The organism is Mesorhizobium sp. USDA 3734, assembly GCF_056279665.1.
In genome coordinates, this window is sequence record NZ_JBWCCW010000001.1 from 6,635,334 (window position 1) to 6,693,004 (window position 57,671).

A 57,671-nucleotide genomic window follows, 5' to 3' on the forward strand; every position below is an offset into this window, starting at 1 on the left:
GACCGAAACGGCCGTGATCCATGACGAAGGAGGCACGAGCGTCGCCACGCAGGATCTCGACCTCATAGGCGAGGCCAAAGCCGCCGCGATGCTTGCCGGCGCCGCCCGAGCCTTCGCGCAGGGCATAGTGGCGGTAGAGCACGGGAAAGGCCTGCTCCATGATCTCGACCGGCGGCGATTTGGAGATGCCGATGGTCGAGCAGCCATTGGTCAGCCCGTCATGACCCGAATTGCCGCCATAGCCGCCGCCGGAGATCTGGTACATGACGTAATCGCGGCCGCGCGCCGGATCGTTGCCGCCGAGCGCGAAATTGCCGCTGGAGCCGGCGGGCGCCGCCGTCACCTTGTCGGGCAGCGCCTGCACCATGGCCGCGAACACTGCCTCGGCGATGCGCTGGGAAACCTCGGCGGCGCAACCCGATACGGGGCGCGGATATTTGGCGTCGAGGAAGGTGCCTTCCGGCCGCTTGACGATCAATGGCTCGAAAGCGCCGGCGCTGATCGGCACATCGGGGAAAATGTGGCGCATGGCAAGATAGACCGAGGACAAGGTGGTCGCCAGCACGCTGTTCATCGGTCCGGCGCAGGGTTTTGACGAGCCGGTGAAATCGAAGGTCAGCGTGTCGCCCTGCTTCTCGACGGCGAGCGCGATGGTCAGCGGCTCGTTGACCACACCGTCGGAATCGACAAAGGCCTTCGAGCGGTAGGTGCCGTCGGGGATGGCCGCTATGTTGGCGCGCATCTGTTCGGCGGCGCGGCGGCGCAGTTCGGCGATCGCCTCGACAACAGTTTCGTTCCCGTAACGATCCAGGATTCCGTTGAGCCGGTCCTGGCCGATCAGCAGCGCCGCAGCCTGGGCCCTGATGTCGCCGATGCGCTGGTCGGCAACGCGGATGTTGGAGCAGATGATGGCGTAGATCTCCGGATCGAGCACGCCCTTCTTGAACAGTTTGACAGGCGGCAGCCGCAGGCCTTCCTGCTCGACCGCGGTCGCCGAGGCCGAAAACCCGCCCGGCACCGAGCCGCCAATGTCGGGCCAGTGGCCGGTGTTGGACAGCCAGCAGAAAATCTTTCCGTCCCGGTAGACCGGCATGGCAAAGCGCACATCCATCAGATGGGTGCCGCCGAGATAGGGGTCGTTGACGATGTAGATGTCGCCCGGCTCGGGCGGCAGGCAGCGGCCATCGGCGATCATCTCGATCACCGTCCTGGTCGAATACTGCATGACACCGACGAACACCGGCAGGCCCTGGCTGCCTTGCGCGATCAGCGCACCGTCGAGCGCCGAATAGATGCCGTCGGAGCGGTCATTGGCCTCGGCGATGACGGGCGAGAAGGCGGCGCGCGAAAAGGTCAGGTCCATCTCGTCGCAGACCTGCTGCAGGGCCGCCTGGAGGACCGAGAGCGTGATGGCGTCGAGTTTTGCCCTGTCAAGATTTGGCATCTCAGGCCTCGCCGATGTCGATGATGATGTTGCCGTCGGCGTCGCAGCGTGCGCGGTCGCCGGGTTCGAGCACGGTGGTGGCGTCCATCTGTTCGAGGATCGCCGGCCCTTCGATTTCAGCGTCGAGCGGCAGCTTTTCGCGTGCGTATACCGGTGTGTCGTGCCAGCGTCCGCCATACCAGACCGGCCGGATTTCGCGCCGCGCCTCGTCGAGCGTTGTTGCGCGTCCCGCCGGGTCGATCAGCCGTGACAGGTCGATCGCCGGGCGCACGCCGGTCACCGAGGTGTTGAGATTGACGAGGTTGGCGCGGATTTCCGGCAACTCGACCTTGAAGCGGGCGAAATAGGCCTTTTCGAAAAGCTGCTGAAGCGTTGCCCGCGTCACCGATGAGGACGGCAGCGCCACGTTGATGATGTGGGTCTGGCCGACGAACTGCATGTCGGCGGAGTGGGTGACGCGGATCGTCTCCGGCTTCACCGCTTCCTTGCCGATCAGCTCTTCACCTTCGTTTCGGTGCCGTTCCAATACAGCGTGAAGCTGCGTTTCGTCGAGCACCGCCACTGGCTGGTTGATGGTGTTGACGAAGTCGTGGCGCAGATCGGCGACGACGCAGCCGAGCGCGTTGGTGATGCCTGGACGCGCCGGCACCAGCACCCGGGGCAGGCCGAGTTCGCGCGCCAGCGCGGTCGCATGCAGCGGCCCGGCGCCGCCAAAGGCAAACAGCGCGAAATCGCGCGGGTCATGGCCACGTGAAACCGAGACCATGCGGATAGCGCCGGCCATCTTCATGTTGCCGAGCCGCAGGACCGCACCGGCCGCCTCGACGCCGGACAGGCCGGTCGCCTTGCCGATCTTGTCGGCGAAGATGCCGGTGACGCGCTCTGTTGTGACCGGGTTTTCGACCGCCAGCAGCTTCTTCGGCGCCAGCCGGCCGAGCACCAGATTGGCGTCGGTGATGGTCGGCTCCACGCCGCCGCGCCCGTAGCAGATCGGGCCAGGATTGGCGCCGGCACTTTCCGGGCCGATCTGGATCAGGCCAGCCGCATCGACACGGGCGATCGAGCCGCCGCCGGCGCCGACCGTGTGCACCGCCACCATCGGCACATGGATCGGCATGGCATATTCGATCTCGATCTCGTTCGAAACAGCCGGCTCGGCATTGCGGATCAGCGCCACGTCGGTCGAGGTGCCGCCCATGTCGTAGGTGACGAGGTTTTCAAAGCCTGCGCGCTTTCCCGTATAGGCGGCGGCGATGACGCCCGAGGCCGGACCGGACATGACCGTCTTGGCCGATTCACGGGTGACGAAGCGGGCCGAGATCATGCCGCCATTGCCGTTCATGATCAGGAAGTCGCGGGCATAGCCTTTTGCAGCCAGTTCCTTGCGCAGCCGTTCGACATAGCGCTCGAGGATCGGCTGCACGGAGGCATTGACCGAAGCGGTGACGCCGCGCTCGAATTCGCGCGCTTCCGACAGCAGTGCGTGGCCTGCCGTGATGTAGCCGTTCGGCCAGAGTTCGGCGGCGATTTCGGCGGCGCGCCGCTCATGCGCCGGGTTGGCGTAGGAATGCAGGAAATGGATGACGAGGGATTCGCAGCCCGCCGCGATCAGCGTCTTCACCGCCTCGCGCATTTCGGCCTCGTCGAGCGGCGTGCGTATCGCGCCTGAAGCCTCGACGCGCTCCGACACTTCGAGCCTGAGATTGCGCGGGATGATCGGCACGAAGCTGCCGGTCATGCCATAAGCCTGCGGCCGCGTGCGCCGGCCAAGCTCGATCACGTCGCGAAAGCCGCGCGTGGTGATCATGCCGGTTTTCGCCAGCCGGCGCTCCAGCACCGCATTGGTGGTGGTGGTGGTGCCATGCACGATGAGGTCGATGCCGTCGATCGGAAATCCGGTGGCGCCGAGTGCCGAAACGACGCCGAACGCCTGGTTGTCGACCGTGGTCGGAGTCTTGGCTAGATACACCCTGCCGCCATCGCGTCCGTCGATCAGGAGCAGGTCGGTGAAGGTGCCGCCGACATCGATACCGGCAACGACATTTCCCTGGGAATCGCGCGCTTGCGCCGAAAAATTCTCTTCCATCGTCGAAACCCGAAATGCACGGACTACGGATATGCGTCAGTTTGGAAAGCTGTTTTAAGGGAGCATCTTGACGCAAATATCGTTTGTATACTAATAAATTCCCGACACAAGAGCTTGCCGCTTTGCAGTGTGCGACAGCACGCCGGAACCTGAATGGTTCGGGCGCGCAGGTGAAGGTTTGGCGCCCGCGTCCGTGAGTTGGGCCAGAAGGTTGGATTTGATGAACACCACATCCGCTCTCAACACCGTCGGCGCCCGCCCGCTGCAATTCCCGATTCCGGCCAACGTGTATGCCGAGACCGTCGTCTCGGTGAAGCACTATACCGACCGGCTGTTCTCGTTCCGCATCACCCGTCCGCAGTCGCTGCGCTTCCGCTCCGGCGAGTTCGTCATGATCGGCCTGCCCAATGCCGAGAAGCCGGTGTACCGCGCCTATTCGGTGGCGAGCCCGGCCTGGGACGAAGAGCTGGAATTCTTCTCGATCAAGGTGCCGGACGGCCCGTTGACCTCGGAACTGCAGAAGATCCAGGTCGGCGACACGGTCATCATGCGCCAGAAGTCGACCGGCACGCTGGTGGTCGACGCGCTGACCCCGGCCAAGCGGCTGTTCATGATCTCGACCGGCACCGGCATCGCGCCCTTCGCCAGCCTGCTGCGCGACCCCGACACCTACGAGAAATTCGATCAGCTGATCCTGACCCATACCTGCCGCGACAATGCCGAGCTGACCTACGGCCAGGAGCTGGTGGCGGCGCTGGAAAGCGACCCGCTGATCGGCGAACTGACCGCTGGGCGCGTCACCCTCTACAATTCGACGACCCGCGAGGAGTCGGCCTGCATGGGCCGTATCACCGCGCTGATCGGCTCCGGCAAATTCTACAGCGATCTCGGCATCGACAAGCTCAACCCGGAAACCGACCGCATCATGATCTGCGGCTCGATGCATATGCTCAAGGACGTCAAGGAACTGGCCGAAAGCCTCGGTTTCGTGGAAGGCTCGCTGAGCCATCCGGCGACTTTTGTGGTCGAGCGCGCCTTCGTCGGCTAGAGCCGAGCGCCTCGTCCCAAATCAGGGTTTGACCTTCCGGTCAAAAATTAGCTGCTTTCGCGGCCTTTTTCAGCTATGAGCGCCCTAAGGACTCGTGAAGCGTCAATTCACGGGCTATCTTCGTGCGTGTCGCCCAAACGTGTCGAGCGGTTTTGGGAAAACGATGCGCACCAAGACATAAGCGCACGTCGCTGAATGAAAGGGCAGGAGATGAGCAGCACAATCCGCGAAGCCGATGTTGGCTCGTCCAAAGTGACGCCGCTGCCGGCGCGTGCCGCCGCCAACACCGCCGTCCCGCATGACCATCGCATCGCGCGCAACCCCGGCATGAAGCTCGATCTCGGCTTCATGGAATCGGTGCGCAGCGTCAATCGCTCGGCGCTGGAACGCCGTGTTGCCAGCCTGACCAAGCGGCGCTCGATCAAGGCCGACAACCAGGCGGCCTGGTTGCTGCGCGCCGTCGCCTGCATGGATCTGACGACGCTGAATTCCAACGACACCGAGGAACGCGTGCGCCGGCTCTGCGCCAAGGCGATCAACCCGTTTCGCCGCGACATTGTCGAGGGTCTCGGCATATCAGCCGAAACCATCCGCCCGGCCGCCGTTTGCGTCTATCATCCCTTCGTCGCCACCGCCGTCGATGCGGTGCGCGGCACCGGCATCCATGTCGCCGCCGTCTCCACCGCCTTCCCGCATGGGCTGGCACCCCTGTCGACCCGCCTGCAGGAGATCGAGGCCTCGGTCCGCGACGGCGCCGATGAGATCGACGTGGTCATTCCGCGCGGCCTGGTGTTCGGCGCCAAATGGCGGGAGCTTTACAATGAGATTGTCTCGATGCGGGCCGCCTGCGGTGACGCGCATCTGAAGGTCATCCTCGGCACCGGCGACCTCGCCACGCTGCGCAATGTCATGCTGGCCTCGATGGTGGCGATGATGGCGGGCGCCGACTTCATCAAGACCTCGACCGGCAAGGAAAGCGTCAATGCGACGCTGCCCGTCGGCCTCGCCATGGTGCGCGCCATCAGGGCCTATTTCGAGGAAACCGGCTATCTCATCGGCTTCAAGCCTGCCGGCGGCATTTCCACGGCCAAGGCTTCGCTCGACTGGCTGGTGTTGATGAAGGAAGAGCTTGGCCGCCCATGGCTGGAGCCGGAGCTGTTCCGCTTCGGCGCGTCAAGCCTTTTGACCGACATCGAGCGCCAGCTCGAGCACCATCTGACTGGTCACTATTCGGCCAATCATCGCCACGCAATGGCTTGAGCACCCACCCCGATCGGCTTTGCCGATCGACCTCCCAGGCGGGAGGGTGAAGGAGGCACCTGATGAACATTCTCGACCGTTATCACGCCATGGAGTACGGCCCGGCGCCGGAGGCGCGCAACGAGGCCGATGCGTGGCTTACAGCGCGTGATTTCGGCAAGGCGCTGTTCATCGGCGGCGACTGGAAAGCCGCTTCCGGCGGCAAGACCTTCGAGACCAGCGAGCCGTCTTCCGGCAAGTTGCTGGCCAAGGTCTCGGACGCCAATGCCGCCGATATCGACGCGGCGGTTGCGGCGGCCACCAAGGCGCTGCCAAAATGGAGCGCCAGTTCAGGCTATGTCAGGGCGAAAGTGCTCTACGCCATTGGCCGCGCCATGCAGCGCCACCAGCGTCTGTTCGCGGTGCTTGAGACAATCGACAACGGCAAGCCGATCCGCGAAAGCCGCGACATCGACGTGCCGCTGGCGATCCGCCATTTCATCTATCATGCCGGCTGGGCGCAGGCGCTGGACAGGGATTTCCCCGGCCAAAAGGGTGTCGGTGTCGTCGGCCAGATCATCCCGTGGAATTTTCCGCTGCTGATGCTGGCCTGGAAGATCGCACCGGCGCTCGCCGCAGGCTGCACGGTGGTGCTCAAGCCGGCCGAATTCACGCCGCTGACATCGATCCTGTTCGCCGAAATCTGCGAGCGCGCCGGCGTGCCGAAAGGCGTCGTCAACATCGTCCAGGGCGGCCCGGAGGCAGGTGCGGCCATCGTCAACCATCCCGGCATTCAGAAGATCGCCTTCACCGGCTCTTCCGAGGTCGGCAAGATCATCCGCAAGGCGACCGCCGGCTCTGGCAAGAAACTGTCGCTGGAGCTCGGCGGCAAATCGGCCTTCATCGTCTTCGAGGATGCCGATCTCGACAGCGCGGTCGAAGGCCTGGTCGACGGCATCTGGTTCAATCAGGGCCAAGTCTGCTGCGCCGGCTCGCGGTTGCTGGTCCAGGAAGGCATTGCGGACGCCTTGATCGCCAAGGTCAAGACGCGGATGAGCCGGCTGCGCGTCGGAAGCCCGCTCGACAAGAACACCGATATCGGCCCGCTGGTCGACTTGACACAGCTCGAGCGCGTCAAGGGTCTGGTTGCCGAGGGCGCCAGGCAAGGCGCTGTCTGCTGGCAGCCGGATGCCGCGCTGCCGTCCTCCGGCTACTACTATCTACCGACTCTCGCCACTGGTGTTTCGCCGGCTAATATCCTGGCGCAGGAAGAGGTGTTTGGCCCGGTTCTGGCCACCATGACCTTCCGCAACACCGAGGAAGCGATCGAGCTTGCCAACAACACGCGCTACGGGCTCGCCGCCTCGGTGTGGAGCGAAAACGTCAATCTCGCTTTGCACGTCGCGCCGCAGCTGAAGGCCGGCGTCGTCTGGGTCAACGGCACCAACATGTTCGATGCCGCTTGTGGTTTTGGCGGCTACCGCGAAAGCGGATTCGGCCGCGAAGGCGGGCGTGAAGGCATGTTCGAATATCTCACGGCGAAACTGCCGCTTGGCCCTGTCATCAAACCGGCGACGATCTCTGCACAGCCCGTCGAGCAGGCCGATGGCGCGGCAATCGACCGCACGGCAAAGCTGTTCATCGGCGGCAAGCAAATTCGGCCGGACGGCAATTACTCGCTGGCGGTCGCCACCGCCAAAGGCAAGCTTGCCGGCGAGGTCGGGCTCGGCAGCCGCAAGGATATCCGCGATGCCGTCTCCGCTGCCCGAGCCTGCAAGGGCTGGCCCGAGGCGACCGCCTATAACAGGTCCCAGGTGCTCTATTATCTGGCCGAGAACCTTTCCGGCCGCGCAAGCGAGTTTGCCGCCCGCCTCAGCGAACTGACCAGCGCCAATGCCAAGGCGGCGCGCGAGGAGGTCGACCAGTCGATCGAGCGGCTGTTCCTCTATGCCGGCCTTGCCGACAAGTTCGAGGGCCGCGTGCACCAGCCGCCGGCTCGCGCCGTGACGCTCGCCTTGCACGAGCCGGTCGGCGTCGTCGGCATCGTCGCACCAGATAGCTCCCCGCTGCTCGGCCTGATCTCGCTGGTGGCACCCGCACTCGCGATGGGCAACACGGTGGTCGCGGTGCCGTCCGAGCGCTATCCGCTGCTGGCGACCGATCTCTACCAGGTGATCGAATATTCGGATCTTCCGGCCGGCGCCATCAACATCGTCACCGGCCGCAGTGCCGAACTTGCCGGCGTGCTGGCCAAGCATAACGATGTTGACGGGCTCTGGGTGTTCGCCGATGCAGAGACCTGCGCCAAGGCGGAAGCCGAGTCCATCGGCAACCTCAAGCGGGTCTGGAGCGGCAACGGCCGCAGCCTCGACTGGGCGTCCGACGAGGCTGCCGGCGACGCCTTCCTGCGCCGCGCCGTCGAGGTGAAGAACGTCTGGGTGCCCTACGGCGATTGAGCCGCGTGGCCATCGCGATGGTGATCGTGTTCGGGCTTGACGCCCGGATGCATGTTCTTTAACGAGAAAAAACATCTTTATCTGTGGGCTGACAGGCGCGCAGGCCGCATAATGGCGTCCGACTGGCACATGACGCCCTGGCCAACTGCCGATAAACCCCAACGATCCCAAACGGGCTAGGAGAACAGCATGGCGGATCTGGCAGGCAAGGTCGTTGTCGTCACGGCAGCGGCGCAAGGCATCGGCAAGGCGAGCGCGCTGGCCTTCGCCAAGGCAGGTGCTGTCGTCCATGCCACCGACATCAACGAGGCGCTGCTGGCGGAACTCGCCAAGACACCAGGGGTCAAGACCCGCAAGCTGGACGTGCTCAACGACGAGGCGGTCAATGCCGCCTTTGCCGAGATCGGTGTCGTCGATGTGCTGTTCAACTGCGCCGGTTTCGTCCATTCCGGCTCGATCCTCGAGATGAAGGACGCCGATCTCGATTTCGCGCTGAACCTCAATGTCCGTGCCATGATCCGCACCAGCCGCGCCGTGCTGCCCGGCATGCTGGAACGCGGCGACGGATCGATCATCAACATGGCCTCGCTGGCCAGTTCCACCAAGGGCGTGCCCAACCGCTTCGTCTACGGCCTGACCAAGGCGGCCGTCATCGGCCTGACCAAGGCGATCGCCGCCGACTATGTCGGCAAGGGCATACGCTGCAACGCCATCTGCCCCGGCACGGTCGAAAGCCCGTCGCTGCAGGACCGCATGCATGCGCAAGGCGACTACGATGCCGCCCGCGCCGCCTTCATCGCCCGCCAGCCAATGGGCCGGCTCGGCACGCCGGAGGAAATCGCCGATCTCGCCGTCTATCTGGCCGGCGCCACCTATACGTCCGGACAGGCCTACAATATCGACGGCGGCTGGTCGATCTGACCAGGACGATCGGCCTCTTCCCGGCGTTTACCAGGGGATCGAGGAGTCTGAAAATCCTGTTCACCGGCTATCTTGTATGGCGAGCGCGCTTGTCCGGGAATAGGTCGATGGGTACGGTCCGCCGGTTCCTCGAAGGAGCCATCGCCTTGGCGGAGAGTTTGCAAAAGGCCGCGAGGCCGCAATCAGGAGAAGGATTTAAATGAAGCTGCTGCGCTATGGCGAGGTCGGGAGCGAACGCCCCGGCATGCTCGATGCGGATGGAACGATCCGTGATCTCACTGGCCACGTCGCCGATATCGGCGGCAAGGCACTCGATCCGGCATCGCTGGCGGCACTGGCCAAGCTCGATCCGAAGTCGCTGCCGGCGGTTTCCGGCAGCCCGCGCCTTGGTGCCTGCGTTGCCGGCACCGGCAAGTTCATCTGCATCGGCCTCAACTATTCCGACCATGCCGCTGAAACCGGCGCCACGGTGCCGCCGGAGCCGATCATCTTCATGAAGGCAAGCTCGGCCATTGTCGGGCCGGATGACGACGTGCTGATCCCGCGCGGCTCTGACAAGACCGACTGGGAAGTCGAACTGGCCGTGGTCATCGGCAAGACCGCCAAATATGTCAGCGAGGCCGATGCACTCGACTATGTCGCCGGCTATTGCGTTGCCCACGACGTCTCCGAGCGTGCCTTCCAGGCCGAGCGGCAGGGCCAGTGGACCAAGGGCAAGTCCTGCGACACGTTCGGTCCGACCGGCCCGTGGCTGGTGACCAAGGACGAGGTGTCAGACCCGCAGAACCTCAAGATGTGGCTGACGGTCAACGGCAAGACGATGCAGAACGGCTCGACCAAGACCATGGTCTACGGCGTCAAGTATCTGGTTTCCTATCTCAGCCAGTTCATGTCGCTTCACCCCGGCGACATCATCTCCACCGGCACGCCGCCCGGCGTTGGCCTCGGCATGAAGCCGCCGGTGTTCCTGAAGGCCGGCGACGTGGTGGAGCTCGGCATTGAAGGCTTGGGTCAGCAGAAGCAGACGTTCAAGGCTGACGTGTAATCTGCAAGGTTGCGCTGCTCCCTCATCCGGCCGCTTCGCGGCCACCTTCTCCCCGCTGGGGAGAAGAGGTGAGCGGCGGCGCTGACAATCTCCTCTCCCCTCGGGGAGAGGTCAGCCGAGCGAAGCGGAGGCTGGGTGAGGGGGCTGCGCCGTCAGCCCCTACTTCAGCACCTTCCCATCAGCCCCAAACCGATAGGTCTTGGCCGGATCCGGCGTCGCATACAGCGTGGCACCCGGTTCGGCATCGTAGACGCCGAAAATGCGCACGGTGATCAGTCCGGCTTTCTCGCAATCGAGATAGAGATTGGTGTCGGCACCGAGATGCTCGGCATGAACGACCGTTCCCTTCCACGCGCCTGACTTCGGATCGACGGTCAGATGTTCCGGCCGCACGCCGATGGTCTTGGCCGCCTCGCCGAGCCTGGCGCCGTCGACGAAGTTCATCTTCGGTGAGCCGATGAAGCCGGCGACGAACTCATTAGCCGGCGAATTGTAGAGCTCCATTGGCCCGCCGATCTGCTCGATCCTGCCGGCATTGAGCACGACGATCTTGTCGGCCAGCGTCATCGCCTCGACCTGGTCGTGCGTGACGTAGATCATCGTCGCCTTCAGCCGGCGGTGCAGTTGCGCGATTTCCAGCCGCGTGTTGACGCGAAGTGCTGCATCAAGGTTCGACAACGGTTCGTCGAACAGGAACAATTTTGGCTCGCGCACCACGGCGCGGCCGATGGCGACGCGCTGGCGCTGGCCGCCGGAGAGCTCGGCCGGCCGCCTTTCGAGATAGGGTTCCAGCGACAGCATCGACGAGGCGATGCCGATCCGCCGCTCGATCTCGGCCGCCGGCGTACCGGCCTGTTTGAGGCCGAGGCCCATATTGTTCTTCACCGTCAGATGCGGGTAGAGCGCATAGGTCTGGAACACCATGGCGATGCCGCGCTTGGCCGGCGGCGTGGCGGAGACATCCTCGCCGTCGATGACGACGCGGCCAGAGGTCGAATCCTCCAGTCCGGCGATGACCCGGAGCAAGGTCGACTTGCCGCAGCCGGACGGGCCGACGAAGACGACGAATTCGCCATCATTCACTTCGAGGTTGATGCCCTTCAGCACCTCGACCGGCCCGAAGGCCTTCTTCACGTTCTCGATGTTCAGCGAGCCCACGGCTTCGTCCCTGTTCTAGAGTTTCACGGCAGCGCCACTGCGCACGCTCTCGTCGGCGGCAAGGCAGACGGCGAGCGATTTGACCGCGTCGTCCATGTGTTTGGTGAGATCCAGATCCTCGCGGATCGCCTTCAGCACGAAGGCCTGTTCGAGGTCGCAAAGGTCCTGGTGGCCGGGCTCGCCCTCCATCGACAGCATTTCATCACCCTTGACGAACTTGCCGTCCGCACCGGTCGCGGCGCTGTGCAGGCGGATGGTCGAGGTCTTGGTGTGGGTGTCGATGTCGTCGGACTTCACACCCTCCTTCATGACGATCGACACGCAACCATTCGGCGAAATGACGTCCTTCACGAAGAACGCCGTTTCCGAAATCATCGGCCCCCAGCCGGCTTCATACCAGCCGACCGAACCGTCATCGAACAGCACCTGCAGGTGGCCGTAATTGTACATCGAGGGCGCCACCTCTTCAGTCAGCCGCACGCCCATGCCGCGCACCTCGATCGGCTTCGCATCGGTGATCTGCAGCATCACGTCGAGATAGTGCACGCCGCAGTCGACGATCGGCGAAGTCGTCTGCATCAACTGCTTGTGCGTCTCCCAGGTATGGCCTGAGGATTGCTGGTTGAGGTTCATGCGGAAGACGTAGGGGCCGCCGAGCTTGCGCGCTTCGGCGATCAGCCTGATCCAGGATGGGTGATGGCGCAGGATGTAACCGATCACCAGTTTTCTGCCATTCGCCTTGGCCGCCGCAACGACGCGCTTGGCGTCGGCCACGGTCGTTGCCAGCGGCTTTTCGACGAAGACGTGACAGCCGGCCTCGAAGGCCTTCACAGCGTAATCGGCATGGCTGTCGGAATAGGTGGCGATGCAGGCGACATCGGGCTTTTCGTCGCGCAGCACCTCGTCGAAGGAGCGCCTGATACCGTAGCCCGACAGCCCTTCAGGCAGCGGCACGTCGGAGCGGTTGATGAGTGCTGCGATCTGGAAACCCGGATTGGTGTGATAGGCCAGCGCATGGCTGCGGCCCATATTGCCGAGGCCGGCGACAACAACGCGCAGGGGTGTTTCAGAACTCACTTGACGGCTCCCGAGGTGATGCCGCGGATTAGCTGCCGCGAGAAGATGACGTAGAGGATCAGCACAGGCATGATCGCCAGCGACAATGCGGCCAGGATGGCGTTCCAGTTGGTGACGAACTGGCCGAGGAAGAGCTGCGCGCCGAGTGTCACCGTCTTGGTCTCTTCCGACGGCGCCAGGATCAGCGGGAACCAAAGATCGTTCCAGATCGGGATCATGGTGAAGACGGCGACGGTTGCCATCGATGGCCGCACCAGCGGCAGCACAAGCCGGAAGAAGATGGTGTATTCGGACAGGCCGTCGATGCGGCCGGCATTCTTCAGATCGTCCGACACCTGCTTCATGAATTCCGACAGGATGAAGACGGCAAGCGGCAGGCCCTGCGCGGTGTAGACCAGGATCAGCGCCGTCAGCGTGTTGACCAGTCCGCTCGCCACCATCAACTGCAGGATGGCGACGGTGCCCAGCCGGATCGGGATCATGATGCCGAGCGCCAGATAGAGGCCCATCAGCGAATTGCCGCGAAAGCGGTATTCCGACAGCGCGAAGGCCGCCATGGCGCCGAACAGGAGCACGAAGAACAGCGAGGCGACGGTGACGACGAGGCTGTTCTGGAAATAATGGATGAAGTCGCCCTGGCCGATCACCGTGGTGTAGCCGATCAGGTCGAAGGTCTTTGGCGTCGGCGGCGTCAATGGTGCGCCGAAGATGCCCGCGCGCGACTTGAACGAGTTCATGATGACGAGGATCACCGGAAACAGCGCGATCGCCGTGTATGTTAGCAGGATCGCGTGGGCGCCGATGGTGCGGGGCATGGAACGGGTGGCGGTGCTCATCTCTTGCCTCCTCAGAACTGGTAGCGACGCAGGCGCGTCTGCACGAGGAAGAGGTAGACGCAGACGCCACCAAGGATGATCAGGAACATCATCGTGGCGATCGCCGCCCCCATGTTGGGATCGCCGACCTGCAGCTGGAAGCCGAAGAAAGCGCGGTAGAGGAAGGTGCCGAGGATGTCGGTCGAATAGTTCGGCCCGGCGAGCGCGCCTTGCGCGGTGTAGATCAGGTCGAAGGCGTTGAAATTGCCGACGAAGGTGAGGATCGAGATGATGCCGATCGACGGCAGGATCAGCGGCAGCTTGATCTTCCAGAACTGCGACAGGCCGGTGATGCCATCGCATTCGGCGGCCTCGATCACCTCTTCGGGGATCGACAGCAGGGCGGCGTAGATCAGCATCATCGGGATGCCGACGAACTGCCACACCGAGATCAGGCTGAGCGCGGTCAGCGCATATTGCTCCTTGCCCAGCCATGGCGTGAACAGGCTTTTCAGGCCGACAAGATCCATCAGATGCGGCGCCACGCCCCACAACGGCGACAGGATCAGCTTCCAGGCGAAGCCTACGATGACGAAGGACAGGATGGTCGGCACGAAGATCGCCGTGCGGTAGAAGGCCGCAAATCTCAGTCTTGGGCTGGACAGCAGGGCCGCCAGCATGACGCCGATCGGGTTCTGCACGATCATGTGGATGATGAAGAACCAGGTGTTGTTCCTGAGCGCGTTCCAGAAGCCCACCGACCAGTTGGGGTCGCCGAACAGCGTGCTGAAGTTTTGCAGCCCGACGAAGACCTGGTGCTGCTCGATGTTGCGAAACAGCGACAGCTGCAGCGTGCCGGCGAGCGGCAGGATCATGATCGCCGTGTAGACGAGCACGGCCGGCGCCAGGAAGATGCCGATGTGCCAGCGGAACGGTCTTTTCGGTCTGATATCTGCGGCCATGAGTTCGGTCCCCGCCGATCAGGTCTCGGCAAATGCCGCCAAAGGCGCGGCGCCTCCCTCCCCCTCGAGGGGAGGGTGCCTCGCGAAGCGAGGCGGGTGGGGTCGGTCAAGCAGCGCGCCGTCGACATTTGACCGCGCTTTCCAGCAACGATCAAGTCGCGGCCTGCCTCCACCGACCCCCTCTGTCGCCTTTGGCGACATCTCCCCCTCAAGGGGGGAGATAAGCAGCGCTCAGCCTGAGCTCTTACTTGGCCGGCTTGTACCAGCTGTCGAGACCGGTCTGCAGCTTCTTGGCCGCGGCGTCCGGCGTATCGGTGCCGTTGATGACGTTGGCCGATTCAACCCAGGTCTCGTTTTCGAGGTTCGGCGTGCCGCGCGACAGGATCTGGTAGGTCGAGCGGATCGTCGACTTGCACTTGCCGCGCCAGGAGACGAATTCCTGCGCCAGCGGGTCTTCCATCTTCACCGGCGCGGAGTTCAGGCTGAAGAAGCCCGGCAGCGCGTTGGCGTAGATGGTGGCGAAGTCCGGCGAGGCGACCCAGGACAGGAAGGTCTTGGCCGCATCTGCGTTCTTCGAAGCCGCATTCAGGCCCATGCCGATATCGGTATGGTCGGAGATGTAGCACGTGTCGCCGGCCTTCTCGACCGGCGGCGGGAAGGCGCCCATCTTGAACTGGGCCTGGGTGTTGAACAGGCCGATTTCCCACGAGCCGGCCGGGTAGATGGCGGCGCGGCCGAGCGTGAACAGGTTCTGGCTGTCCGGATAGGTCTGGGCTTCAAAGCCATCGCCGAGATAAGGCTTCCACTTGGCCAGTTCCTCATACGGCGCGACCCAGTCCTTGTCGGTCAGCTTCTGATCGCCCTTGATCAGCGCCGCACGGCCGTCCTCGCCCTTCCAGTAGTTGGGGCCGATGTTCTGGTAGCCCATGGTCGCGGCTTCCCAGAGATCCTTGGTGCCCATCGCCATCGGGATGTAGGTGCCGTCGGCCTTGATCTTGTCGAGCGCGGCGAAGAACTCGTCGCGGGTCTCCGGTACCTTGATGCCGAGCTTGTCGAAGGCGTCCTTGTTGTAGATGAAGCCGTGGATGACCGAGGCCATCGGCACGCAGAAGCTTGCCTTGCCGTCGTCGGTCTGCCAGGCGGACTTGGCCACCGGGGAGAAGTTCTCCATGCCGGGCAGCGCCGACAGGTCGGCAAGGTTGCCCTTCTTGAACAGTTCAAGCGACTTGTCGAACGGGCGGCAGGTGATCAGGTCGCCCGCCGAGCCGGCGGCGAGCTTGGCGCCCAGCGCCGCGTCATATTCGGTCGGAGCCGACGGGGCGAACACCACCTTGATGCCCGGGTTCTTGGCTTCGAAAGCCGGGATCAGCTTGTCCTTCCAGATGGCAAGGTCGTCGCCGCGCCAGCTTTCGATGTTGAGCGTTACGTCGTCGGCATAAGCCACCCCGGCGGAGCCGAGAATGCTGGTGCCCAGAAGCAGTGCCGTCAGTAGTTTCGTTGTCATGCTCAGTCTCCCTGTTGACCTTTTTCAGGTTCGGTTTTGATGAGAACGGAGGCAGTGCGCCCCTTGCTCCCCTCGCAAGCCCTGTTTCCCCCGATGGAAATCGGGATGAAACATGGCTCTATTTCTTTGTTCGGGCATGATCTTTCCCAAAAACCGGTTTCCACTTTTCGGGATCATGCCCCAGCGCGGAAAGGGCCGGCCGCAACTTCTGGCCGGCCTCTTCCAGTATCCTCTGCGCCGCATCGGCGCTGTCGGCGCCGGCGGCAAGCAGAATGGCGGTCTTGACCGCGCCGCCGCTCTTCTCGAGCAGGCGGGCCGCTTCGTCCGTGCCGCGCCCGCTGACGGCGGCGACGATGCGTGCCGCGCGGTTGCGCAGCTTGATGTTGTCGGCCGTCAAATTGACCATGTAGCCGTCATGGACATGGCCGAGATGGACCGCGGTCAGCGTCGACAGCATGTTGAGCGCGATCTTCTGGGCGGTGCCGGCGCCCATGCGCGTCGAGCCGGCGATCAGTTCCGGCGGCGTTTCGAGCACGACCGCCACATCGGCCAGGTTGAGCAGCGGCGTGCCCCTGTTGTTGGCAATGCCGATGGTAGCGGCACCCCGACGGGTGGCTTCCTCGATCGCTTTGACGGCATAGGGCGTCGTGCCGCTGGCCGAAATGGCGATCAGGCAGTCGCCCTTGCCGATGCCGGCATTGGCGACCGCTGCCGCGGCTTCCTCGGTGTCGTCTTCCGGCCCGCCGGCCAGTGTGCGGAAGGCATCGTCGCCGCCGGCGATCAGGATGGCGATGCGGTCGCGGTGAATGCCGAAGGTGCCCGGCAATTCCAGTGCGTCGGCCAGCGCCATCAGGCCGGAACTGCCGGCCGCCGCGTAGGCAAGCTTGCCGCCGCTCTTCAGCCTGCCCGCGATGATTTCGGCTGCCCTGGCAATGGACGGAATGGCGTGGCGCACCACCTTGGCGGCTTCGATCTGCGCATCGGCCAAATAGGAAAGGATGGCGTCCGGGGCCTGGATATCCAGCCCTTCGGCATTCTGGTGAAGCGCTTCGGTGCGCGTTTCGGCCATCCCGGTTCCTCCAATACCAGAACAATACCAAAAAAATACCACTTGTCCACATGCATTAACGAATTCGCTGGCCGGAAATCGCTGAACCGACGAAATGCATAGGTTTTTCAATAAAATACGGCTTAATCTTTTTGAAACGGAAATTAACCCTTGGCTATTGGTATTTTATTGGTATTATCCGCCCGGAGGAGAAATCACGTGAATTTCGTGCTCGGAATCGATGGCGGCGGCACCAGCTGCAGGGCCGCCCTGGCAACTGCGGACGGCACTGTTGTTGGCCGCGCCAAGAGCGGCGCCGCAAACATCCGCACAGACCTGACCGGCGCCCGCTCGAACATCGTCGAGGCTGCACGGCAGGCGTTCATCGCCGGTGGGCAAGATCCGGAACTGATCCCGCAGACGCCGGCCATTCTCGGCCTTGCCGGCGCCAATGTCGGCACCTACCGGCAGCAGCTCGAAGCGATCCTGCCGTTCAGCATCAGCCGCGTCGAGACCGACGCTGAAATCGCGCTGGAAGGCGCTGTCGGCTCGGGTGACGGCGCCATGGCGATCCTCGGCACCGGCACCGCCTACATGGCGCGCAAGAACGGCAAATCGCGCGCCATCGGCGGCTGGGGCTTCCAGGTCGGCGACCAGGGCAGCGGCGCCCGCATCGGCCGCGACCTGCTCGAACAGACACTGCTTGCCTATGACGGCGTCCGCGCCGGCTCGCCGCTGACGCAGAGCATGCTCGCGGTCTTCCGCAACAACCCGGAGGACGTGGTCGAATTCACCACCAATGCCAAGCCAGGCGATTTCGGCGGCTTCGCGCCCAAGGTGTTCGAGCATGCCGAGAAGGGCGACAGCGTCGCCAACTGGATCCTCGACAGGGTGGTCGCCGACGTCGAGGCCTCGCTCGGGGCGCTCGACCTGGCGGACGACGCGCCGCTTTGCCTGCTCGGCGGGCTGGCGCCGCTCTACGCGCCGCGCCTCTCGGTGCGCTACCGGGCGCTGCTGAAGCCGCCGCTCGACGACGCACTGGGCGGCGCCGTGCAGATGGCGGTCCGTCTTTTCGCGACCACGGAGGCGGCTCGATGAGCGAGGCCGCCGACCAGATCTTCGCCACGCTGAAACATCAGGCGCAAAGCGGCGCGCCGCTCTATCTGCAGCTTCGCAAGAGCATCGAGGACGCGGTCAATCGCGGCCTGATCGGGCCGGGCGACGCGCTGCCCTCCGAGCGCGACATCGCCACCAAGGCCGACATTTCCCGTGTCACCGTGCGCAAGGCGGTGCAGGACCTGGTCAAGGGCGGCATACTGGTTCAGCGCCACGGCTCCGGCACGTTCGTCGCACCGCGCATGGAGCGCGTCGAGCAGTCGCTGTCGCGGCTGACCTCGTTTACCGAAGACATGGCGCGGCGAGGCATGGCGGTGCGTTCGGCATGGCTCGATCGCGGCCTTTACGCGCCTTCGCCCGACGAGATGATGGTGCTCGGCCTATCGTCGAGCGAACTTGTGGCCCGCGTGGCGCGCCTGCGCATTGCCAACGACACGCCGCTGGCGATCGAACGCGCCTCGCTGTCGGCCAGCGTGTTGCCCGATCCGGCCGATATAGGCTCCTCGCTCTATGCGGCGCTGGAATTGACCGGCAACCGGCCGGTGCGGGCGGTGCAGCGCATCTCCGCCGCCAATCTCGGCGACAGCGACGCGCGCCTGCTCGAAGTGCCGCCGGGCGTCGCCGGCCTGCACATCGAACGCATCTCCTATCTGGCGAGCGGCAAGGTGATCGAGTTCACCCGCTCCATCTACCGGGGCGACGCCTATGATTTCGTCGCCGAACTGCGGCTGACAGGGCCGAGCGAAGAGGGCCGACCATGACGACAGAGCCGAGCAAGTCGACAGAGCCGACCATGTCGGCAGAAATGACCCATATGCGGCGCGAGATCGAGGAGATCCCGCAAGCCGTCGCCCGCCTGCTCGATGGCTCCGGCACCGTGCTGGCCGAAGCCGGGCGCGGCATCCGCGAACGCGACCCGCAGTTTGTCGTCACCGTGGCGCGCGGCTCGTCCGACCATGCCGCCACCTTCATGAAATATGCCGTCGAGCTGACCGCCGGACTTGCCGTGGCGTCGGTCGGACCATCCATCGCCTCGATCTATGGCCGCAAGCTCAGGCTCGCCGGCTCGGCCTGCCTGGCGATCTCGCAGTCGGGCAAGAGCCCCGACATCGTCGCCATGGCCGAAACCGCGCGGGCCGGTGGCGCGCTGACCATCGCCATCACCAACACCGCCGATTCGCCGCTGGCGCGTGCCTCGGACTATGCGATCGATATACTGGCCGGCCCCGAGCGCAGCGTGGCGGCCACCAAGACCTTCATCAATTCCGCTGTCGCCGGTCTCGCTTTGATGGCGCATGCCACTGGCGACGATGCGCTGCTGGCGGCACTCGCCCAATTGCCCGAGCATTTCCGCAAGGCGATCGCCTGCGACTGGATGAGCGTGCTGGCCGAGACGATCGAGAAGCAGAAGTCGCTGTTCATCCTCGGCCGCGGCCCATCCGCGGCAATGGCCAACGAGGCGGCACTGAAATTCAAGGAGACCTGCGGCATGCATGCCGAGGCCTACAGCGCCGCCGAGGTCATGCATGGCCCGCTGGCGCTGATCGGCCCCGATTTTCCGGTGCTGGCGCTGGCCGCGCGCGACGCGTCCGAACCATCCATCGCTGAGGCCGCCGACAGCCTGGCGGCCAAGGGCGCGCCGGTGTTCGTCACCTCGGCACTTGCCCAGCGCGCCGTGCGCCTGCCGCATGTCGCCACCGGCCATCCGCTGACCGATCCGCTGACGCTGATCGTCTCCTTCTACATGTTCGTCGAGGCCTTTGCCCGCCATCGAGGCCTCGATCCGGACACGCCGCGCAATCTTCGCAAGGTGACGGAGACAGTATGAGCGACCGTTTTGCCCTGACTGGCGCCCGCATTTTCGACGGAGACGACTGGCATGAAGGCCACGCGCTGGTCGTGCGCGACGGCCTCGTCGAGGCTATTTTGCCCACCAGCGCCATCTCCTCGGATATCCGCGTCATCGACACCGGCGGTGGCGTGCTGGCGCCGGGCTTCGTCGACCTGCAGGTCAATGGTGGCGGCGGCGTCATGCTCAACGACCACCCCGATGTCGCCTCGATCGAAACCATCTGCAAGGCGCATGCGCCCTTCGGCACGACGGCGCTGCTCGTGACGCTGATCACCGACACACCCAGCATCACCGCCGCCGCCGTCGCCTCCGGCGAAGCGGCGGCGCTGCGGAAGCTGCCGGGCTTCCTCGGCCTGCATCTCGAAGGCCCGCATCTGTCGATCGCCCGCAAGGGCGCGCATGATCCGGCGCTGATCCGGCCGATGCTCGATGCCGATCAGGCGATGCTGATCGCGGCGCGGCAAAGACTGCCGGTGCTGCTCACCACCGTAGCGCCGGAATCCGTTGAACCGGCGCGCGTCACGGCACTCGCCAAGGCTGGCGTGATCGTCAGTCTTGGCCATTCCGACACCGGCTACGCCACCGCCAGCACCTTCGCCGAAGCCGGTGCGAGCGTGGTCACCCATCTGTTCAACGCAATGAGCCAGATCGGCAATCGCGAGCCTGGTCTGGCCGGCGCGGCCATCGACATCGGCACCTTGTCCGCCGGACTTATCGCCGACGGCATCCATGTCGATCCCGCCACCATCAAGATCGCGCTGCGCGCCAAGCAAGGGCCCGGCAAGATCGTGCTGGTCAGCGACGCCATGGCGACGATCGGCACCGACATGACCTCGTTCACGCTGAACGGGCGCACCATCTACCGCAGGGATGGCAGCCTGCGGCTTGCCGACGGAACGCTGGCGGGTGCCGATCTCGACATGATCTCGGCTGTTCGATACGTCCACCGGGTTGTCGGGCTGGACCTGTCGGAAGCGTTGCGCATGGCCTCGCTCTATCCGGCGCAGGCGATAGGGCAATCGCATCGGCTCGGGCGATTCGCCAACGGCACGGCGGCGGATATCGTTTCGCTGTCTGATAATCTCGACATGAAGGGCGTCTGGATCAGTGGCGAAAAGGTCTTCGGGGCTGACGCGCCAGTCTGACAGACTGACCGCGCACCTCCGGCTTCAGGACGTGACGGTGGTGGCGCCCGATCTTTCCGCCAACGCTGCTATGTCGGCTGCCCTTGCCGGATCGCAGACGACCAGACGTGGTGCCGCGTCGCTGAAGAAGTACTCCAGCTCGGGCAGTGTGTAGGCAGTGTCGAGCGGCAGGAAGACGGCGCCGGCGCGCAGGCAGGCGAGACAGAGCAGGACCGCTTCCGGGCTCTTCTCGACCTGCACGGCAATGCGGTCACCGGGTTCGACACCCATTGCAAGTGCGCATGCGCCAGCTTCACCGAGCGCCAGCATGTCGCCATAGGTAAGCGAGCGGCCGTCGTCGGTTTCCACCAGCAAGCGCCCTGACGCCGGCATCCGGGACCGCTGACACGCAGAGCCGAGCGTGCTTTTCGAGTGGCATGCATTGGCGGCGAAGAGTTCGCGATTCCCAGCCGCGCCGTCACGACCGCAGACGATGGTTGACGCCTGTCGGGCCAACGCCAGAGGTTATGGGCAATGGGCCGCAAAAGACCCGCCGGGAAAACGGCCGCTATCGCCGAGCGCGCTCGGCTCTGCCCGCGACCGCCTTTGACCCGTCGTTCTGCTCGAAGCGTTTCATGCACATGGCAGCGGTCAACTGGTAGTGATTGATCAGTGCCTCGACGGCACCGTCGGCATTGCCGTCCAGGGCACATTCGGCGATCAGACGATGCTCGGCGAAATCGTCGCGCTGGACGCTCTCGCCATCATTGGCCATTTGCCGGTAGCGGTGGGCGTGATCGGAAAGCTGATCGCAGAACCCGACCAGCCATTGCGACCGGCAGGCCGAGATCAGCACCCGATGGAAGATACGGTGCAGCCGCTCCCAGTCCGGATTGAGGGAGTGGAGATTTTGCGGCGAAAGACGCGACGCGCGGCCCAGGCGATGCAGCGCCAGGACGAGTTGTTCTTCCCATTCGGCGGTGCGGTGGGCGATGGATTCGCGAAGCGCCCGCTCCTCGAGCCAGCAACGGGTGCGCGTCAGCTCTTCGAGCTCCGACGCGGTGACCGGCATGATGAAGAAGCCACGCTGGTCGTGGCGGCCGAGAAGGCCTTCCGAAGCGAGGCGATTGAGGGCCTCGCGGACAGGGGAAGCGCCAGCCCCATATTTGGAAACCACCCACTCGACCCGCAGCTTGCTCTCGGCTTCAAGAACACCCCCGAGAAGGTCGTCACGCAATTGCTGATAGACCGTGCTGGCAAGCGTGCTCTTGGGTGCTGCGGCGTCATCGTTCAGATTGGCGGCTCCGTATGTCACAGCGACTCCTTGTCCCCAATTTTTGTTTTGGGCAATTCGAGTCCGAAAGCATCCCCCTTTCGTACATGTACCATACAGCGCCTGTCGTCTCGTGCTCAAGCAGAAGATCACGCTATTGTACTTTAGCACAAAGAAATATGCACCATTCCGAAGGTCGATGCTGTAATTCCGCGCATTCCCACAACCTGCGGAAACTTAACATGTTTTCTATGCACGCAGAAGAATCTGTTCTTTTGTACGCGCGTAACCATCTGTTCTGCCGTGCGTATAGACGGCGGACGCCCGAAACGAATCAGACCGTGCTCCATTTCCGATGGCTGGACAGACGCCGAAGCCCCCGGGGCGGCTAGCCGAACAAAAAGAGCCGGGATTGATGTGGGGATGAATGCCAGTGGGTTAGCCGGCTGCGTTGTCGGCTGCCGTCCTGATCGCCTGGATGTTTTGCCGGTAGGCTTCGACACTGCCGCCTTTGAAAATGGCGGCGCCCGCCACCAGCACGTCGGCGCCGGCGGCGGTGACCAGCGGCGCGGTTTCGGCTGAAACACCGCCGTCGATCTCGATGCGGATCGGCCGGTCGCCGATCAGCGCCTTGACCCGCTTCACCTTGTCGACAACAGCCGGGATGAAGGCCTGGCCGCCGAAGCCCGGATTGACGGTCATGATCAGGATCAGGTCGAGCCGGTCGAGCACATATTCGACCACGCTTTCAGGCGTTGCCGGATTGAGCGACACTCCGGCCTTCTTGCCAAGGTTCCTGATGGTTTGAAGCGAACGGTCGAGATGCGGCCCGGCCTCGGCATGCACGGTCAAACCGTCACAGCCGGCCTCGGCGAAAGCGGCCAGATAGGGATCGGCCGGGGCAATCATCAGATGGCAGTCGAAGAAGGCCTTGGTGCGGTTGCGGATCGCCTTGATCACCGGTGGGCCAAAGGTGATGTTGGGGACAAAGTGCCCGTCCATCACATCGAGATGGATCCAGTCGGCGCCGGCCGCCGCCACCGCTTCGACCTCATCGCCAAGCCTGGAAAAATCCGATGCCAGCACCGACGGTGCGATCAAGGTCTTTCTGGTCATGGGTGCGGCCTTTCCGAGTGCCCTTTTCATCCGGCGACTCTGGATCGACTGCCTAATGCGCTCCAGCCGACTTGTCGAGTGCGCCGGCGCGGGTGCTGCACGGCCGGGTGGCGTTGTGGCGTCTCCGATCGCGTTGCAGCCAATTTCCGCTTGCCCCGGAGCCATAAGAAAAACCCGCCGGATTGCTCCGGCGGGTTTTGGTCTGGCGTCGAGCAGATGGCTATTGCTGCTGGAGTTTCAGGATTCTGTCTTGAACCGGATCCTGCTGCTGTTCGACCTGCGGCCTGCGCCGTGGCAGTACCTGCTGCAGCAGCAGGCCCGGGTTGAGCTCCAGCGACGGTTGCCCGCGAACCGGCCGGCAGTTCGGATACCGCCCGATCGTGCCTTCAGGGCAGCGCCGCCTGATGATCGGCTGGCATTGGCCATTGATCATCTGTGAGCCCGGTGCGCATTCCACCTCCTGCCTGGGCTTGCGGCATGCGCCGTTGATCACCTGCGTCCCACGCGGACAGACACATTCCCCGCGCTTGTTGTGGACCTGGCCGCGTATGTCGCACTGCTCCTGCACCGGCTGTTTGCGCCGGCAGGCATTGCCCTGCACCTCGGTACCCCTCGGGCAGACACAATCGCCGTTGGTGTCGTGGACCTGGCCACGGATGGTGCATTGCTCCGGCTTTGGCTGGATCGGGCGGCAAGCGCCATTGCGCACCTCGGTCCCTCTTGGGCAGACGCAGTCTCCATCCGCGTCGTGGACCTGGCCACGGATGGTGCACTGCTCAGGCTTCGGCCGGATCGGACGGCAAGCGCCATTGCGCACCTCAGTCCCTCTCGGGCAGACGCAATCGCCGTCGGCATTGTGGACCTGGCCACGGATGGTGCACTGCTCGGGCTTGTCGGTCCTGACGCATTTGCCGTTCTCAAGCCCGGTTCCGCGTGGGCAGACGCAGCGTCCGTCCTCGGTGCGGATCTGGCCTTCGAGCAGCACGCAGCGCTTCGGCGGCGGTGGTGTTGGCAGAATATTGGTACCACCGCCGGTGCACTGGCCGTTGCGGAAGGTTGTGCCTTCCGGGCAGACGCAGCGGCCGGCGTCGTTCATGACGAAGCCTTGCGAGCATTCCTTCTTCGTCTCCTGCCTGATCGTGAAGGGATGGCAAGCATAGGCCTTGCCGCGATCGCCCTGCACATTGGTCTGGCCGCCGCCAAGCACGTCACCGCCGCCTTGCACCCGCGTGTCGGGAGACAGGACGCCGACGCAGTTCTGGCCGCTGACGTTGCCCTGCAGATTGGCCAGGCGGCCGTCGTCGGGAATGACCACGGTGACATGGTGCACCTGGCTTTCGCCGGCGCCGAGCGTCAGGTTGGCAATGCAGGACGCAGGCAAGGTTGCCGGTTCCGGCGAGCAGCCGAAGGGCGGATCGATCGACGTGATCGCAACGCCTTCCAGCCTGCCAAGCCCGTCTACGCCGATCGCATCACCGATACGGACCGGACCCGAGAAGGGGGTCGTCCCGTCATTGGTGATGGTGATCTCGAACGAGCAGGGTTGGCCGAGCTTGCATTCGCGGTCGCCGGTCTTCTCGACACGGATGGTTGAGGTGCCGCCGCCCTTGGCGCAGGCCTGGCCGATCGGATAGACGATGTCGTCGCCCGGGGCCGGACCATACGAACCGCGCGCGCAGTTCTCGAACGCGCCATTCGCCGAGACCATCACGTCGAAGTGGCGGCTGGTTCCAGGTGTCATCACGGCACCCGGAATCTGGCACGACAGCGCATTGGCCGGAACCGGTCCGCACGCCCATTCCGCGCCGTCGGGGGTGACGGTCTGGATCTGGACGGGCGCGCCGCCGGCCACCAGCGTGGCGGCATCGTTGACCCGCACCGGACCGGTGGGGGCAGCGTTGCCAAGGCTGATGACGGTGATGCGGCAAGAGATGACCGCGGCACCGGCGAGCGAGCCGTTGCACACCTTGGTGATGCGCAGGGTCGGCTTGCCGCCATTGGGATGACGGAAGCGTTCCTTGGCGCAGGCCTTGTTGTTGGTGAGGTCGACCTCACCGGGGATGGGCTTCACCGCGGCGCAGTTCTCCACCGTGTCCGACTGGTAGCCGGCCGGCATGACCGCCTTGACGACGATCGGTGTCGAGGCGCCCGCAGGCAGCGAGATCCCCGCATTGTCGCAGCGGAACTGGCCGGGGCCGTTCGGTCCGCATGTCCAGGGCGGGCTCGGGCCAAAGGTCGAGGAGGACGGCGCGCCGCCGGGATAGCTGTCGATCACCGTCAGCGGCCCGTTATAGGTTGATGTGCCGTTGTTGATGATGTCGATCACGAAGTAGCAGATGCCGTCGGCCGTGCAGACCGGGATACGGGCACGCTTCTTCAGGATCAGGTCGACCTTCTTTTCGACCGGCGGCTGGCAGTCGCGGTCACGGTCGCCACGCCGGCAGATCGGGATCGAGGCACAGCCGCGATCGTTCGACTGGCTGCCGAACAGCGGCTTGCCGCTGGCCCCATAGTTGTAGGTGGCGCAGTTGCGCAGCACGCTGCCTTGCCAGCCTCCAGCCGGCTTGAAGCCGAGCTTGAGGTCGACGGAGGCACCCGGATTGAGTGTGGTCACCGGATAGGTGCATGTCATCGGGGTGGTGCCGGGTACGCAGACCCAGGGCGGATTGGGCCCTGAATCGAGCGTGGATCCAGCCGGCAGCGTCACCTCGTCGAGCACGATCTTGCCGTGGTAGGCACCGGTGCCGACATTGGTGACCCTGATGGTGAAGTCGCAGCCGCCGGCCATCGTGCAACGCGTCACGTCGGCGCGTTTCTCGACCTTGAGGTCCGGCTCCTTGTCCTTGGGCGGGCACCTCTGGTCACGCGGGATGACGATGTCGATCGTCTGCGTGCAGCACAGGCCCCAGCCTTCCTTCGGACCGGCATAGGTTTCGATGCCGGTGACGATGAGGTGGATGACGTCGCCGGGCGATGCGCCGACGATCTTCCAGTTTAAGACACCGCCGCCCGCCGGCACCAGCTGGGTGTCGGGGATGATGGTGATGCCTGATGTGGTCGTCGACACCTGCACCCATTTGCCGCCCATCTCCGGGCCGACCGGCATGTGGTAGATGAAGGCGCCACCGCCGGGCACGCAGTCGACCGTGCCGCGTTCCACCTTGAAGCATTCCTTGCCGGGAGGTGGCGGCGGCGGGTTGCACTTGGTGACGTCGATCTTGATCGAGGTCTTCACGCCGGTCTTGAAGTCGCCGTCGTCGGGCTTGCTCGGATCCTGCGACGGGATGATGGTCCCGGTGCCCGGTCCGGCGGTCACCTTGATCATGCCCTGGTTGTCGACGATCGTCGGCGCGGGAAATGCCGCATGATCGATCTTGGCCGTGATCACGAAGTTGATGACGCGCTCGTTGGCAGCGCCGACGCCGTCCAGATCGGAAGTGGAGATGCGGAAATCGGAAACGACAGCCGTGTCGTTCGGATTCGACGACGTGCTGATCGTCGCCCCCGGCAGCGGTCCACCGGACGCATCCGTGCCGTCGCCGGACACATTGACGTTGACGATCTCGAGGCCGTGCGGAAGCTGGTCCTTGAAGTCGAGTTGGAGTTTTTTCAGCCTGGCCACGAAGCTTGGGTCCGCAAAGCCTTGCGGGTCGCCGCGCAGGCCGAAGCTCAGCGAATAGACGACGTAGTCGCAGCCTCGTTGAGTGCCTTTCTTGGTGAAGAAGGGCACGACCCGGTCGGGCCTTGGAGTGACGACGCGCGAACTGTCGAGGTCGAGCTTCAGCTCCGGGGTGATCGGGGCAGCGTCTTCCGCAAAGCCTTGCACCGGGGTCAGCATGGCGACCGCGATACCGGCCGCCATCAGCCAGCGCGCGCCGCGCCTGGCGTATGACAGGGGTTTCATGATCGTCTCCATGACGGTTGTTTGAGCGTTCGTTGCGAGCGGGGAGAGTGCGAGATTTTTCATCTTCCCCTCCTCAACGTTCGCAGCTGACGGCTGGGGTTCTGAGCGGCAAAGTCATCTTGCAGCAAGGGTAGTAGCCACCCTTGTCCTTGTCGGACTTCCTGTAGAAACAGAGCCCGACATCGACTGTGTCGCCCGGATAGTGGCCGGTGATGTCGATCGTGTAAGGCTTGCCGGGCGTATGCGACTGGGATGATGTCACCCCGACGCCTGGTGTCCTGGACTGGGCCTTGATCGAATCGCCGCCGAAGCCGGCATGGTCATGGAGATAGAGATCGGCCTCGAGGCCGGAAGGCGTGCAGTAATACTGGACGTCCTCGACATCGATGCACGGAGGCAGATTGCCGGGCGGTGGGAAGTCCGGCGGGTAGAAGGGGGGCAGATAGCCGCCCGGGATTTCTTCATAATAGCCGGCGCGGCCCTCGCAAGGATGCCAGACGGCAACGTCGCCGACATGGCCTTCGACTTCCGGGTCTTCGAAATAGCCGTCGAAATCGACGAACCAGGAGCCGAAGGGCGGCACATTGGCCGGCTCGACCAGCTCTTTCGGCGTGATCTGCACGCCGTGCACGGCCAGCGGTCCGCCGGCGGCGAGCTGTTCGGCGAGAGCCGGATTGTCGCGCAATTTGTCGCCGGTGTTGACCAGCGTCTGCGTGCAGACCGAGGTGTCGAGATTGCCATCGGCGTCATAGCCATATTGCAGGTCGAGACCGCCGGCCGACTGCCGGTTGCCCTGCGGGAAGCCGATCGCATATTCCTGCGGCATTTCCACCCAGACCGATTCGGTTGCCGGATCGTCCGGGTTCTCTCTGAAGTAGCGGATGACCTCGCCCTTGCCGGAATCGGCGAACTGGCTGTAATCGTAGCGGTTCTCGACCGGGCCGCGCTGGGCCAGGTACATGAAGCCGCTGTTGTCGAAGGCGATATCGGTGACGGCGTAGTCCTTGTCGGCCTTGACCGTCAGTTCCCAGCGCGGGTCGCCGGCAAAGGTGCCGTCGCGGGCGATGCCCACCGACCAGATTTCCGACTTTTCGCCGACCGAGTAGTAGAGCCGGCCGCCATGATAGGAGACGCCCCAGACGCGGCGCTCGTCCTGCGTGTAGCCCCAGCTGTCGGGGTCTTCGCTGTCGAAGGCCGCGCCCTGTATGTCCATGACCGACCCGTCGTCGGCGACGGGAGCGAGGCCATGTGCGGGCCGGCCGGCAACGCCATGGTCGAAGCTGTCGATCAACCTGCCGTCGGCGTCGATGCGATGGATCAGGCCGGTATCGAGGTCGGAAGCAAAGAACTGGCGGTGGCTGGCATCGAAGGTGAGATTGCCGATGCCGGGACCGCTGTTGGTGTCGATGTCGGCGAATTTGGAGACCTGGCCGGTGATGCCGTCGATCTTCCAGACGGTGCCCGGCCCGCCGCCGTTTTCGGTGCCGAACTGGCCATCCATGAAGGTGGCGCCGGCCGCGCCGCGGCGCTGCCGCTCGGGGCGACCGTCATCGTCGGCGTCCGGGATGACGATGCGGATGCCGTGCAGCGAGGTGGCGCCGGCATAGAGATTGGGAACGCCTGATGGAACGCCATCGCGCACGCCATCGTCATAGGTGACGCCGAACACCTGGCCGATCTGGCCGGCCGTCACCTCGAAGGGCGGCGGCGTGTTGACTAGCTGGCCGGCGGCCGGCCCGCCCAGGTGCGAAACGTCGAACACGCGCAAGGTGGCGCGGGTGGGGTCGATGAAGGTTTCGTCGACCGGATCGACGCCGGGCGGGAGGCCCCCTTTTTCGGAATCAGGGGGGTCGAAATTGGGAATGATGGTGCCGGAAAATCCGGTCACCGCCATCGAGCCGGGATAGATGATCTGAGTTTGCTGCGCCTGCGCGGCGCCACCCAGCCACAGGCCGGCGGCGAGCGCCAGCGCCAGCAATGCGCCGCCGGCATGCGCGGCACGACGCAAACGACCATCAAGAGACGACACGAACGAGCCGCGGATGCGAGACATGACACTCCCCCCGTAGTCGACGGGAGAAACGTCCGGTCTGGCCGCGCAAATCAGGGCAAGGCGCGGCGTTCCGGCTCGTTCTTCCCTGATCGAATTGTCTGCTTTCCTCATTGTCACGATACGCCTGCTCTTACGCAGGGTCAACGGAATCAGCGGAAAGCCCAGCGCATCGACCCCGTCCCGAAGGCGGTGGTCGCGCCGAGCTCCTGTTGTTCCCGGAGACCGCGGAGTCTCTGGGTTATTGGTCATGGGGGGCTTCCTTTCCGGGCCGCACCATGCGGCACCTGGACATCAGTCGCAGGCGGAGGTGGAAAGGTTCATGGAAGCCTTGCGCAGAATGCTTGCGCGCGATGCTGCCTGTTCTTATATACGCGCCAAGCCGTTCGGTGCCGGAATGCCGGTTGCCGGAACGGGATTTCTTGTGAACAGGGGCTTTCGTTGGAACGCCTGTACGGGTCCTGAGAGCCTGCTTAGCGGAGAGACTAGAAAAATGGCAAAAGTAATCGGTATCGATCTCGGCACCACCAACTCCTGCATCGCCATCATGGATGGCAAGGAGCCGAAGGTAATCGAGAATGCGGAAGGCGCGCGCACGACGCCTTCCATCGTCGCCATCAGCGGCGACGACGAACGTCTCGTCGGCCAGCCGGCCAAGCGCCAGGCGGTCACCAATCCTGAAAACACCATCTTCGCGGTCAAGCGCCTGATCGGCCGCCGCTATGACGATCCGGTGACGGAAAAGGACAAGAAGCTTGTCCCCTACAAGATCGTCAAGGGCGACAATGGCGATGCCTGGGTCGAGGCCGGCGGCAGGAAGCAGTCGCCCTCGCAGATTTCGGCCATGATCCTGCAGAAGATGAAGGAGACGGCGGAAGCCTATCTCGGCGAGAAGGTCGAGAAGGCGGTCATCACCGTTCCGGCCTATTTCAACGACGCCCAGCGCCAGGCAACCAAGGATGCCGGCAAGATCGCCGGCCTTGAAGTGCTGCGCATCATCAACGAGCCGACGGCTGCGGCGCTTGCCTATGGCCTCGACAAGAAGGAAGGCAAGACCATTGCCGTCTATGACCTTGGCGGCGGCACGTTCGACATTTCGGTGCTCGAGATCGGCGACGGCGTGTTCGAGGTCAAGTCGACCAATGGCGACACCTTCCTCGGCGGCGAGGATTTCGACATGCGCCTGGTCGAATATCTGGCGGCCGAGTTCAAGAAGGAACAGGGCATCGACCTGAAGAACGACAAGCTTGCCCTGCAGCGCCTCAAGGAGGCTGCTGAAAAGGCCAAGATCGAGCTGTCGTCGACCACCCAGACCGAAATCAACCTGCCTTTCATCACCGCCGATGCGACCGGGCCGAAGCACCTGACGCTGAAGCTGACGCGCGCCAAGTTCGAGCAGCTGGTCGACGACCTGGTTCAGCGCACGATTGCCCCTTGCAAGGCAGCGCTCAAGGACGCCGGCCTGAAGGCCGGCGAGATCGACGAAGTCGTCCTGGTCGGCGGCATGACCCGCATGCCCAAGATCCAGGAGATCGTGAAGCAGTTCTTCGGCAAGGAGCCGCACAAGGGCGTCAATCCGGATGAGGTCGTCGCTCTCGGCGCCGCCATCCAGGCCGGCGTGTTGCAGGGCGACGTCAAGGACGTGCTGCTGCTCGACGTGACGCCGCTGTCGCTCGGCATCGAGACGCTGGGTGGCGTGTTCACGCGCCTGATCGAGCGCAACACGACGATCCCGACCAAGAAGAGCCAGGTGTTCTCGACGGCCGAGGACAGTCAGTCGGCCGTGACCATCCGGGTCTTCCAGGGTGAGCGCGAAATGGCCGCCGACAACAAGGCGCTCGGCCAGTTCGACCTGGTCGGCATCCCGCCAGCGCCGCGCGGCGTGCCGCAGATCGAGGTCACCTTCGACATCGACGCCAACGGCATCGTCAACGTTTCGGCCAAGGACAAGGGCACCGGCAAGGAGCACCAGATCCGCATCCAGGCATCGGGTGGTCTTTCGGACGCCGACATCGAGAAGATGGTCAAGGACGCCGAGGCCAATGCCGAGACCGACAAGAAGCGGCGTGCGCTGGTCGAAGCCCGCAACCAGGCTGAAGCGCTGCTGCATTCCTCGGAGAAGTCGCTGAAGGAATATGGCGACAAGGTCTCGGAGACCGAGCGCACGGCGATCTCCGACGCGATCACGGCGCTGAAGACCGCGACCGAAGGCGATGACGCGGCCGACATCGAGGCCAAGAGCCAGGCGCTCGCCGAGGCTTCGATGAAGCTTGGCCAGGCCATGTACGAGGCTTCGCAGAAGGAAGCGGCGGAAGCCGACGCCAAGGCGGACGCCGCCAAGGACAGCGACGTGGTCGATGCCGATTTCGAGGAAATCGACGAGGACGACGACAAGAAGAAGTCGGCCTGAACCGTTTGACGGCAAGATAAAGCGAAAAGCCCGGCGAAGGCCGGGCTTTTTTGCAACCCCTTGCAGAAAAACAGCGAGCCTTGCTGAAAAAATGCAGGCAAAGCCCCGTCGACACTGGCATCCCGCTTCCATCGCACCTAAATCGGAACGGCAATGCCGGCAAACGACGCAACAAGGCTTCAAGACGTTGAGCATCCGGACAGCGGGAAAAAATGAAAGCTGATTTCTACGAAACGCTGGGCGTGCAAAAGGGCGCCGATGAGAAGGAGCTCAAGAGCGCTTTCCGCAAGCTCGCCATGCAGTTCCATCCCGACCGCAATCCCGGCGATCATTCCTGCGAGCACAAGTTCAAGGAAATCAACGAAGCCTACGAGACGCTGAAGGATCCGCAGAAGCGCGCGGCCTATGACCGCTTCGGCCACGCGGCCTTCGAACAGGGCGGCATGAATGGCGGCGCGCAAGGCTTTGGCGCCGGCGGCTTCGCCGACATCTTCGAGGATATTTTCGGCGACATGATGGGCGGGCGCCAGCGCCGCTCGTCGGGCGGCCGCGAGCGCGGCGCCGACCTGCGCTACAACATGGAAATCACGCTGGAAGAGGCCTTTGCCGGCAAGACCGCGCAGATCCGCGTGCCGGCGTCGATCTCGTGTACGGAATGTTCGGGCAGCGGCGCCAAGCCCGGCACCCAGCCTGTCACCTGCTCGATGTGCAACGGCCACGGCAAGGTGCGCGCCACTCAAGGCTTCTTCTCGATCGAGCGCACCTGCCCGCAATGCCAGGGGCGTGGCCAGACCATCAAGGACCCATGCCCGAAATGCGCCGGCCAGGGCCGCGTCACCGAGGAGCGGTCGCTGTCGGTCAACATCCCGGCCGGCATCGAGGACGGCACCCGCATCCGCCTTGCCAATGAGGGCGAGGCCGGCCTGCGCGGCGGGCCGTCGGGCGACCTCTATATTTTCCTGGCGGTCAAGCCGCACGAGTTCTTCCAGCGCGACGGCGCCGACCTCTATTGCAAGGTACCGATCTCGATGACGACGGCCGCCCTTGGCGGCTCCTTCGAGGTGACGACGCTGGATGGCACCCAGACCAAGGTCAAGGTGACCGAAGGCACCCAGAACGGGCGTCAGTTCCGCCTCAAGGGCAAGGGCATGCCGGTTCTGCGCCAGCCCAATGTCGGCGACCTCTATATCCAGACCGCGGTCGAGACGCCGCAGAACCTCACCCGCCGCCAGCGCGAACTGCTGGAGGAGTTCGAACAGCTCTCCTCGCAGGACAATTCGCCCCAATCGAGCGGCTTTTTCGCTCGTATGAAGGATTTCTTCGAATCCTTCGGCGAGCGTTGACAAATCAGGAATGGCGCGCGAACCGATAAACCGCGCCGCATCCTGGGACGCGACGAAATCTATCTTATCCACGACATTGGCGAGGTCGTGCCTTGCCTTGCGTCAACCAGGTGTTAATTAGCTTTGCGGGGAGCGCTGAGGAGAACTTGCATGACACGTCCCGGACTGCGGAAGGCGCTTGCCGAAAAGTTCGACGACGAGCTCAAATTCTTCAAGGGCTGGATCGACAAGCCGAAGACGGTCGGCTCGATCGTGCCGACCAGCTCGATCACCGCCCGCAAGATGGCTTCGATCGTCAATCCGAAATCCGGCCTGCCGGTGCTCGAGGTCGGTCCCGGCACCGGCGTCATCACGCGCGCCATCCTCGCCCAGGGCGTGCGGCCCGAAAACCTCTACGCGGTCGAATACAACACGGATTTCGTGGGCCACCTGCGGCGGCTCTATCCCGGTGTCAACGTCATCGAGGGCGATGCCTTCAATCTCAACGCCACGCTTGGCGACAAGAGCGGGATGATCTTCGATTCCGTCGTTTCGGGCGTGCCGCTGCTCAACTTTCCGGTCGCCCAGCGCATCGCCTATATCGAGAGCCTGCTCGACCGCATCCCGGCCGGACGGCCGATCGTGCAGCTGACCTATGGCCCGATGTCGCCGATCCCGGCCGGTCGCGGCGACTACACGGTCAAGCATTTCGATTTCATCTTCCGCAACATCCCGCCGACGCAGCTGTGGATCTACCGGCGCGAGGCGCACTGAGTGAGAGGGGAGTACGGGAATAGGGGAGTAAGGCAGTAGGAAATGAACGGCTCAATTTCCATTCTGTCCCCTACTCCCCTACTGCCTTACTCCCCTATTCCCCCATCCAGCCGTTGATTTGCTCGAACCTTGGCTGTACCTGTCCGGGAACAAGGGTGGCCAATGGCAGTGATCCCGAAAATCCTCGTCTTCGCCGGCTCGGTGCGCAGCGGCGCCTACAGCGGCAGGACCGCCGACGTGGCGCAGAAGGAACTTGCCATGCAAGGCGCCGAGGTGACCCGCATCTCGCTCGCCGACTATCCCTTGCCGATCCTCGACGAGGATCTGGAAAAGGAAAAGGGCGTTCCTGAAAACGCCCAGAAACTCGGCCGTCTGGTGATCGCCCATGACGGGCTGCTGATCGCCACGCCCGAATATAACGGCTCCATCCCGCCGCTGCTCAAGAACACGATCGACTGGGTGAGCCGGGTGCGCAGGGATGGTGGCCGCACGGTCAGGCCGCTTGCCGGCAAGGTCGCCGGCCTCTGCTCATCCTCCAACGGGCACTTTGCCGGCATCCGTTGCATCAACCATCTGCGCGCCGTTCTGGTGCGCTGCCAGATGGAAGTGGTAACGCCGGAATGCTCGGTGCCGGAGGGTGGCGACGCCTTCGACGAAGACGGCAATTTCCGTGACGAAAGACTGCACAAATCGATGGAGCATCTATGCCGCACGCTGATCGAAACCTCGCGCATGCTGTCCACCCGGATCGAGGCATGATCGCCGATAGCATGCGCGACCGGCTCATCGTCGGCCTCGACGTGCCGACCGTGAAGCAAGCCGAGCAGGCGGTGCGCGAACTCGACGGCGTCGTCTCCTTCTACAAGATCGGCTATCAGCTGGCCTTCGCCGGCGGGCTCGACTTCGCCAGGGAACTGGCCAGCGGCGGGACCAAGGTCTTCCTCGACATGAAGCTGCTCGACATCGACCACACGGTGGCCAAGGGGGTCGAGAACATCGTCAAGATGGGCATGACCATGCTGACCATCCACGCCTATCCAAAGGCGATGCGGGCAGCGGTGGAAGCAGCGCGCGGCAGCGACCTTTGCCTGCTTGCCGTCAGCGTGCTGACCTCTATGGACGAACAGGACGTGATCGACGCGGGCTATGAATATGACCCGCACACACTGGTGCTGCGGCGCTCGGAACAGGCGCTGCATGCCGGCATGGGCGGCATCGTCTGCTCGGCCGAGGAGGCGGAAGCGGTACGCCGCATCGCCGGGCCCGACCTGGCCGTGGTGACGCCCGGCATCCGTCCCACGGGTAGCGACCATGGCGACCAGAAGCGTGTGGTGACGCCGGGCCAGGCGATCCGCAACGGCTCCAGCCACCTCGTCGTCGGCCGGCCTATCGTCGCCGCCGCCAACAAACGGGAAGCGGCCGAAGCCATCCTTGACGAAATGCGCTCGGCATAATCCAAAGAACGACTTCGGAGACAACAAATGCCCAAGGGATACTGGATCGCCCGCGTCGATGTGCGCGACGCTGAAGGCTACAAGGACTATGTCGCCGCCGCCAAGCCTGCCTTCGAGCGCTTCGGCGCGAAATTCCTGGCGCGCGGCGGCGAACATGAAAAGGCCGAAGGGCCCGGCCGCGCACGCAATGTCATCATTGAGTTCGAATCGCTCGCCGCCGCACACGACTGCTACCACTCGCCGGAATACCAGCGCGCCGTCGCCATCCGCCAGAAGGTCGCCGACGGCGAGATCGTCCTGGTCGAGGGCGCCTGAGGTCCACCGAACCATAGTTCTGAAGCGTGGTATTCGGTTTCGCCGGAGATCATGCTCAAGGCTGGATGGAGCCTAGCGGCGCTTCAAGCAAAGCCCCGGCAGGCTCACCTCCCATATCTTTGCCGCGTCCCTCCATGGCGACCTGCCAAGCACCAGTTGCCGGCTGCGGAGCGTTGATGCCGCGCGGCTTGTCGAACGACCGACTGTCCCAACAGCCTTCGCTTTGAGCCATTGCGACGCGGCCGACTGCCAGTTGACATGCAGGTATTTACCTGCATATTCTGCCTTACAACAGAGCGAGACCGATGGACGCCGACAAGGTTTTCAAAGCGCTGGGCGACCCGACACGCAGAAGGCTGCTTGACCTTCTGTGTGAGCAGAACGGGCAGACGCTCAGTCAGCTTTGCGAAAACCTGGACATGGCACGGCAATCCGCCACCCAGCACCTCGACCTGCTGGAGGCGGCCAATCTGGTGAGCACGGTCAAGCGCGGTCGCGAGAAGCTGCATTTCATCAACCCCGTGCCGCTGCACGAAGTCTACGAGCGCTGGGTGCGGAAATTCGAACGGCAGCGGCTCAGCCTGCTGCACGACCTGAAGCAAGAACTCGAAGGAGAAGACAAATGACCACCAAAGAGACCACGAGCTTTGTCTACGTGACCTATATACGCTCGACGCCGCAGAAGGTGTTCGAGGCCATAATCAAGCCCGATGTCGCAAGGCGCTACTGGGGCCACGAGAACGTCTCCGACTGGAAAGCGGGCTCGACATGGGAGCACATCCGCGCCAATGACGAACGGACCGTCGAACTCGTCGGCAAGGTCGTCGAGATCTCGCCACCGACCCGTCTCGTCATCACATGGGCGAACGCCTCGCAGGCCGACGATCCGTCAAAAACCAGCCGGGTGACGTTCGCCATCGAGGAATACGACACCATGGTGCGGCTGACCGTCAGCCATGACGAACTCGAAGCCGGCAGCGGCATGGCGAAGGGCGTCAGCCAGGGTTGGCCGGCCGTGCTGTCGAGCATGAAATCCTTCCTGGAAACCGGCAGCGGCATCGACCTTTTCGCCAAGCCGAAATCAGCCCTGATCGCAGCGGGAGAATAACAATGACCAAGCGCTATATCGGCGGCTGTGCATGCGGCGCGATCCGCTATGAGACCAGCGGCGAGCCGATCTTCCAGAACCACTGCCAATGCATCGATTGCCAGAAGCGCTCAGGCACGGGCCATGGATCCTATATGACCTTCGGCCGGCGCGCCGATATGGCAATTACCGGCGAGGCGAGCACCTGGCGGGTGGCGGGCGCCAGCGGCAACGAAAAGATCCACGCCTTCTGCCCAACCTGCGGAACGCCGGTCTACCTGACATTCTTCGCCATGCCGGAGCTGATCGCGATCAACGCCACCAGCCTTGACGACCCGGACCAGTTCAATCCGCAGGCGGTCACCTATACCATCCGCGCCCATGCCTGGGACAAGATGGATCCGTCCTTGCAGGCGTTCGAGCGAATGCCTCGGGGATAGTCCTGGAAGCAATCCAGTTATTGTCGCGGCTCGTCGCTGGCGAGCGCTTCAGCCTGGTGGCGGTGCCCGAGCATTTCGTAGCCGACGATGGTGACGGCCGGCGCCAGCATCAGGATGATCAGGCAGATCGCCATGTCGACGCCGGCAAGTGCCGCGAGAATGGCAAGTGCCACGACCGCCGCGGTCGCGAGCAGCAGCCAGATGTGGAACGGGTCGAAGCGCCGAACGAGATAGGTGTAGAGCGCATAGATTGCCGCCAGGAAGACGGCGACGGGAACAGCGGTGGCAAGCAGTGTCGCAAGCGGGCCGATATGCGCCTTGTGCTCGATGAAATAGGCCGCGACATGCAGTCCAGCACCGGTGGCGACGATTGCCGCGACAACCAGCATCTGCCCGTACCCCCAGACGAATGCGCGGTTGCGATGGGCATGCAGGATCGGCGCTGACGGCAGCATGTAATAAACCCACCACATGCCGAAGGTGAGCCCGGTGCCGGCGATGCAGACCAGTGCCGCATCCACGGTCCAGCCCTGTTCCTCGACCACGGCGGACAGGGTGGCGAGGGTGCCGACGACCCCCTCACCCAAAGCGATGATGGCAAACAGGCTGTAGCGCTCGGCCATATGGTGCGCATGCCAGGGCGTGCCGCCATCCTTGCCTTCCGCGATCACCGGCCCCGCCATTTCGATCAACCCGAGAATGACGGCGAGGATGATGCTGGTGCCGACCGGGAAATCGACGACGATCTGCACCACCCAGCCGATCTGGGCGACCGCAATTGCCGTGACGTAGGTCAGGCAGGCGCGACGCCGGGCAGGGTCCTGCCGTGCAGCGCGCAGCCACTGGAAGATCATCGCCACCCGCATGATGACATAGCCCAGCACCATCACCGAATTGTTGAGGTGCTCGCCGTGTTCGATGGAGGCGAACATGCGTGGCAGGCCGAGCGCCAGCACCAGCACGCCGATCATCTGCACCATGGTGACGAGCCGGAAAATCCAGTCGTCGGTGTCATAGGCGGAAGAGAACCAGGAGAAATTGATCCAGGCCCAGCAGATGGCGAAGCTGGCAAAAGCGAAACCGAGCAGGGCCGCCGAGTAATGGCCTTCGGCCAATGCATGGGCGAGTTGCGATGAGGCAAAGCTGAACGCCGTCACGAAGGTCAGGTCGAACAGAAGCTCGAGCGGCGTCGCGACGCGATGCACCTCATGCGGATCGCGCCCGGCCATGCGCCTGACATGATGGTGGAGGACTTCGACTGAAGTTGTGTTCATCGCGCGGCCTTCGCTTAACTCTTTGTTTTGACGCAATTCCCAAGGGAAAGCGCTATGCGCTTTTCCCGGGAAAACCGCTTCACACTTTTCCCGGAATTGCTTTCGGATCGTCCGCCGACACTAGAGGCAGGGCGAAAGCCGTCAAGGCACGCAGCTACCGGTTGACGCCGAGCAGCCGGCTCGCCGCGGTTTCGGCCATGGCATCGGCAAGCTCGAGGCCCCATTGCTGGCGGCAATAGGCGCGGAAATCGAAGCAAGGCAGGCCGGGACAGACCTCGAACTCGATGAGGTGGACGGTGTCGTCGGCCTCGACCCTGAGATCGATGGAAAACACATCGCGCAGGCCGAGCCCGCTCATCAGCTGCTCGGCGATCGCGCGAATCCCGGCATCGGCGGCCGGCTGGCTGTCGGCAACCGCGACGAGTTCCGGTTCGGCGTAGTGTCCCGCCGCTTTCGCTGCCTCGCCGGTGTCGCCATAGAGCGCCAGGCTGTCCGCCATGGTCTGGAAATCGGCGCCTGAATCGACAAAGGCGACGCCAAGCGCTTCGACCCCGGCGCCAGGCACCAAGCCGAGAAAACTGGCGCGTACGTTGCGGCCGGCGACATAGGGCTGGACGACGACGTCATCGCGATAGGCCGAAAACACGCGCCGGCTGAGTTCCAGCGCGTGGCCGAGATCGTGGCAGCGCGAATCCGCCCAGATACCGATCTTGGCGCCAAGCCGATTGGGCTTGACGAACCAGCCGTCGGCAGAGGCCGGCGGCTCGACCAGCCATTTGCCGTCGCGCGCAAGACCAGCCTGCGGCACCGGCAGGCCGAGCGCGCCAAGCACGGCGCCGGAGCGGAACTTGTCCTGGCAGAGCGCGAACAGCGCATCGTCGGCGCCGATCGTCTTGAAGCCACCCAGTCTCGCCAAAGCGGGCGCCGCGCCGCCCCGGAAATAGGCAATGCCGTCGGTCAGTGTCCAGACCAGCGTCGTGTCCGGGTCCGCGCCGGCGAGCGCGCTCGCGGCGTCGTCCAGCGCCACTGGCGTGAAAGACAGGCCGCGTGCCTGACAGGCGCGGCCAAGCGCCCCGAATTCAGGGGCGAGATCGGTCGACTGCGCCAGATAGGACGCGATTTCGGCAGCACGCTGCGGTGCATGCCCGTCGGCGACCAGACGGCCCAGGCAGGCCTTTTCCGGCTCGTGGACGAGGATCAGTCTTGGCTTGCGGCTCGGCATGAAATGAACGTTCCCCGACGACACGATCGCCTACCATCGCACGGTGAAGGGAATCGGCTCTTGCGAAACCGACCGGGTCGGACGGTTGCGTGACAACACACCGTCCGACCGCAGTGTGCAGTTCAATCAGGCGATCAGCACGCGCGGTTCGAAGCGGCCGTTGACGGGAATGTCGAGCAGAAAGGTCATGCCGCCCTGCAGATCCAGCAGACGCTGCTTCTCATCCTTGCCCGACCAGGCGGAGGTGACCGCCAACCGGTCGGCCTTGGCGCCGATAAAGGCCGGGCAGGATGGCTGCGTCACCGGCATGGCGACCGTGCGGACGAGCTTGCCGTCGGGTCCATAGGCTTCGATGACGCTGCCGCCCCAGACGGCGTTCCACAGAATGCCGTCGCGGTCGAGCACGGACCCATCGATATAGCCCTTGGCCGAGCGGTGATCGACGAATACCTTCGGCTCACCGGCGGGCAGGCCGGTCGCCGGATCGCAGGCGACGCGCAGCAGCAGCCCGGTCGCGGTGTCGGTGTAGTAAGCGATCGTGCCGTCCTGCGAAAAGCAGATCGAGTTCGACACGGTGATGTCCGAAAACAGGCGGCGCAGCTCACCCTTGAAAAACCAGTAGATCGAACCGGCGCCCTTTTCCTCCTTCTTGCCCATCGTGCCCATCCACAGGGCACCGCAGGGATGGACCCGGGAATCGTTGGAGCGCGTGATCGGATTGTCGGCCTCGACAGGCGTGTGCAGCGTCAGTTTGCCGGTCGCGACGTCGCGGACAAAAAGGCCGGTCTCGGCGGCGATCAGCTGGCGCTTCTCGTCGATGACGGCGATGGCGCTCGCCATCCGGCCAAGCTCATGGACGGTGGTCGCGCCGCCGGACAGCCGCTTTTCCAGAAGCTGGCTGTTGACGATGTCGAACCAGAACAGCGTATCGGTGGCGGGATCGTAGCTCGGCCCTTCGCCGAGCTGGCAGACGTGATCGGAAAAAACCGAAACGATCGCTTCGCTCATCATGCTTCTCCGAACACCGCATCCCAGGCCGTAACGGCGGCGTGCGCACGCGCCGCCACCTCGTCAACGCTCATGCCCGGTTTGAACAGGCTGGAGCCCAGTCCGAAGGCCGTCACGCCCGCCGCCTTGTAGCCGGCAAAATCTTTTTCGGAGACGCCGCCGACGGCACCGACCAGCGTTTGCGCCGGCAACACGGCGCGCATCGCTGAAATGCCGCCGGCACCCAGCACGCTCGCCGGGAAGAATTTCAGGGCCGAGGCGCCGAGCTTGATCGCCTGGAAGGCTTCGGTCGGCGTGAACACGCCGGGCATCGTCACCATGCCGTAGTGCATGGCGCGCGCCATCACCTCGGCATCGATGTTGGGACTGACCAGCAGCCGCCCTCCGGCCTGGTGCAAGCCATCGACATCGGCCGGCGTCAGCACCGTGCCGGCGCCGACCAGCGCCGCTTTCGGTAGCACTTGGACGATGCGAGCGATCGACGAGAACGGTTGCGGTGAGTTCAGCGGCACTTCGATCGCCTCGATGCCGGCGTCGAACAGCGCCTGGCCCATGGCCATCGCCTCGGTGGGCTTGAGCCCGCGAAGGATGGCAACCAGGCCGCGCTTGAGTTTGGGGAAAGGTGCGGTCTGGCTCATCGGGCTGCTCCAATTCTGGCGATCATGCCGTTCTCGCGCGCGGCTTCAATGAGCCCAGCACGCACCGCCTCGTCGGCGTCGACGGCCCGAACCTCAAGCCCGGCAAGGCCGAGTGCGGCCTGGTAGAGCGCGGCCAGCGCGCCTGAGGCAATCAGCACCACGGGTTCCGCGCCGGCGCCGTGACGGCGGCTGGCCGAGGCGATCTCGCCACCGATCAAAAGACCGGACAGGCAGGCCGCGGCATCGTCGGCTTTCAGGTCCTGCAGCAGGCCGGCGGCGCGGATGGAAAACAGCCGCGAGGTGACATCGCCGCCTTCGCCCAATGCGGTTTCGCACCAGCGGCGGAAGAACGGATTGTCCGATGTAACCGCGCCTGGATGTTCGCCGAGCGAATGGCGCAGGATCGAGTGCGCGGCAAGCACCGAGAACAGCTCGCCGGTCGGCCAGGTGCCGAAGCCGGCGACAGTGCCGTCCTCGACCAGCACCCATTTCGAATGGGTGCCGGGCATGCAGACCAGCTGGCGACCCTGGGCCGGCAGGCCGGCGCCGGCGAGCTGGGTTTCCTCGCCGCGCATGACGTCGGGCGCATCGGTCAGCCGCTGGGCAAGACCCGGAACGATGCGGATATCGCGGCTCTGGCCTGGCACCTTGGCAGCACCGCCGAGAATGGCCCTGAGCGGCGCCGGCACGGTGACATAGGGCGCTTCCAGCCAACCCTGGCGGGAACCGGCCATGCCGCAGATGATGACGGGCAGCGCCTCCAGCGCTCCCATCGCCTCCAGGTGCCCATCGAGAATGGTTGCAAAACCTTTCTGCTGCGCGGTGATCAAGCCATCATCGCCGCGACGTTCGGCAAGCACCTTGCCTTGTCCGTCGATCAGCCAGACCCGCATGCGGGTCGTGCCCCAGTCGACAGCGGCGAGCGCCGGCGCGTTGCCGGCAAACCCTGGGCTCACAGGAAACCTCCATCGACGATCAGCATCTGCGCGGTCAGCATGCGCGAGGCGTCCGAGGCGAGGAACAGCACGGTGCCGACGATGTCGTCCGGCTGCATCACCTGCTTGATGCACTGCTTGGCGACATGGGCGGCAAGTCCCTGCTCTGTCACCCAGAGCTCTTTCTGCCGCTCGGTGATCACCCAGCCGGGCGCGATGGCGTTGACGCGGATGCCGTCGACACCGAGCTTGCCGGCCAGCCCCTTGGTGAGGCCGAGGATGCCGGCCTTGGCGGCCGTGTAGGACGGCATGTCGGGGTGGTTGATGAGGTAGGATGTCGAGGTGAAGTTGATGATCGAGCCGCCGCCGGCCCGCTTCATGCCCGGCGCCACCGCTTGCGCGGTGAAGAAGTGCGGCCGCAGATTAATGGCCTGGTTGTTGTCCCAGAACTCGACCGTCACGTCTTCGACGGCGTGGCGTTCGTCCCAGGCCGCATTGTTGACCAGCACGGTGACATCGCCATGCGCCTCAGCGGCCTTCGCGGCCGACGCACGCAAAGCCTCGACGTCGCGCAGGTCGGTCTTGAGATAAAGCGGCCGCCTGCCAAACTCTTTCTCGACGCGGTCGGCAAGTATCGTGCTTGGGCCGTCGGCGATGTCGATGAAGGCGACATTGGCGCCCTGGCGCACAAAACCCTCGGTCAGTGCCGCGCCAATTCCGGAGCCGCCGCCGGTGATCAGCACCGAGGCTCCTTCGAGGTCGGCAAAATGCGCCGATGGCATCATATCTGTCTCTCCCAGCGTGACCGGCGCGCATCCTAGCCAGACAGGTCGCGCGGGCAAGGGCGAACCATCGGATTTCTGGGCTTATGTCAGACAAAACGACAATGCGCCGCACTGGATGCGCATGGCGGCATCATCAGGATGGCGGCGGCTTCGCGACCGCCGGTCAGATCGCCTTGGCGCGCAGGGCGCCGCGGAAGGAATCGCGGAGATAGCCGAGTGTGGCGTCGGCATCGACCGGCTTGCCGAACAGATAACCTTGCCCGCCGGCGCAGCCGAACTGGACGAGGCGGTCGGCCTGCGCTTCCTGCTCGATGCCTTCGGCGACGACGTCCATGCCGAGCCCTTCGCACATGGCGAGAATGGCGCGGATGATGTGTTCGGACGGCCTGTCATCGAGAATGGAGGAGACGAAGGCGCGATCGATCTTGAGCTTGTCGAAATGGAATTCGCGCAAGCGGCCGAGCGAGGACTGGCCGGTGCCGAAATCGTCGAGTGAGACACGGATGCCGACGCGGCGCAGATCCTCGACGATCTGCGCGGCCGAAGCCGGGTCGTTCATCAGGCCGGTCTCGGTGATCTCGATCTCCAGCCGGCGCGGATCGAAGCCGGTGCGGTCGAGGATCGCCAGTATGTGCAGGCCGGTGTTCTGGTCGACGAGCTGCGAGGGCGACAGGTTGAACGACAGGAACAGGTCCTTCGGCCAGCTTCTGGCGGCTTCTGTCGCCTTGCGCAGCACCAGTTGCGACAGCGGGCCGATGATGCCGCGCTCCTCGGCGATGGGAATGAAGACCGTTGGCGGCACGGAGCCAAGGTCGCGATCGGTCCAGCGCGCCAGCGTCTCGAAACCGATGGTACGGCGAGTATTGAGGTCGACGATGGGCTGGAAATGCGGCTCCACCTCGCCGGCCGAGACGGCGCGGCGCAGCGCCTGTTCGATGCGGGTGACGCGCTTGGCCGCTTCTTCCATCTCGCGGGTGTAGACGACGACGCGGCCACGGCCGGAACGCTTGGCGTGGTAGAGCGCCGTCTCTGCCTTGTTGATGAGGATCTCGGTGGTCTCGTCGCCGGAATAGAACAGCGAGCAGCCGACCGAAGCCGAAAGCCTGGCTGTGCGTTCGCCGACATCATAAGGCGCCGACAGGATCTCGATCAGCATGCGGGATTTTTCGGCCGCTGCATCCTCGCTGAACACCAGGGGATAGAGAAAGGCGAACTCGTCGGCGCCGATGCGGCAGACCGTGGAATGGCCGTCCATCGAGGCGCGCAGCCGCATGGCGACCTGGATCAGGATATCGTCGCCGGCCTTGTGGCCGAACAAATCGTTGATCGGCTTGAAGCCGTCGAGATCGAGAATGCCGACGGTAAAGGGTGCGGGATCGTCGGCACGGTCGCTGATCAGGCGATCGACCTTGTCGAAGAAGCGGCGATGGTTGCCAAGCCCGGTCAACGGATCTGTGAATGCCAGATCCGTGCTCTCCCTGTTTGCCTGACCGGTGCCAAACGAAGTTTGCATCGGTGTCCCTGTTTTGTGACGTCGGAATTTATTTCGAGACTGGCAGCAAACCCTTTAGGAAACGTATCGCGAAATCGATTTTTCGCGGCTAAGCGGCGTCATGTGCACGGGGACCGATGCGAGGGGCGGCGCGGGCTGGCGACAGTCACTCCACAAAGCGCAAAATAGCGCGCAAAAAAGCGCACTAGCCGCGCGTCGGAAACACCCATAGCGACGACATGACGTAGCTCACGGCGCCTGCGGCAACCGTGGTCAGCGCCGACATGGCGAGCGGCGACAAGCCGAAACGCGTGACCGCCAGGTGCGACACCAGGCCCGAAAACAGAGCGCATCCGAGCTGCAGGGCAAGATAGCGCGGCATGGCGCTGACGTGGTCGTGCTGGCCGCCGAATGTCCAGCCGCGCTGTGCGCTATAGGCAACTACGACGGCAATCGCATAGGCGACAACGCTGCCGATGAAGGGCGAAAGGCCCAGCGACACCAGGAGCCACGACAGAACGAAGAACAGCAATGCGGCGCCGATGCCGACCGTCAGGAACCGGAACAGGCGTGTCTGGACAAAGGCCGGCAATGCTTCGCTCATGCGTCGCGCGCCGGCAGCTGGTTGGCCGGCAGCTCATCGGCCAGCAAGTCATCGTTGAAGCATGGCATCCGGATGGTGAGTTCGAGCTGTCTGGTTGCGATGGCGCGGATGGCGGTGACGGCGTTCATGGTCGTTGTTCCATCGAGTGCCCCGGGACTGCGTCAGCACGGGCCGGACGCATTCGGGGGCTTACCCTTGCACGGCAAGGCTTAAGAAAGCGATGACGCGCAGCCTCGCTCTGTCTCCAGATGGCCGGCGGATCGGGCGTTGGCTCGGGTTTGCGACTTCTGATGCCAATCTTCAAAATGTCGCGATTGGCAGACGGGCAGTGAGCCTGTACAGGCAAGACAGTCGCCCATCCGAGCCGCCGGAGACCCGCCATGAAGCTGAAAATCGCCGTCCAGATGGACCACATCTCCACGGTGTCGATCGCCGGCGACACCTCGTTCGCGCTATCGCTGGAAGCGCAGCGGCGCGGCCATCTTCTGTTCCACTACACGCCGGACCGGCTATCGTTGCGCGACGGCAAGGTGTTTGCCCGCATCGAGGAGATGCAGGTGCGCGACGAGAAGGGCAGCCACTATTCGCTGGGCGAGAAGGTGCGTACCGATCTGTCGGAGATGGACGTTGTCCTGCTGCGTCAGGATCCGCCCTTCGACATGAACTACATCACCACCACGCACATCCTGGAGCGCATCCATCCCGGGACATTGGTGGTCAACGACCCGGCCTGGGTGCGTAACAGCCCGGAAAAGATCTTCGTCACCGAGTTTTCCGACCTGATGCCGGACACGCTGATCACCAAGGATCCGCTCGAAGTTGCCGCCTTCCGCAAGGAGTTCGGCGACATCATCGTCAAGCCGCTCTACGGCAATGGCGGCGCCGGCATCTTCCATCTGCACGAGGCCGACCGCAACCTTGCCTCGCTGCTCGAAATGTTCGGCCAGATGTTTCGCGAACCCTATATCGTGCAGCGCTATCTGAAGGACGTGCGCAAGGGCGACAAGCGCATCATCCTAATCGACGGCGAGCCGGTCGGCGCCATCAACCGGGTGCCGGCCGAGCACGATTCCCGGTCCAACATGCATGTCGGCGGCCGCGCCGAAAAGACCGAGCTGACGGAACGCGAGCGCGAAATCTGCGCCCGCATCGGACCTTCGCTGAAGGAGCGCGGCTTCATCCTTGTCGGCATCGACGTCATCGGCGACTACATGACCGAGATCAACGTGACCTCGCCGACCGGTGTGCGCGAGGTCAAGCGCTTCGGCGGCGCCGACATCGCCAGCCTGTTCTGGGACGCGGTCGAGGACAAGCGGAAGTGACCGTTTTCATTTTGTCTTAACCATGTTCCGTTTTTGCAACCGGACTCTATTCGGCTGCAACCTACGCGCTTATGTGTTCCTGTAATGTTCTTGATTTGACCAAGGAATTGTGATTGTCTCCCCGAGGGGCCATTTTTGGCCTGGTCGCACGGGCTGGGACCAGCCTGAATTGGGGTTGCACGATGGTGGCGCGGGTTCGCACGGTCGCTTTCCAGGGCATAGAGGCCGTACCGGTCGACGTGCAGGTGATGATCGCGCCCGGCAAGGTCAACATGCACATCGTCGGCCTGGCCGACAAGGCAGTGGCCGAAAGCCGTGAGCGGGTGCAGGCAGCACTGCATGCTTCCGGCCTGTCGATGCCGTCGAAGAAGGTCACGGTCAATCTGGCGCCCGCCGACCTGCCCAAGGAAGGCAGCCATTACGATCTGCCGATCGCGCTTGGCCTGATGGCCGCCCTTGGCGCCATTCCGGGCGACATGCTGGCCGGCTATGTCGTGCTTGGCGAATTGTCGCTCGACGGCACGATTGCCGCCGTCGCCGGCGCCTTGCCGGCAGCGATCGGCGCCAATGCCGAGGGCAAGGGCCTGATCTGCCCGTTCGCCTGCGGGCCGGAAGCGGCCTGGGCGGGCAAGGATTTCGACATACTGGCGCCGCGCAGCCTGATCGCGATCGCCAATCATTTTCGCGGCACGCAGGTGCTGTCGCGACCGGAGGCCGGCATCCACGCCGCGGCGCGCGACCTGCCCGACCTTGCCGACATCAAGGGCCAGGAGACCGCCAAGCGGGCGCTGGAAGTGGCGGCGGCCGGTGGGCATAATCTGCTGATGATCGGGCCACCGGGATCGGGAAAATCGATGCTGGCGCAGCGGCTGCCTTCGATCCTGCCGCCGCTGGCGCCGAAGGAACTGCTCGAAGTGTCGATGATCGCCTCGGTGGCGGGAGAGCTCGGCGAGGGCAAGCTGACCGACCGGCGGCCGTTCCGCGCGCCGCACCATTCGGCCTCGATGGCGGCGATGGTCGGTGGTGGCATCCGCGCGCGGCCGGGTGAAGTGTCGCTCGCCCATCATGGCGTGCTGTTCCTCGACGAGTTTCCCGAGTTCACGCCGCAGACGCTCGATGCGCTGCGCCAGCCGCTCGAGACCGGCGACTGCATGATCGCGCGGGCCAATCATCGCGTCACCTATCCGGCGCGCATCCAGCTGGTCGCGGCGATGAACCCGTGCCGCTGCGGCATGGCCGGCGAGCCGGGCTATCGCTGCCTGCGCGGCGAGCGCTGCCGCACCGACTACCAGGCGCGTATCTCGGGCCCGCTGCTCGACCGCATCGATCTCAGGATCGAAGTGCCGGCGGTGTCGGCCAGCGACCTGATCCGGCCCGACCGGGCGGAGAAAAGCGCCGATGTGGCGCTGCGCGTGGCGCGTGCCCGCACCATCCAGCGCGAACGCTTCGAACGGCTCGGCGCTACCCGAGCCACCACCAACGCGCATTGCGCGCCATCGGTGATCGAGGAGATCGCCATGCCTGACGCCGCCGGCCTGTCGCTGCTCAAGGACGCCAGCGAAAAACTCGCCTTTTCCGCCCGCGCTTACCACCGGGTGCTGAAAGTGGCGCGGACTCTCGCCGATCTCGACGCCAGCGAAACCGTCGGCCGCATCCATCTGGCAGAGGCTATCTCCTACCGCATGAGTTCGGAGCGGGTGGCGCAGGCGGCTTAGGTCACTTGCCTGCTGACGGCCGTGCTTGCGGTTGTGGTTTTTGGTCCCGTGGGCGAAATCTGGCAGTACGCGATCGCGCGGCAAGCCGACCCTGCCAAATTGCCTTCCGCGATCACGCCATAACCGCCACCCAACGAATCGACCATCTCTGCAGTGCGGCGGACCTGATTGTCCGCTTGGCCGGCGTCCTCACCACCCAACGGCCCCCACCGAACGGGCGCCGGCCATTTTCTTCCTCTTCACCAGAAGCGTGGCTGTCATCGGCGCCGGACTAAAGTCTGGGCTTCTGCTTTGGATGTTCTTTATTTAGACAATGCGAATATGATTGCGGTTGAGGGTGTACCGCTATGTTCATCGACTACTATGAAGTGTTGGAAGTCAGCCCGAATGCCAACTCGGAAACGCTGGAGCGCATATTTCGCTATTTTGCGATGCGCTATCATCCAGACAATCAACAGACTGGCGATGAAGCCCGCTTCAGCGAAGTCGTGGAAGCCCACAATACGCTCAAGGATCCGGTCAAGCGCGCTCAATACGACATCGCCTATAGAGATCACGCCGGCCTTCGCCGCGAGTTGACCGAGGAAGCCAGCAACACCAAGGGCATCGAGCGGGATGTTGTGATCCAGGCCAAACTCCTGTCGCTGCTTTACGCAAAGCGCCGCCACGACGTCACCGACCCTGGGATCGGAGATGTAGAGCTCGAACGCCTGTCAGGCTGTCCGCGAGAACATCTCGAGTTTCATCTTTGGTACATGAAAGCGAAGGGATGGATCGCGAGGATAGAAAACGGGACGATCGCGATTACGGTGGAAGGCGTCGACCGCGCCAATTCCGAACACCGTCGCGATCCCACCATCCGGCTCCTGGATCATACAGCTCCCTAACGCCTGATCTCCAGACGGAAGCCAGGTCGAAGACCCGCCGCCCCATTCACGGCAAGGACTGGCCTCTTCAGCCCTGCTTCGCCTTCAGCTCCAGCCGCCGCGCGTGCAGCACCGGCTCGGTGTAGCCGTTGGGCTGGACGCGGCCCTTGAAGACCAGGTCGCAGGCGGCGAGGAAGGCGATCGAGTTGTCGAAATCTACCGCCATCGGCTGGTAGAGTGGATCGCTCGCGTTCTGGCGGTCGACGATTTCAGCCATGCGCTTCATCGTCGCCATCACCTGGTCCTTGCTGCACACGCCGTGATGCAGCCAGTTGGCGATATGCTGCGAGGAGATGCGCAGCGTGGCGCGGTCCTCCATCAGGCCGACATCATTGATGTCTGGCACTTTCGAACAGCCGACGCCCTGGTCGATCCAGCGCACGACGTAGCCGAGAATGCCTTGCGCGTTGTTGTCGAGCTCCTTCTGGATGTCTTCCGGCGACCAGTTCGGCCGCACGGCGACAGGCACCGACAGTATGTCGTCGAGCTTCGCCTTGGGCCGGTTCTTCAGCGCTGCCTGCACCGCGTGGACGTCGACCTTGTGGTAGTGCGTGGCATGCAGCGTCGCCGCCGTCGGCGACGGCACCCAGGCGGTGTTGGCGCCGGCCTTGGGGTGGGCGATCTTCTGTTCCAGCATCGCCGCCATCAAATCGGGCATCGCCCACATGCCCTTGCCGATCTGGGCGTGGCCGGCCAGCCCGCATTCGAGCCCGGTGTCGACATTCCACGCTTCGTAGGCGGAGATCCAGGCGGCCTGCTTCATGTCGCCCTTGCGGATCATCGGGCCGGCTTCCATCGAGGTGTGGATCTCGTCGCCGGTGCGGTCGAGGAAGCCGGTGTTGATGAACACCACGCGCTCGCGCGCGGCGCGGATCGCTTCCTTGAGGTTGACGGTGGTGCGCCGTTCCTCGTCCATGATGCCCATCTTGATGGTGTTCCTGGCCATGCCGAGCAGGGCCTCGACACGGTCGAAGATCTCGACGGCGAAGGCGACTTCCTCCGGCCCGTGCATCTTGGGTTTCACGACATACATCGAGCCGGCGCGGGAATTGGCACGGCGGCCGTTGGTTCCGACGTCATGCAGCGCGATCAGCGCCGTCATCGCCGCATCCATAATGCCTTCCGGAACCTCGTTGCCGTCGCGGTCAAGGATCGCCGGATTGGTCATGAGGTGGCCGACATTCCTGACCAGCATCAGCGAGCGGCCGGGCACGGTCAGCGTGCCGCCGGCGGGCGCGGTGTAGGAGCGGTCGGGATTGAGCTTGCGGACAAAACTCCGGCCAGCCTTGGTGATTTCTTCCGCTAGGTCACCCTTCATCAGGCCAAGCCAGTTGCGGTAGACGACGACCTTGTCGGGCGCATCCACCGCGGCGACCGAATCCTCGCAGTCCTGGATGGTGGTCAGCGCCGATTCCAGGACGACATCGGCGATCCCCGCCGGATCGGTGCGGCCGATCTGGTTGTCGCGGTCGATCACGATCTCGATATGCAGGCCGTTCCTGACCAGCAGCACGGCATCGGGATTGGCGGCGTCGCCACGGTAGCCGACGAATTGCTTCGGGTTGGCCAGCGTGGTCGAGCCAGCACCAGCACTCAGCCGCAACCCGCCTTGCGCCAGCGACAGACCGTTGACGCCGGCCCATTTGCCCGAGGTGAGCGGGGCAGCCTCGTCGAGAAAGGTCTTTGTCCAGGCGACGACCTTGGCGCCGCGCACCGGATTGAAGGCCTTGCCCTTCTCGGCGCCATCGGTTTCAGGAATGGCGTCGGTGCCGTAGAGCGCATCATAGAGCGAGCCCCAGCGCGCGTTGGCGGCGTTGAGCGCATAGCGGGCATTCATCACCGGCACGACCAGCTGCGGCCCGGCAACGACTGATATTTCCGGGTCGACATTGTCGGTCGACACGCTGAAGGCCGGGCCTTCGGGAACGAGGTAGCCGATCTCTTTCAGGAAACCCTTGTAGACCTCCATGTCGACGGGTGCGCCATGGTCGCGATACCAGCCGTCTATCTGTTCCTGGATGGCGTCGCGCTTTGCCAGCAGCGCCCGGTTCTTGGGCGCGAGGTCATGGACGACGGCCGAAAAACCGTTCCAGAAGGCGTCCGCTTCGATGCCCGTGCCCGGCAGCGCTTCCCTGGCCACGAACTCATGCAGCTCGCGGGCAATCCGCAATCCGGCGATCTCGATGCGATCGGTCATCAGGCTACTCCAGATGAAAGGCTTTGCGGGCCTTTGGCATGTCAGGGGTGCAGGGTCAATTCAGCTTAGGGTGAAGGTGGGTGTTTTTGGCGAGCGGTGACGCTGCCGATCTCCCCCCTTGAGGGGGAGATGGCCGGCAGGCCAGAGGGGGTCGCCGGACGTAAGGCGCTAGCCTCTTCTGTTCAAAGCAGGAGGGTCGCGTCCCGTCGAACCGACCCCCTCTGTCGCCTTCGGCGACATCTCTCCCTCAAGGGGGGAGATCAGCCGCTACACCGCAATCCGCGGCCTTCCCGACGCCACCGCCACCACATGCGCCTCGATGAACATGCGCTGGGCTTCGACGGTCGAGACGCGGAACTCGGTCGCGACGTCGATCTCGGCGCTGTCGGTGCCAGCCTCCCTGGCGCGCTGGGCGACGATGGCGCGGACATCGGCCTCGGCCGCCGCGATCGCCGCCGCCTCGTCGAGGAAATCGCGTACGGTTTCGCCCGAGGCAAGACGAAACAGCCCTTCCCTGGGCTGGCTGACACGGGCCTCGGCCGAAACCCTGACCTGGCCGACAACGGCGCCGAGCGCATTGGCGACATCGGTGTCTTCCGGCACCACGCAGTCATTGCCGATCAAGGGCGGCAGGCCGGCATAATGCAGCGGCGCCGAGGCGCCGAGGCCTATGACCGGGCGGTCGAGCGCCACGGTCAGCCGGGCAATGCCGGGATGCGCGTCGACCGCGCGCTGCACCAGCGCATGCGCCACGGTTGACGCGCCATCGAGGCCGTCCTCGGCAAAGGCAGTTTCGAGGATATATTCGGCCGACCAGCGTGTCAGCGTCACCAGCACCCGCTCCGAGATCGCTTCGGGCGAAGCGGCGATGTACTGGCCACGGCCGTCACGCTTGCGGGCGAACAGTTCGGCGCCGAGGCGCGCGGCGACAGGATCCCAGTTCGCCTGCTTGCCCAGCACATGGGCGGCGTCCGACGGGGTGAAGCCGGCGATATGCACCAGCCCGCGTGACACCAGCCGGTTCAGCGTCGCGTTCTGCGCGTTCGAGGTCAAAAGCCTGTCGATGGCGAGCGGCACAGCACCAATCAGCTCGTAGAGCCTGGCTTCGGCGCCGGTCAATCCGGCGGCGAGCCTGTCCGGCACGCCGGTGCGCACCGCGAAGCGGCCGTCCATGCGGCCGGGATTGGGCGCCCGCAATTGGCGTTCGAGTTCCGATGTGATGGCGCTGCCATGCGCCATGCCGGCCAGCGCCAGAGGCACCAGGCGGCGCGGCCCGAGCAGGATCTTCGGGTTAAGCGCGCCATCCTCCAGCGTCACTTCGGAATCGCCGCCAAGGCCGAAGGTGCGCATGGCGACAGCCTCGACCATGGTGCGGAAGCCGCCGACGGTGGCGCCCTCCGGATCGAGCCTGGGACGGCCGCCGTCGAGCACGGCGACGTCGGTCGTGGTGCCGCCGATGTCGGACACCATGGCGTTGTCGAGCCCGGTCATGTGACGGGCGCCGACCAGGCTGGCGGCCGGGCCGGACAGGATGGTCTCGATCGGCCGCTGGCGGGCAAAGGCGGCCGAAACCAGGGCGCCATCGCCGCGCACCACCATCAGGGGCGCCGCAATGTTGCGCGCCTCGAGAAAGCCTTCGGTTGCCGCCACCAGCCGGTCGATCATCGAGATCAGCCTGGCGTTGAGCAGCGTCGTCAGCGCCCGGCGCGGGCCACCGAGCTTGGCCGACAGCTCGTGGCTGGCGGTTACCGGCAGCCCGGTCTTTTCGCGGATCAACTCGCGGGCGGCAATCTCGTGCGCCGGATTGCGGGTGGCGAAATAGGCGCAGACGGCAAAACCGGACACCGAGGCACCGAGTTCGGGCAGCGCTGCCTCCAGTCCGGACAGATCGAGCCTGGCGGCATTACCGTGCACGTCGTGGCCGCCGGGACAAAAAACCACCGGGTCGGTGCCAAGCGCTGCCTTCAGCCCGTCGCGGGCGAGGTCGCCCTCGGAAAAGCCGATCATGACCAGCGCGACGCGGCCGCCCTGGCCCTCGACCAGTGCATTGGTGGCCAGCGTCGTCGACATCGAGACCAGCTTGATCGCAGCGGGATCGGTGCCGGCCTTCCGCAGCACCGCGTCGACGGCGCCGGAGATCCCGACGGCCAGATCATGCCTGGTGGTCAGCGCCTTGGCCTTGGCCAGCACCTTGCCCTTGTTCGGCCCCTGCTGCGGGCCTTCCGTTTCAGACCACAGCACGGCATCGGTGTAGGTGCCGCCGGTGTCGATCCCGAGGAACAGCGGCTTTGGCTTGGTCTTGGCGGTCATTTCTGATGGCGGTCCGGCTGGCGAATTTGTCTGCCCCTGCCCTTAGCCGATACGGAGCGGGCGATAAAGCTGCGAGCGCTGGGCCACGTGTAATCCCCCCCCACGAGGGCAGGGGAATCGCATATGGCGATTTTGAGCTTGAAGTTGGTTTGAGAAGGGATTCTTTGGGAAGGCAGTCCACTGAGGAGTGACTGCCATTTCTAGCCTTGAGAGCTATTTCGGCGCGGTCCCTGATCCGCGCGCGGCCAACGCCACGCACCGGCTTGGCGACCTGATCGTGATGATGATCGCTGCGAGCCTGTGTGGCGCGACCAGCGCAACGGAGTTTTCGTTGTTCGCGCAAGAGCGCAAACAGGCGCTGTCGCGCTTGATCGACTATGAGGAGGCGCCCAGCCACGACACCTTCTCGCGGCTGTTGCGCCTGCTCGATCCGGAGGCCTTCGGACGTGCGTTCGCCGCCTTTGCCGCGGGCTTTGCCCAGGCACGCCAGGGTGTGGTCGCACTTGATGGCAAGGCGCTGCGACGGGCCTATGAGAAAGGCCTTGCGGCCAGCCCGCCCCTGACGGTGTCAGCCTTTGCCAGCCAGACGCGGCTGTGTTTGGCGGCGGCCTCGCCCGGCGATGGAGACAATGAGGTCGAGGCTGCCCTCAAGGTCGTCGAACTCATTGATCTTACTGGTCGATTGGTCACGGCCGATGCGCTTCATTGCCACACGCGCATGGCCAAGGCCATCATTCAGCGCGGCGGCGACTATCTGCTCACGCTCAAGGGAAACCGCCGGCATTGGTTGGCTCGGGCCAAACAACAACTGGCCCAGACCACTCCCGCCGTCACTGAGCGGACCGAGACCAGCCATGGCCGCAACGAATGGCGGCAGGCAGAAGTCGTGGCGGCGCCCGACCCGCTGATGCCTGGGCACAAGGCCTTCATCCGCATCACCAGCCGGCGCGATCAGGCCAAGCCGCTGACGCGCCTGTTCATGGCCTCAACGCTGCTGTCCCCGCAGCAGGCGATCGATCTCACCAGAGCCCATTGGCAGATCGAGAACGGGCTGCATTGGATGCTCGACGTTCATCTGCGCGAGGACCTCAGCCGTGCCCGCAAGGACAACGCCCCTGCCAACACCGCGCTCCTAAACCGCATCGCCAGAAATATCCTTCAGGCCGCCGACATCGACAAAGTCCCCATCAGCCACCGTATCAAAAAATGCGCGTGGAATGACGACTATCTCATCCAGGCCATCACTCATATGCGATAGCCCTGCCCTCGAGGGGGAGATGGCCGGCAGGCCAGAGGGGGTCGTCGCGCGTGAAGCGCTGACCTCGTCTCGCCCTCGCATGGCGTCGCGTCAGGACGTGCCGACCCCCTCTGTCGCTTATTGCCGCTACCCGACAAACCCCACCTTCTTATGCGTTCCATCGCAAAACGGCTTGTTGGCGGAATGGCCGCAGCGGCAGAGGAAGGTGCGTTGCGTGCGGTCGACCGTGTGGCCGGTGCCGGTGACGATCTCGACATTGCCTTCGAGCTTGAGCGGACCGTTGGTGGTCGGTGTCACTTTCAGCGGGCCATTCCTCGCCTCCAGCGCCGGCGTGTCCTTCAGCGCCGGCTCGCCGGTGGCGGCAAAACCTGACTTGTTGTGGCTGCCGTCGCAGAACGGCTTGTTTTCCGAGGCGCCGCAGCGGCATAGCGTGGCGCGATAAAACGTTTCGCCGTCGAGCACGATCTCGGCATGCACGGCCAGCGGGCCGTTTTCCCGCAGTCGCACGGTGTTGACCACCGGCGGCTGCTCCTGCGGCCCGCCATCCTTCCTGATGTAGGTGATGGCGCCCGAGGGGCAGCTTTCAGCGATGGCGACGATCTTCTCGACGCTGGCCGCTTCCGGATGGATCCACTGGCCCGGTGCATTGGGCACGAAGACATGCGGATCGCCGAGCACGCAATTGCGCGAATGGATGCAGCGCTTGCCGGAGAATCCGACGTCGATCTTGTCGCTTTCGACCATGCCGGCCATAGCTGGGCTCCTTTTGCCTGAAGCACGTCGCATTCGATGGACGCGGCGCGCTCCGGGTATCTGTCCAGGCTATGGCTCCAGCAGGAAAAACCGTCAAGCTGGCAAGCCGGTCAGGGGACCAGATCGATTTCCTCGGTCTCGCCGCCGTTGCAGGTATAGCAGCAATCCTCGCATTTCTCCTTGTTGCCGGGACCGACGCCCCAATAGGTGCCCTCGTCGCCATCGACCCAGGCGCCGTAGCAGATCGATTCGCCCTCGTTGCACGAGATCGGCAGCTGTTTGGTCTCGCCATCGTCAAGGAAGTAGTCCTTGTCCTCGCCCGGCCAGACATAGTCGCGGTCCTGGCTGTAGAGCTCGACGCGCATGGCGTTGGGGTGGCTGTTCTTGAGGGCGAAGGTGATATCGGCGGCGTGCGCGGACGGCGCAAACAGCGCGGCAAGCGACAGCGCGACCAGCGTGCGGCGCGCATAGGTGTAAAGCATGGTAACCCCCTGAAATAGCGGCCCACCCGGCCGCGCAGCGACCATCGCATGCTGCATTGAATCGCCAAAGGGATGATTGCAACAATTCCCGGACTGATTTTGGGGATATCGGCGTGCCTTGGCCCTATGGCACCAGATCGATCGTCTCGGTCGAGTGTTCCACGCAGATGAAGCAGCAGGTGTCGCAAGGCTGGTCATTGTCCGGCCCGACGCCGGCGGAGATGCTGTCGTCGCCATCGACCCAGGCGCCGTAGCAGATATGTTCGCCCTGATTGCAGGAGAGCGGCACGGATTTCTGCGAGCTGGGGTCGATCAGGAACACCTTGTCGTTGCCCGGCCAGACCGTCTCGCGGTCGCGGCTGAACAGCTCGACCGCGACCGCTTCCTTGCGCAGATTCTTGATGAAAAAGGCCATCTCGGCGGCCTGCGCCGAGGTGGTGAAGAGCAAGGCCGCCAGTGCAGCCATACGAAAGAGCGTCACCGTCGGGACCTCGCGAATCAGAACGGCAGAATCGCATGCCTGCCGGTGACTAGGAAGACGCAGCACCCTCCGCCGCGATCTCGCGCCCCAGCCGCATCGTTTCACGCACCAGAAGGTCGAGATCCTCGCGCCTTGTGCGATGGTTGGTGATCGCAACGCGCAGCCAGTGCTCGCCGTGCACCGTGGTGTCCGACAGTGCGGCAATACCCTGTTCCTGCAGCCGCAGCATGATCTCGGTGTTGAGCGCCTTCAGCGCCTCGCCGACCAAACCGGGCTGATAGCGGAAGCAGACGATGTTGATGGTCGGCAATGCCGCCAGCTCCAGCAGCGGCTCGGCCTCGATCAATCCTCCGAGATAGAAGGCTTGCGCGATGTTCTGGTCGATCAGGCGACCGAACTTATCGACGCCATGTTGCTTCAGCGCCATCCACACCTTCAGCGCGCGAAAGCCGCGCGATGTCTGCAAGCCGTAGTCGTGCAGCCACTCGCCCGAGGCGAGGCCGCGCGGCGTCGATTCCAGATATTCCGGCGTCACCGCGAAGGTCCGGCGATGCGCGATGGCATCCCTGACCAGGGCGCAGCCGACCTCGAACGGCGCGTGCAGCCATTTGTGCGGATCGAGCGCGACCGAATCGGCCCATTCGATGCCGGCGACGCGATGGGCATTTTCAGGCGCAATGGCGACCAGCGCGCCGATACAGCCGTCGACATGGAACCAGAGGTCCTCCTCATGCGCCAGCTTGGCGAGTGACCGCAGGTCGTCGATCGCCCCGGTGTTCACCGTGCCGGCATTGCCGATGACACAGGCCGGCTTGAATCCCGCTGCGCGGTCCTCGGCGATTGCCGCCCGCAAGGCAGCGATATCGATGCGCAGCCCGGCATCGGTCGGAATGCGGCGCAGCGCCTTGTTGCCGAGGCCGAGCGCCTCCATTGCCTTGCGATGGCAGGAATGGATCTGGTCCGAGCCATAGAAACGCAGCGGCTTCTCGATGGCGGCAACACCTTGCTCGCGCACGTCGATGCCCGCCTTGGTGTTACGCGCCACCGTCAGCCCGATAAGGTTGGCCATCGAGCCGCCGCTGACCAGCGTGCCGCTGGCAGAAGCCGGAAAGCCCAGCATCTGCTTGCACCAATTCACCACCTGGCTGTCCATCAGCCCGGCGGCGTGGTTGCCGCCGCCGAGATTGGAGCCCTGGATTGCCGCCAGGAAGTCGCCGAGCGCGCCGGTG

The 57,671-nt window shown here is 64.3% G+C and carries 49 protein-coding genes and 1 pseudogene (2 of these 50 cut by a window edge); 22 read left to right on the top strand and 28 right to left on the bottom strand.

Annotation, left to right across the window (positions count from 1 at the left end; all coding sequences use genetic code 11):
* Both ACZ89F_RS31735 and ACZ89F_RS31740 read right to left on the bottom strand, forming a co-directional pair.
* On the bottom strand, window positions 1-1,444 hold the 5' portion of the coding sequence (locus ACZ89F_RS31735; RefSeq protein WP_476096107.1) for a hydantoinase B/oxoprolinase family protein. The gene continues 314 nt to the left of window position 1, outside the view; only the first 1,444 of its 1,758 coding nucleotides appear in the window; it begins with the start codon at window positions 1,442-1,444; the stop codon falls past the left edge of the window.
* A gap of 1 nt (window position 1,445) precedes the next feature.
* On the bottom strand, window positions 1,446-3,530 hold the full coding sequence (locus tag ACZ89F_RS31740) for a hydantoinase/oxoprolinase family protein (RefSeq protein ID WP_476096108.1): 2,085 nt from the start codon (window positions 3,528-3,530) through the stop codon (window positions 1,446-1,448).
* Window positions 3,531-3,750: 220 nt separating this feature from the next.
* Between ACZ89F_RS31740 and ACZ89F_RS31745 the strand changes: the two genes are divergently transcribed.
* From ACZ89F_RS31745 to ACZ89F_RS31765, 5 genes are all read left to right on the top strand, one after another.
* Complete coding sequence (locus ACZ89F_RS31745) at window positions 3,751-4,578, top strand: ferredoxin--NADP reductase (protein WP_183446557.1); 828 nt, start codon at window positions 3,751-3,753, stop codon at window positions 4,576-4,578.
* 210 nt (window positions 4,579-4,788) lie between these two features.
* Window positions 4,789-5,838 (top strand): deoxyribose-phosphate aldolase, encoded by a 1,050-nt coding sequence (gene deoC, locus ACZ89F_RS31750; protein ID WP_476096109.1) that lies wholly within the window; start codon window positions 4,789-4,791, stop codon window positions 5,836-5,838.
* A gap of 62 nt (window positions 5,839-5,900) precedes the next feature.
* Window positions 5,901-8,273 (top strand): aldehyde dehydrogenase family protein, encoded by a 2,373-nt coding sequence (locus tag ACZ89F_RS31755; protein WP_476096110.1) that lies wholly within the window; start codon window positions 5,901-5,903, stop codon window positions 8,271-8,273.
* Between the two features lie 189 nt (window positions 8,274-8,462).
* Entirely contained in the window at window positions 8,463-9,194 is a 732-nt protein-coding gene (locus ACZ89F_RS31760) for an SDR family oxidoreductase (protein ID WP_476096111.1), read from the top strand.
* A gap of 199 nt (window positions 9,195-9,393) precedes the next feature.
* Window positions 9,394-10,239: a fumarylacetoacetate hydrolase family protein gene (locus tag ACZ89F_RS31765; RefSeq protein ID WP_476096112.1), complete on the top strand. Its 846-nt coding sequence runs from the start codon at window positions 9,394-9,396 to the stop codon at window positions 10,237-10,239.
* A 159-nt stretch (window positions 10,240-10,398) separates the two neighbouring features.
* Here ACZ89F_RS31765 and ACZ89F_RS31770 read toward each other — a convergent pair whose 3' ends face one another.
* The 6 genes from ACZ89F_RS31770 to ACZ89F_RS31795 all read right to left on the bottom strand — a co-directional run bounded on the left by ACZ89F_RS31770 (window position 10,399) and on the right by ACZ89F_RS31795 (window position 16,824).
* On the bottom strand, window positions 10,399-11,397 hold the full coding sequence (locus ACZ89F_RS31770) for an ABC transporter ATP-binding protein (RefSeq protein ID WP_476096113.1): 999 nt from the start codon (window positions 11,395-11,397) through the stop codon (window positions 10,399-10,401).
* Between the two features lie 15 nt (window positions 11,398-11,412).
* Entirely contained in the window at window positions 11,413-12,474 is a 1,062-nt protein-coding gene (locus tag ACZ89F_RS31775; RefSeq protein ID WP_476096114.1) for a Gfo/Idh/MocA family protein, read from the bottom strand.
* A complete protein-coding gene (locus tag ACZ89F_RS31780; RefSeq protein ID WP_476096115.1) occupies window positions 12,471-13,310 on the bottom strand; it encodes a carbohydrate ABC transporter permease in 840 nt (279 codons plus the stop codon). Before ACZ89F_RS31780 ends, ACZ89F_RS31775 begins: the two co-directional genes overlap by 4 nt.
* An 11-nt stretch (window positions 13,311-13,321) precedes the next feature.
* A complete protein-coding gene (locus ACZ89F_RS31785; RefSeq protein ID WP_476096116.1) occupies window positions 13,322-14,251 on the bottom strand; it encodes a carbohydrate ABC transporter permease in 930 nt (309 codons plus the stop codon).
* A 244-nt stretch (window positions 14,252-14,495) separates the two neighbouring features.
* Entirely contained in the window at window positions 14,496-15,755 is a 1,260-nt protein-coding gene (locus ACZ89F_RS31790; RefSeq protein ID WP_476096117.1) for an ABC transporter substrate-binding protein, read from the bottom strand.
* A 118-nt stretch (window positions 15,756-15,873) separates the two neighbouring features.
* The gene (locus ACZ89F_RS31795) at window positions 15,874-16,824 is read right to left on the bottom strand and encodes an N-acetylmuramic acid 6-phosphate etherase (protein WP_476096118.1); all 951 of its coding nucleotides are present in this window, start codon (window positions 16,822-16,824) and stop codon (window positions 15,874-15,876) included.
* Window positions 16,825-17,022: 198 nt separating this feature from the next.
* On the opposite strand from ACZ89F_RS31795, the gene ACZ89F_RS31800 reads away from it, so the two are divergent.
* Genes ACZ89F_RS31800 through nagA form a run of 4 tightly spaced genes read left to right on the top strand, consistent with a single transcriptional unit; the run spans window position 17,023 to window position 20,916 of the window.
* The gene (locus ACZ89F_RS31800) at window positions 17,023-17,901 is read left to right on the top strand and encodes a glucosamine kinase nucleotide-binding domain-containing protein (protein WP_476096119.1); all 879 of its coding nucleotides are present in this window, start codon (window positions 17,023-17,025) and stop codon (window positions 17,899-17,901) included.
* Window positions 17,898-18,680: a GntR family transcriptional regulator gene (locus ACZ89F_RS31805; RefSeq protein ID WP_136619549.1), complete on the top strand. Its 783-nt coding sequence runs from the start codon at window positions 17,898-17,900 to the stop codon at window positions 18,678-18,680. Before ACZ89F_RS31800 ends, ACZ89F_RS31805 begins: the two co-directional genes overlap by 4 nt.
* A 32-nt stretch (window positions 18,681-18,712) precedes the next feature.
* The gene (locus ACZ89F_RS31810) at window positions 18,713-19,747 is read left to right on the top strand and encodes an SIS domain-containing protein (RefSeq protein WP_476097443.1); all 1,035 of its coding nucleotides are present in this window, start codon (window positions 18,713-18,715) and stop codon (window positions 19,745-19,747) included.
* Complete coding sequence (gene nagA, locus ACZ89F_RS31815) at window positions 19,744-20,916, top strand: N-acetylglucosamine-6-phosphate deacetylase (RefSeq protein ID WP_476096120.1); 1,173 nt, start codon at window positions 19,744-19,746, stop codon at window positions 20,914-20,916. The genes ACZ89F_RS31810 and nagA overlap by 4 nt, the downstream gene beginning before the upstream one ends.
* A gap of 30 nt (window positions 20,917-20,946) precedes the next feature.
* Here nagA and ACZ89F_RS31820 read toward each other — a convergent pair.
* The 5 genes and pseudogenes from ACZ89F_RS31820 to ACZ89F_RS31840 form a co-directional block, all read right to left on the bottom strand.
* Window positions 20,947-21,288, bottom strand: a pseudogene (locus tag ACZ89F_RS31820) (AMP-binding protein); the annotation flags it as partial.
* A 175-nt stretch (window positions 21,289-21,463) separates the two neighbouring features.
* Window positions 21,464-22,210, bottom strand: coding sequence for a GntR family transcriptional regulator (locus ACZ89F_RS31825; RefSeq protein ID WP_476096121.1), 747 nt, complete (start codon window positions 22,208-22,210; stop codon window positions 21,464-21,466).
* Window positions 22,211-22,606: 396 nt separating this feature from the next.
* On the bottom strand, window positions 22,607-23,284 hold the full coding sequence (gene rpe / locus ACZ89F_RS31830; RefSeq protein WP_476096122.1) for a ribulose-phosphate 3-epimerase: 678 nt from the start codon (window positions 23,282-23,284) through the stop codon (window positions 22,607-22,609).
* A 220-nt stretch (window positions 23,285-23,504) separates the two neighbouring features.
* Window positions 23,505-27,251, bottom strand: coding sequence for a DUF7929 domain-containing protein (locus ACZ89F_RS31835; RefSeq protein WP_476096123.1), 3,747 nt, complete (start codon window positions 27,249-27,251; stop codon window positions 23,505-23,507).
* Between the two features lie 10 nt (window positions 27,252-27,261).
* On the bottom strand, window positions 27,262-29,241 hold the full coding sequence (locus ACZ89F_RS31840; RefSeq protein WP_476096124.1) for a hypothetical protein: 1,980 nt from the start codon (window positions 29,239-29,241) through the stop codon (window positions 27,262-27,264).
* Between the two features lie 490 nt (window positions 29,242-29,731).
* Between ACZ89F_RS31840 and dnaK the strand changes: the two genes are divergently transcribed.
* The 9 genes from dnaK to ACZ89F_RS31885 all read left to right on the top strand — a co-directional run bounded on the left by dnaK (window position 29,732) and on the right by ACZ89F_RS31885 (window position 37,040).
* Complete coding sequence (gene dnaK, locus ACZ89F_RS31845) at window positions 29,732-31,648, top strand: molecular chaperone DnaK (protein ID WP_136619558.1); 1,917 nt, start codon at window positions 29,732-29,734, stop codon at window positions 31,646-31,648.
* Between the two features lie 212 nt (window positions 31,649-31,860).
* Window positions 31,861-32,991: a molecular chaperone DnaJ gene (dnaJ, locus tag ACZ89F_RS31850; RefSeq protein WP_476096125.1), complete on the top strand. Its 1,131-nt coding sequence runs from the start codon at window positions 31,861-31,863 to the stop codon at window positions 32,989-32,991.
* Between the two features lie 150 nt (window positions 32,992-33,141).
* On the top strand, window positions 33,142-33,744 hold the full coding sequence (pmtA, locus tag ACZ89F_RS31855; protein WP_476096126.1) for a phospholipid N-methyltransferase PmtA: 603 nt from the start codon (window positions 33,142-33,144) through the stop codon (window positions 33,742-33,744).
* A gap of 162 nt (window positions 33,745-33,906) precedes the next feature.
* Window positions 33,907-34,503 (top strand): NADPH-dependent FMN reductase, encoded by a 597-nt coding sequence (locus ACZ89F_RS31860; RefSeq protein WP_476096127.1) that lies wholly within the window; start codon window positions 33,907-33,909, stop codon window positions 34,501-34,503.
* Entirely contained in the window at window positions 34,500-35,198 is a 699-nt protein-coding gene (pyrF, locus tag ACZ89F_RS31865; protein WP_476096128.1) for an orotidine-5'-phosphate decarboxylase, read from the top strand. Before ACZ89F_RS31860 ends, pyrF begins: the two co-directional genes overlap by 4 nt.
* A gap of 27 nt (window positions 35,199-35,225) precedes the next feature.
* The gene (locus tag ACZ89F_RS31870) at window positions 35,226-35,513 is read left to right on the top strand and encodes a DUF1330 domain-containing protein (RefSeq protein ID WP_023762651.1); all 288 of its coding nucleotides are present in this window, start codon (window positions 35,226-35,228) and stop codon (window positions 35,511-35,513) included.
* 305 nt (window positions 35,514-35,818) lie between these two features.
* Window positions 35,819-36,139: an ArsR/SmtB family transcription factor gene (locus ACZ89F_RS31875; protein WP_476096129.1), complete on the top strand. Its 321-nt coding sequence runs from the start codon at window positions 35,819-35,821 to the stop codon at window positions 36,137-36,139.
* The gene (locus ACZ89F_RS31880; RefSeq protein WP_476096130.1) at window positions 36,136-36,621 is read left to right on the top strand and encodes an SRPBCC family protein; all 486 of its coding nucleotides are present in this window, start codon (window positions 36,136-36,138) and stop codon (window positions 36,619-36,621) included. Before ACZ89F_RS31875 ends, ACZ89F_RS31880 begins: the two co-directional genes overlap by 4 nt.
* Window positions 36,622-36,623: 2 nt before the next feature.
* Entirely contained in the window at window positions 36,624-37,040 is a 417-nt protein-coding gene (locus ACZ89F_RS31885; RefSeq protein ID WP_476096131.1) for a GFA family protein, read from the top strand.
* Between the two features lie 17 nt (window positions 37,041-37,057).
* Here the strand turns inward: ACZ89F_RS31885 and ACZ89F_RS31890 are convergent, their stop codons facing one another.
* From ACZ89F_RS31890 to ACZ89F_RS31930, 9 genes are all read right to left on the bottom strand, one after another.
* On the bottom strand, window positions 37,058-38,314 hold the full coding sequence (locus tag ACZ89F_RS31890) for a low temperature requirement protein A (RefSeq protein ID WP_476096132.1): 1,257 nt from the start codon (window positions 38,312-38,314) through the stop codon (window positions 37,058-37,060).
* A gap of 154 nt (window positions 38,315-38,468) precedes the next feature.
* Entirely contained in the window at window positions 38,469-39,536 is a 1,068-nt protein-coding gene (locus ACZ89F_RS31895; RefSeq protein ID WP_476096133.1) for a D-alanine--D-alanine ligase family protein, read from the bottom strand.
* Window positions 39,537-39,662: 126 nt separating this feature from the next.
* Window positions 39,663-40,544: an SMP-30/gluconolactonase/LRE family protein gene (locus ACZ89F_RS31900; protein ID WP_476096134.1), complete on the bottom strand. Its 882-nt coding sequence runs from the start codon at window positions 40,542-40,544 to the stop codon at window positions 39,663-39,665.
* A complete protein-coding gene (locus ACZ89F_RS31905) occupies window positions 40,544-41,182 on the bottom strand; it encodes a 2-dehydro-3-deoxy-6-phosphogalactonate aldolase (protein ID WP_476096135.1) in 639 nt (212 codons plus the stop codon). Before ACZ89F_RS31905 ends, ACZ89F_RS31900 begins: the two co-directional genes overlap by 1 nt.
* On the bottom strand, window positions 41,179-42,138 hold the full coding sequence (locus tag ACZ89F_RS31910) for a 2-dehydro-3-deoxygalactonokinase (RefSeq protein ID WP_476096136.1): 960 nt from the start codon (window positions 42,136-42,138) through the stop codon (window positions 41,179-41,181). The genes ACZ89F_RS31905 and ACZ89F_RS31910 overlap by 4 nt, the downstream gene beginning before the upstream one ends.
* The gene (locus tag ACZ89F_RS31915; protein WP_476096137.1) at window positions 42,135-42,902 is read right to left on the bottom strand and encodes an SDR family NAD(P)-dependent oxidoreductase; all 768 of its coding nucleotides are present in this window, start codon (window positions 42,900-42,902) and stop codon (window positions 42,135-42,137) included. The genes ACZ89F_RS31910 and ACZ89F_RS31915 overlap by 4 nt, the downstream gene beginning before the upstream one ends.
* Window positions 42,903-43,065: 163 nt before the next feature.
* Window positions 43,066-44,415, bottom strand: a complete 1,350-nt coding sequence (locus tag ACZ89F_RS31920; RefSeq protein WP_109667529.1) for a putative bifunctional diguanylate cyclase/phosphodiesterase — start codon at window positions 44,413-44,415, stop codon at window positions 43,066-43,068.
* Window positions 44,416-44,599: 184 nt separating this feature from the next.
* Window positions 44,600-44,998: a GtrA family protein gene (locus ACZ89F_RS31925; RefSeq protein WP_476096138.1), complete on the bottom strand. Its 399-nt coding sequence runs from the start codon at window positions 44,996-44,998 to the stop codon at window positions 44,600-44,602.
* On the bottom strand, window positions 44,995-45,126 hold the full coding sequence (locus tag ACZ89F_RS31930; protein ID WP_476096139.1) for a hypothetical protein: 132 nt from the start codon (window positions 45,124-45,126) through the stop codon (window positions 44,995-44,997). The genes ACZ89F_RS31925 and ACZ89F_RS31930 overlap by 4 nt, the downstream gene beginning before the upstream one ends.
* Window positions 45,127-45,378: 252 nt before the next feature.
* On the opposite strand from ACZ89F_RS31930, the gene gshB reads away from it, so the two are divergent.
* From gshB to ACZ89F_RS31945, 3 genes are all read left to right on the top strand, one after another.
* Window positions 45,379-46,320 (top strand): glutathione synthase, encoded by a 942-nt coding sequence (gene gshB / locus ACZ89F_RS31935; RefSeq protein WP_476096140.1) that lies wholly within the window; start codon window positions 45,379-45,381, stop codon window positions 46,318-46,320.
* A 182-nt stretch (window positions 46,321-46,502) separates the two neighbouring features.
* A complete protein-coding gene (locus tag ACZ89F_RS31940; protein WP_136619579.1) occupies window positions 46,503-48,035 on the top strand; it encodes a YifB family Mg chelatase-like AAA ATPase in 1,533 nt (510 codons plus the stop codon).
* 347 nt (window positions 48,036-48,382) lie between these two features.
* Window positions 48,383-48,922, top strand: a complete 540-nt coding sequence (locus ACZ89F_RS31945; protein WP_476096141.1) for a J domain-containing protein — start codon at window positions 48,383-48,385, stop codon at window positions 48,920-48,922.
* Window positions 48,923-48,989: 67 nt separating this feature from the next.
* On the opposite strand, the gene ACZ89F_RS31950 is transcribed toward ACZ89F_RS31945, so the two are convergent.
* Together ACZ89F_RS31950 and ACZ89F_RS31955 are read right to left on the bottom strand one after the other, a co-directional pair.
* Complete coding sequence (locus ACZ89F_RS31950; protein WP_476096142.1) at window positions 48,990-51,158, bottom strand: malate synthase G; 2,169 nt, start codon at window positions 51,156-51,158, stop codon at window positions 48,990-48,992.
* 267 nt (window positions 51,159-51,425) lie between these two features.
* Window positions 51,426-53,468, bottom strand: coding sequence for a hydantoinase/oxoprolinase N-terminal domain-containing protein (locus ACZ89F_RS31955; RefSeq protein WP_476096143.1), 2,043 nt, complete (start codon window positions 53,466-53,468; stop codon window positions 51,426-51,428).
* A gap of 187 nt (window positions 53,469-53,655) precedes the next feature.
* Here ACZ89F_RS31955 and ACZ89F_RS31960 point away from each other — a divergent pair, with 187 nt between their 5' ends.
* Entirely contained in the window at window positions 53,656-54,726 is a 1,071-nt protein-coding gene (locus ACZ89F_RS31960; protein WP_476091432.1) for an ISAs1 family transposase, read from the top strand.
* Window positions 54,727-54,852: 126 nt separating this feature from the next.
* Here the strand turns inward: ACZ89F_RS31960 and ACZ89F_RS31965 are convergent, their stop codons facing one another.
* From ACZ89F_RS31965 to ACZ89F_RS31980, 4 genes are all read right to left on the bottom strand, one after another.
* Window positions 54,853-55,479, bottom strand: coding sequence for a CDGSH iron-sulfur domain-containing protein (locus ACZ89F_RS31965; RefSeq protein WP_476096144.1), 627 nt, complete (start codon window positions 55,477-55,479; stop codon window positions 54,853-54,855).
* 110 nt (window positions 55,480-55,589) lie between these two features.
* On the bottom strand, window positions 55,590-55,961 hold the full coding sequence (locus tag ACZ89F_RS31970; RefSeq protein ID WP_476096145.1) for a hypothetical protein: 372 nt from the start codon (window positions 55,959-55,961) through the stop codon (window positions 55,590-55,592).
* A 124-nt stretch (window positions 55,962-56,085) separates the two neighbouring features.
* Window positions 56,086-56,442 carry a hypothetical protein gene (locus ACZ89F_RS31975; protein WP_476096146.1) on the bottom strand — a complete coding sequence of 119 codons (357 nt, stop codon included), beginning with the start codon at window positions 56,440-56,442 and terminating at the stop codon, window positions 56,086-56,088.
* 49 nt (window positions 56,443-56,491) lie between these two features.
* Window positions 56,492-57,671, bottom strand: partial view of a pyridoxal phosphate-dependent decarboxylase family protein gene (locus ACZ89F_RS31980; RefSeq protein ID WP_476096147.1) — the 3' portion only. 308 nt of this gene lie beyond the right edge of the window; the window shows 1,180 of its 1,488 coding nt (coding positions 309-1,488); its start codon lies off the right edge, out of view; its stop codon occupies window positions 56,492-56,494.

Coding starts and splice junctions, on each gene's coding strand:
- ACZ89F_RS31950 (WP_476096142.1), bottom strand. CDS start 51,158: ATGACCGATCGCATCGAGATCGCCGGATTGCGGATTGCCCGCGAGCTG.
- ACZ89F_RS31915 (WP_476096137.1), bottom strand. CDS start 42,902: ATGATGCCATCGGCGCATTTTGCCGACCTCGAAGGAGCCTCGGTGCTG.
- ACZ89F_RS31970 (WP_476096145.1), bottom strand. CDS start 55,961: ATGCTTTACACCTATGCGCGCCGCACGCTGGTCGCGCTGTCGCTTGCC.
- ACZ89F_RS31740 (WP_476096108.1), bottom strand. CDS start 3,530: ATGGAAGAGAATTTTTCGGCGCAAGCGCGCGATTCCCAGGGAAATGTC.
- ACZ89F_RS31870 (WP_023762651.1), top strand. CDS start 35,226: ATGCCCAAGGGATACTGGATCGCCCGCGTCGATGTGCGCGACGCTGAA.
- ACZ89F_RS31920 (WP_109667529.1), bottom strand. CDS start 44,415: ATGCAAACTTCGTTTGGCACCGGTCAGGCAAACAGGGAGAGCACGGAT.
- deoC (WP_476096109.1), top strand. CDS start 4,789: ATGAGCAGCACAATCCGCGAAGCCGATGTTGGCTCGTCCAAAGTGACG.
- pmtA (WP_476096126.1), top strand. CDS start 33,142: ATGACACGTCCCGGACTGCGGAAGGCGCTTGCCGAAAAGTTCGACGAC.
- ACZ89F_RS31810 (WP_476097443.1), top strand. CDS start 18,713: ATGTCGGCAGAAATGACCCATATGCGGCGCGAGATCGAGGAGATCCCG.
- ACZ89F_RS31760 (WP_476096111.1), top strand. CDS start 8,463: ATGGCGGATCTGGCAGGCAAGGTCGTTGTCGTCACGGCAGCGGCGCAA.
- ACZ89F_RS31840 (WP_476096124.1), bottom strand. CDS start 29,241: ATGTCTCGCATCCGCGGCTCGTTCGTGTCGTCTCTTGATGGTCGTTTG.
- ACZ89F_RS31875 (WP_476096129.1), top strand. CDS start 35,819: ATGGACGCCGACAAGGTTTTCAAAGCGCTGGGCGACCCGACACGCAGA.
- ACZ89F_RS31965 (WP_476096144.1), bottom strand. CDS start 55,479: ATGGCCGGCATGGTCGAAAGCGACAAGATCGACGTCGGATTCTCCGGC.
- ACZ89F_RS31925 (WP_476096138.1), bottom strand. CDS start 44,998: ATGAGCGAAGCATTGCCGGCCTTTGTCCAGACACGCCTGTTCCGGTTC.
- ACZ89F_RS31805 (WP_136619549.1), top strand. CDS start 17,898: ATGAGCGAGGCCGCCGACCAGATCTTCGCCACGCTGAAACATCAGGCG.
- ACZ89F_RS31745 (WP_183446557.1), top strand. CDS start 3,751: ATGAACACCACATCCGCTCTCAACACCGTCGGCGCCCGCCCGCTGCAA.
- ACZ89F_RS31890 (WP_476096132.1), bottom strand. CDS start 38,314: ATGAACACAACTTCAGTCGAAGTCCTCCACCATCATGTCAGGCGCATG.
- ACZ89F_RS31765 (WP_476096112.1), top strand. CDS start 9,394: ATGAAGCTGCTGCGCTATGGCGAGGTCGGGAGCGAACGCCCCGGCATG.
- ACZ89F_RS31835 (WP_476096123.1), bottom strand. CDS start 27,251: ATGAAAAATCTCGCACTCTCCCCGCTCGCAACGAACGCTCAAACAACC.
- ACZ89F_RS31780 (WP_476096115.1), bottom strand. CDS start 13,310: ATGAGCACCGCCACCCGTTCCATGCCCCGCACCATCGGCGCCCACGCG.
- nagA (WP_476096120.1), top strand. CDS start 19,744: ATGAGCGACCGTTTTGCCCTGACTGGCGCCCGCATTTTCGACGGAGAC.
- pyrF (WP_476096128.1), top strand. CDS start 34,500: ATGATCGCCGATAGCATGCGCGACCGGCTCATCGTCGGCCTCGACGTG.
- dnaK (WP_136619558.1), top strand. CDS start 29,732: ATGGCAAAAGTAATCGGTATCGATCTCGGCACCACCAACTCCTGCATC.
- ACZ89F_RS31755 (WP_476096110.1), top strand. CDS start 5,901: ATGAACATTCTCGACCGTTATCACGCCATGGAGTACGGCCCGGCGCCG.
- ACZ89F_RS31885 (WP_476096131.1), top strand. CDS start 36,624: ATGACCAAGCGCTATATCGGCGGCTGTGCATGCGGCGCGATCCGCTAT.
- ACZ89F_RS31860 (WP_476096127.1), top strand. CDS start 33,907: ATGGCAGTGATCCCGAAAATCCTCGTCTTCGCCGGCTCGGTGCGCAGC.
- rpe (WP_476096122.1), bottom strand. CDS start 23,284: ATGACCAGAAAGACCTTGATCGCACCGTCGGTGCTGGCATCGGATTTT.
- ACZ89F_RS31900 (WP_476096134.1), bottom strand. CDS start 40,544: ATGAGCGAAGCGATCGTTTCGGTTTTTTCCGATCACGTCTGCCAGCTC.
- ACZ89F_RS31940 (WP_136619579.1), top strand. CDS start 46,503: ATGGTGGCGCGGGTTCGCACGGTCGCTTTCCAGGGCATAGAGGCCGTA.
- ACZ89F_RS31955 (WP_476096143.1), bottom strand. CDS start 53,468: ATGACCGCCAAGACCAAGCCAAAGCCGCTGTTCCTCGGGATCGACACC.
- ACZ89F_RS31895 (WP_476096133.1), bottom strand. CDS start 39,536: ATGCCGAGCCGCAAGCCAAGACTGATCCTCGTCCACGAGCCGGAAAAG.
- ACZ89F_RS31880 (WP_476096130.1), top strand. CDS start 36,136: ATGACCACCAAAGAGACCACGAGCTTTGTCTACGTGACCTATATACGC.
- ACZ89F_RS31905 (WP_476096135.1), bottom strand. CDS start 41,182: ATGAGCCAGACCGCACCTTTCCCCAAACTCAAGCGCGGCCTGGTTGCC.
- ACZ89F_RS31785 (WP_476096116.1), bottom strand. CDS start 14,251: ATGGCCGCAGATATCAGACCGAAAAGACCGTTCCGCTGGCACATCGGC.
- ACZ89F_RS31945 (WP_476096141.1), top strand. CDS start 48,383: ATGTTCATCGACTACTATGAAGTGTTGGAAGTCAGCCCGAATGCCAAC.
- dnaJ (WP_476096125.1), top strand. CDS start 31,861: ATGAAAGCTGATTTCTACGAAACGCTGGGCGTGCAAAAGGGCGCCGAT.
- gshB (WP_476096140.1), top strand. CDS start 45,379: ATGAAGCTGAAAATCGCCGTCCAGATGGACCACATCTCCACGGTGTCG.
- ACZ89F_RS31790 (WP_476096117.1), bottom strand. CDS start 15,755: ATGACAACGAAACTACTGACGGCACTGCTTCTGGGCACCAGCATTCTC.
- ACZ89F_RS31795 (WP_476096118.1), bottom strand. CDS start 16,824: ATGGCCGAAACGCGCACCGAAGCGCTTCACCAGAATGCCGAAGGGCTG.
- ACZ89F_RS31930 (WP_476096139.1), bottom strand. CDS start 45,126: ATGAACGCCGTCACCGCCATCCGCGCCATCGCAACCAGACAGCTCGAA.